Source organism: Hydrogenibacillus schlegelii (assembly GCF_001653195.1).
Lineage (GTDB): Bacteria > Bacillota > Bacilli > Thermicanales > DSM-22653 > Hydrogenibacillus > Hydrogenibacillus schlegelii.
This window is the reverse complement of the sequence record NZ_JXBB01000010.1, coordinates 1-41,263: the sequence shown is the minus strand read 5'-3', so window position 1 is coordinate 41,263 and position 41,263 is coordinate 1. Positions and strand designations below refer to the sequence as shown.

Sequence of the window (41,263 nt, the reverse complement as noted above, 5' to 3'; positions counted from 1 at the left end):
GGACGAGTTCGGTCGTGAGCTTGTGGAGGAAGTCCAGCCGGATGTTTCGAATCCGGCGGTGGAGTCTGGCGATCTCGAGACGCGTCTTTTCGTAGTTCTTCGTCCGTTCGATGAGCCTTCCCTTTTCTTCGTCCCTCACACCGCGGCGGGAAAGCTTTCGCTGAAGTCTTCTCAGACGTTTGAGCGCGCGCCGCAGAGGTCTCGGAGCATCGGTCTTTCGGATCGCCCCCGTTTCATCCGCCAGCGTCGTAAAGCTTTTCAGGCCGGCGTCGATCCCCGCCGCCGGCCCCTTCGGCGGAGGGGGATCGGGAATCTCTTCTTCCACCGTGAGGCTCACAAACCACCGATCGGCCTCCCGGCTTACGGTGGCGTGGAGGATGCGACCCTGGGGAAGATGCGCGCGCACCACACCGCCCTTCTTCCGGCGGATCGGTTTTTCCTTGAGGCGTACCGCACCGATCCGGGGCAGCACGATGTGCCGCGCTTTTCCGGGATGGCGAGGGTCTAGTCCGTCCAGAAGAAGGCGAATCGTGCCGGAACTGTTATCCAGCCGGAAGCTGTCCCGCCGGTCGTGCTTGCGCCGGAACTTCGGATGGCCGACCTTCCGGCCGGTCTTCCGCCCGCGAAAGAAGTTTTGGAACGCCTTTTCCAGATCCCGAAGCGCTTCCTGCGGCGCCCATTTGGACACTTCATACATCCACGGGAAGTCCGTCTTCTTGAGGCGGTTCAGTTCCCGGTGGAGTTCGATCGCATTTGTCGTGCGGCCTTCTTTTTCGTAGATCTCGATCCATCGCGCGAGGCCCCAGTTGTAGGCGAAGCGGGCGGCCCCGGCGTGCTTGGCGAGAAGGATGCGTTGTTCCGTGTTGGGATCGAGTTCGTACCGGTAAGCTCTATGGATCTTCATGCCGAAGCACCTCCGGCGCCTTTTTTGCCCGGCGTTTCGCGGAACGCCTGCCGTACAGACGGGCGGCCGGAGACGTGAGGACCTCGGTCATATCGCGCACTAGGTCGTCCTCCTCTCTTTCTTCGACCACCAGAAGGCGCCGTCCCTGTGCCCGAAGGGCCGCTTCGATGGACTCGAAACCAAAGCGTGCCAGGCGATCCCGGTGTTCGACGACAATCGTCGCGACGTTCGGGTCAGTAAGGAGCTTCACGCGTTCCCTCCGCTTGCCGTTCAAACCGGACCCGATCTCCTTGACCGTCTTTCCGACCGAAAGGCCCTTGGCATTGGCAAACTCTCAAAGCCTCACCACCTGCCGCTTAAGATCTGCCTTCTGGTCGGAAGATGACACCCGGGTGTAAAGGGCGACGAGGCCTTCCCTGGGTGCTTCGGGTTCGTGGACGAGGATCGTGCCCGAGGGGGTGATTTCGAACGGCACGGGCATTGTGTCTTCCCGCACCCAGCGCCAAGCTGTCTTGTAGGTGATGCCGCGCTTTCTTGCCCATTCGCTCAGCTTCATGGGTATATTTACTTGAGAAAGGAATAAAGGTCAATTGTATTTTAAGCTGCTGGCAACCCTCGAATTTATTCGGGGAGGACGTCCCATCAGAGAGACGGTCCTTTCGGCTTCTTCGCCTTCAGAGATACTTTGCCGGCGATCTCAAGCCGCAAGCGGAGCTCCTCTTTTACCCTCTCCGCCACCAGCAGGGAGAACGGCTCCAGGTCTCCGCTTACAGAAGCGTCTTCAAGGGTGTCCAGGTACCTCTCCCGGTCTTCTTTCCGAATCACCGCCGGAGGATAGCCATCGGACAAGAGGGAAAAATTCATGAGCAGCCGTGCCGTCCGCCCGTTGCCGTCCGTGAAGGGATGGATGAAAACGAATCGCCAGTGAAGCCACGCCGCCAGCACGACCGGGTGCTCCTTCTCCTTGCGGGCGGTGTACTGTTCAATCATGCTCCGCACGAGATCAGGGACGTCCCACGCGGGCGGGGGCACGTGACGGCTGCCGGCAATCCGCCTTCCTCCCCTGCGGTACCTCCCGGCTTCCTCGGGCAGGGTGGATTTCAGGACCAGTCTGTTAAGTTCCCGGATCAGTCCCTCAGAGAGGGGCTGTTTCTCACGAACGACGCTTTCCATCCACTCGATGGCGTCCCGATGATCCACAACCTCCAGATGTTCCCGCAGCGTTTTTCCGCCGATGGTAAGCCCATCGAGCAGGACAAGGCGCGTCTCGCCAAGATCGAGGGTGTTTCCCTCCAGAGCCGTTGAGTGGTGGGTCCACTCCACCAGCAGGTACTCCCGAAGCCGCCGGGCTTCTGCGGGCGTAAGCGGCCTTGTTCGATCCAGCTCCCTCTTAAGCCGATCGACCTCGACGAGAACATTAGATAACATGGCCGCCAATTCACCACCTTGCAGGTCTTACATTCAGGGCCGTAATGTCTATTGGTGAATTAAGTCCGCTGGGTCGACCCTCTTCGCCTGACGAAGTGTGACGTCAGAACGAATAGAACCGTCAAAAATGCGGCTGCTCCCCTTGTGATCCTTTCGTCTGCCGGTTTGAGGCATACGGAACTCCCGGTCTGTGGGCGCTTCCGCCCATACCGGCTTCATCGTTTGAGATTCTGCACCACAGCCGTCAGAATGGCTTCCCCAGCAACGCTTTCAAGCCACGGCTTCGAGCACGGATTAAGCCGTGCAGCTCTTTAACTTCGGCAAAAAGGCGTTCCATGACGACGCGTCGCGTCCGTTTGGCCCGGTCATGCGGTTGACCATGATCTTACTCCATTTTTGGCGTGCTTTCTCCATGACGAGTTCCGGATCGACGGCCGGACGGCCGGTGCGTTCCGAATCAAGCGGGGTGATCTACTCATGGATCGCAGAGAAGTCCCATTTGGATTGACGGGAAGTCAATCGTTGAGGCGGCAGGTTTGAATCTCCTTTTTGAGAAAGGGATGCTCGCTTTGATTGAATGAATTCGATCCATAGGTCCGGTTTTCCTTCAAAACGAAGAGGTTTTTCACCGGCCGTTTAGAATGAGGCAAGAAACAGCGTTCGTTTCTTTCGCTGGTATTCGCAAATGTTCTTGACATTTGAGGCCACCTGGTATAAGCTGGTACCGGGTGGTATCTCAATGAAACTCTACTCCATCGGCGAATTCGCCCGGCTTCTGGGCGTCAGCGTCTCGACCCTCCGCAACTGGGACAAAGAGGGGAGGCTCAAACCCCTCCGGACGCCGACCGGAAAACGGCGGTACACGGAAGAGATGCTCTTTCAGGCGCTGGGGATGAAACGGGCGGAACGGCCCAAGAAGACGGTCCTGTACGCCCGCGTCTCCTCGGCCGGGCAGAAAAACGATCTGGAAACCCAGACCGAATTCCTCCGGCAGTTTGCCGTCTCCCGCGGATACGGCGTCGATGAGGTCATTGCGGACATCGGCTCGGCGCTCAATGACCGGCGGAAAGGCTTCATGCGCCTCGTCTCCATGGTGCTGCGGGGAGAGGTGGAACGGGTCGTCATTGCCGACAAAGATCGACTTGTTCGGTTCGGCTTCGAGTTTTTCGAGGACCTGTTCGCCAAATACGGGGCGGAGATCGTCGTCGTCCACCGGGACGAAAAGGCGGCGCCGGCGCAGGAACTGGCGGAAGATCTGGTGCGCATCGTCCGGCATTTCGCCGCCCGGCTGTACGGGAGCCGGTCGTACCGGGCGCGAAAGCTCGTGCGGACGGTCAGGGAGGCCCTGGGCGATGAAGCGAACCGTTCGGCGGAGGAGTCTTCCGCTGAACCGAAGAAAGCGGGAAACCCTAAAGCGGACGATTGAGGCCTATGCCCGGCAGAAGGACGCCTTTTTCGTCCGGTACGCGCATCTCGCCTTCCTCCCTTATCTGGGACCGGGCGGCCGCCGGGCGCTTCGAGACGTGCTCGTCCGGGCCGGCTTCAAAAGTCCTTACGGCCTTCAGGCCCGCCTGTGGACGCTGGCGCTGGAAGATGCGCTCCTGACGTCTCACCCGGCCGCGGGTCAAAACCGCATCGGTACGTTGTGCAAAACTCCCCGGGCTCCCGGAAGCCAAATGAAGAAAGGAAAGAACGCAAATGAACCCTTTCACGGTCGGGCTTGTACAGTTTGGCGTCGATCGGGCCAAGGAACGGAACTTGGAAAAAATAAGAAATCTAATGTCGGGCAAACGAGATGCGGAACTTATCGTGCTTCCGGAGTATGTCAATTTCAACTTGGAACACCTGTCTCCTGAAGAAGCGTTTCAACTGGCCGATTCTTTGGACGGGGCATATATGACGTCGCTTCAAGAGATGGCCAAGACCCATAAAGTTTACTTGGTCGGGGCGTTGCTCACGAAAAGCCCGTATCCGCCTAAAGTGTATAACACCGCATTCCTCATTCGGCCGGACGGTCATCTCTTGGCAACCTATAGAAAAATTCATTTATATGATGCCTATCATTACAAGGAGTCCGAATATGTGATGCCCGGAAATGAGAAGCCTCGTGTGATCGATATCGGCAAAACGAAGGTCGTTCTTTCGATCTGCTTTGATCTTCGATTTCCCGAGCTGTATCGAACGGCGGCGCTAGAAGGGGCCGAACTGTTTCTCACCCCCGCGGCGTGGTATTCCGGACCGATGAAAGAAGAAACTTTGCTAACGCTGGCCAGGGCGAGAGCGATTGAAAATACCTCGTACATGGTCATGGCCTCCCAATTCAGCAAAGTTTTTACCGGGCGATCGGCGGTCGTTGACCCTTATGGAACGGTCATGATGGATATGGGAGCGGGTGAAAAGTATGGAGAGATCACCCTCGACCTAAATGTTGTTCGGGAAAGCCGAACGATTATTCCTACTTTGACCCTTCGAAGGCCGGAAGTGTATTTTTCCCGTAATGGTGGGGCATGATCAGATCAACCAATGTTCAACTTGGAGGGATGGTTATGAACGGCGCCAAGGCCTCCTCGCCCCCCTCTCGGCTTTCGCCGGCCATTGCGACGGGCGTGATGACCGGCACGATTCTTGAATGGTATGACCTTTTTTTGTTTGCCATCGGGGGCGCCTATGTCGGAAAGGCTTTTTTCCCCTCCGACGACCCGCTGGCGGCGCTTCTGGCCGTTTATGTGACGTATGCCATCACCTTTGCCATCCGGCCGATCGGGGCCATTTTGTTCGGCTATATCGGGGATCGGCGCGGGCGAAGAGAAGCGCTGTTCTGGACGCTTTTCCTCGCCGGGATCTCGACATCCTTGATCGGTCTTATCCCTTCGTATGCGCGGTGGGGTGTGTGGGCGCCGATCGCCGTCGTCTTCCTGCGTCTTCTTATGGGCCTTGCGGTCGGCGGAGAATGGGGAGCAGCGACCAGCTACATTTACGATGCGACGAAGCGGAAAGTCGTCGCCCAGATCGTCGTGCAAAGCGGGGTGCCGGGCGGGATCATCTTGGCAGCGGTCGTGCTTTTGGGAATCGAATCCCTCCTCGGAAAAGGCCCCATGGAAGCGTGGGGTTGGCGGATCGCCTTTCTTCTCAGCATCGTCCTCGTCGGCATCGGCCTCATGTTTCGTATTCGATTCCCGGAGGCGTTCGAATACGAAGCGGCCAAAGAAGCGGCCAAAAAAGAAGCGGGTGAACTTCCCGATCCGCTGAAGACGGTGATCGTCCGCCACCCGCTTAAGACGCTCGCGGGCATTTTGCTCACGGGGGCGGTCGGCGCAGGGTTCATTTACAGCTGGACGACGCTTCCCGCAACGGCGATGGCCAAAGGCGTCATCTCCACCGACGCCTACATCAAGATCGTGCTTCTCTACGGCGTGGTCGAACTCATCGGCGTCATCTTGGGCGGGCTTTTGAGCGAAGCGTTCAGCAACCGCACCTTTGTCTATGTGGGACTTTTCGGGCTTACACTAACCGGGCTCTCGGCGGTCATTGCGCTTTCTTCACCGTGGTTCCTGGTGCTCGCGGTGGCCTTGGGCGGCCTTTCGCACGGGCTGGTGTACACCACCCAGGCGTCGTACCTGGCGGGCCTTTTCCCCACCCTGGCGCGCACGACGGGCATCAGCTTCTCCTATCAAATGGGAACGGGCTGGTGACGGGAACGACACCGATGATCACGACGTCGCTCGTCAAAGCGTACGGTTTTGCCGCGAGCGGGATTTATGTTGCGCTCCTTCTCGTTCTGGCGGCGGCGGTGGTGACGTCGATCTCCAAAAGGCCTTCAACCGGCGCGTGAGGTCGACGTCATAACTTCGAATGCGTTGAATCATGCTCCGCCTCTTGCGTCGGTTGGGATTCGGAAAGGGGCGAGGCGGACATCGCGTTCAAAATCGCGTGCCTGCCGGTATAAAGGTGGGTTCGCATGATCGATTCCGCCATGTCCGGATCGCGGGCTACGAACGCTTCGATCAGCATGCGATGTTGCCGGAGAGACGTTTTCAGTCCTTCCTCTCCATAGACTTGTAGCGTGCGGTATACAAAAGGTAAAAACGTATACCGTTCCCACAGCCCTTCCAGAAAAGCATTGGCGCCGGCTCGGGCGATGAGTCGATGAAACTGCACGTTGTTTTCGACCAGGCGGCGAAGACCGTCGTTCCACGGCATCCATCCACGACCGGCCCGGTCCAGAACCTCCTCCGCTTCCGAGAGCAGGCCTTTCAGTACGATCAGATCGGCGTCGGTGATCCGTTGAGCCGCCCGTCGGGCGGCGTAGCCTTCGATCAGCAAGCGAAGATCGTAGATATCGTATATCTCTTTTTTGTCATACTTCCTAACCACTCCGCCTCTGTTTCGCTGCAAAATGATTAATCCGTCTGCTTCCAGGAGCGTCAGCGCTTCTCGGATCGGGGTACGGCTGACGCCATAGCGGGCCGCAAGCTTTTCTTCGATCAGCCGTGCTCCCGGAGGAAGGCGCCCTTCGACGATTTCTTGCCGAAGTTCCGTATAGATAAACTGTGCCTTGTCGCCAGATTTGAGGCGAACCGTTTGTTCCCGTTTCATGAACCGCCCCCGAGACTTTAAAGTGATACGGTATTTTGAGACTTTCTAGCGAATATGAGCCAGCCCCCCGCAATCAGCGCCAGCATGGCCAAAAATCCCCACGCCCATCGGTATCCACCCGTTCGGTCGAGGATCCATCCGAAGACCGGAGGAATCAGGACGACCCCGAGTGAGCCGATGCTCAAGCTGAGGCCGCTGGCCAGTCCGGCCAGCGATTTCGGTGCGCTTTCCGCCGCTTGTACCATCCACAAACCGTTAAACCCGACCACGGTGAGCCCGAGCCATCCGACGATGAACGCGGTAAGGTAAAACGACGTTTTGGCGGGAAGCAGGGCCAGCGCCCCGTTCAACGCGAACGTTGAGACGGCGATGATCATGAGTCCTCGCCATCGATCGCCCCGAAACGCTCGATCGCTGATGAAGCCCCAGGCGACCCTTCCAACCGAGCCGCCGACTTCGGAGAGAAATAGCAGCAGGCCGGCGGCGTAAGGCGGATACCCCATGTGCTCTTGGCCATAAAAGACCACATAGGCCGTTAGGCTCATCTGCGCTCCGGTTAAAAATAGGGCGGCCAAACTGATGCCCCAAAGGGGACGGGAGCGAAAAAGGGAGAGGGTGGCCGACCAGGAAAAGGAGGGGTCAGAAGCGCGATCGAAAGGAAGACCGTGCTGACCTTTCTCTGGATCTCGGTAATGCCAGGTGGCGATGAGACCGGTGGCCAGCACCGTTAAAGCCGCGACCAGAAGCGCCGCCCGCCAGCCGGCATGAAGCGCCAGTGGGAACAAAACGATGACGGCCAGAGCCGATCCGGCCGTGACGCCCATCTGCTTCAGGCCCATGGCCGTTCCCCGCCGCTCTAGGGGGAACCAGTAAAGAATGCCCCGGTTGGACGTCGGGTGCATGGCGCCGTATCCCAGCCCGCCGATGGCCGCCAGGGCGACGATCCAGGCATAGCGATTCGTGAAGGAGGCGAGGGCAAAACTCAATCCCAGAAGCAGCGTGAGCGCGGCGAGCATCCGCCGGGAGCCGAGGCGATCGGCAAGGTATCCGCTGGGAAGGCTGGTCAGCGACTGCCCCAGGAAAACCGCCGCCGTCAGCGTGCCGACCTGCGCCTTGGTCAGGTTCAGATCTTCGGCGATCCTCGGGCCGAGCGGAGCCAGGCTGCGGCCGACAAAGGCGACCGCAATCTGGGTCACAAAGAGCCATCCCAGCATGCGCCATGGCAATCGGTGATCGTCTTTCTCTGCCGTGTTCCCCATATTTCTAGATAACGCCTTCTTCCTTTAACCTTCGCTGCTCTTCCGGCGAATACCCGAGGCGGGTAAGCACTTCCGCCGTATGGGCGCCCAGTTTCGGCCCGAGCCACCTCGTCTCTCCGGGGGTCAGGCTGAGCTTGGGCACGATGCCGGGGATCATCAGCTTCCGGCCGTCGTCCAGCGTCGCTTCTTCCAGCATTCCGCGGGCCTGATAGTGAGGATCCTGGGCGATGTCGGCGATGCTGTAGATTTTTCCCGCCGGTACTTCCGCCTCCTCCAGAACTTCCAGCACTTCGTCCAGATCGCGCGCTTCCGTCCAGGCGGCGATGGCCGCGTCGATCTCTTCGGCCCTCGGCACACGGCCGCTGTTGGTCGAAAGCGTCGGGTCGTCGGCCAGGTCGTCCCGGCCGATGGCGCGCATGAGGCGCTTGAAGATGCTGTCGGCGTTTCCGCCGATGACGACATACTGCCCGTCCCGGGTCCGGTACGTGTTCGAGGGGGTGATCCCGGGCAGAACGCTGCCCGTGCGCTCCCGCACGTGACCGAAGAGGGAATACTCCGGCAGCATGCTTTCCATCAGGCTGAACACCGCTTCATACAGGGCGACGTCCACGTACTGGCCTTTTCCTTTGTTGACGCGCAGATGATAAAGGGCCATCAGGGCGCCAATAACGCCGTAGAGGGCCGCGATGGAATCGCCGATGCTGATGCCGACCCGAACCGGCGGGCGGTCGGGGTAGCCGGTGATGTACCGGAGCCCGCCCATCGCCTCCCCGATCGAGCCGAACCCCGGACGGTTCCGGTACGGGCCGGTCTGGCCGTATCCGGAGACGCGGACCATGATCAGGTTGGGGTTGATCGCCGAAAGCGTCTCCCAGCCGAGATTCCACTTTTCCAGCGTGCCGGGCCGGAAATTTTCGATGACGATGTCTGTTTCCTTCACCAGGCGGCGGACGATCTCCTGGCCTTTTTCGGATTTCAGATCGACCGTCACCGATTTTTTGTTTCGCGCCTGAACGTACCACCACAAGGAGGTGCCGTTGTAGAGAAGCCGCCAGGTGCGAAGAGGATCCCCGCCGTACGGCGCTTCGATTTTGATCACTTCGGCGCCGAATTCGGCAAGGATGCGCGAGGCGAACGGCCCGGCGATGAGCGTCCCCAGCTCCAGCACCCGCACGCCTTCGAGAGGCGGATGGGTCTTCATTACACGTTCTGTCAAGCCGGCCCCTCCTTTCGGGCGGTTCCCTTCCTTGTGGACGCGTCGCTCACGCGGTCGCGTCGTTCACGCGACCGCGCTCTTCATTTTGAAAGAAATTCATTGGTGTACGTCTGCTGGACGTCCACGTCGGCCTTCCGGACGTCTTCGATCGACACGGAAAGCACTTTTTTCACGGCCTCCGCGCCGCTTTGGTGCATGAAGCCGTCCGGCGAAAACATCGGACGCGTATGCGACAGCGCTTCGATATACGTCTCCCGGTCGTCGCCGTAGAACTCCGGCGGCATCCGCTCGGCAATCGCCTGTGCGTCGTGTTCCTGCATCCACCTGAGCGTCTTCTGGATGGCGCGGGCCAGGCGTTTGGCCGCTTCGGGGTTCGCCTCGATCCATTCCGCTTTGCTGTAGAGGACGGACGCCGGATAGGAATCCGTGCCGAAGAGCTTCTGCACGCCTTCCGGGGTGCTCGTATCGGCCAGGATCGTAAGCTCGGGGTATCGCTTTTTGAGGACCGTGTACGCCGGATCGAGCAGCACCGCGGCGTCCACCTGGCCTTTTTCCATCGCCGCGATCGCCGAAGCGGAGAGGCCGATCCCCGTGACGCTGATGTCCGTCTGCGGATTCATGCCTTCTTTGCTCAAAAGATAATTGATGAACAGATGCGTGGACGATCCGGGGGCGCTGACGCCGACGACGGCCCCTTTCAGATCGGCGAGGGTCTTGATGTCCTTTTTCGTGTTCGGGGAGACGACGAGGATCATCCCCGGATACTGCAGCATGGTAACGAAGGCCTTTAACTTCTGTCCCTGAGCCGCCAGCTGGATCGTGTGGTCGTAGAAGCCGGAGACGACGTCGACGCTGCCGCCGAGGAGCGCCTCCAGCGCTTTGGAGCCGCCCTGAAAGTCCTGAATGGTCACATCGAGCCCTTCTTCGGCGTAGTAACCGAGCCGTTCGGCCAGCGTCGTCGGCAGGTAGACGAGGGTCGCCTGTCCGCCGACGCCGATCGTCACCGGGATGCGCCGGGCGTCCGCTACGCTTTGATTTTGTTCTCCCCGATCGGCGGCGGACGGCGTTCCGGACGCTCCTTGGGGCCCGGAAGCCGGTCGACCGCAGGCAGAAAGAAGGACGAGGCCGAGAATCAGAACCCAGATCCGGCTTTTCCGCCCGTGAAGCGAAACATGATGGTAACGCATCTCAACTTCCCCCTTTTTGAATTTATAAAAGATGCGGCGATGGATGCGATCAGCTTTCGGCGGCGCTCTCTTCCGGCTTCCAGCGCAAAAGATACCGCTCCACGTGATGCACGGCCTGATCCACAACGAGCACGATGAGCATCAGGACGACCATTCCGGCAAACACGCCGGTCGTGTCGAAGACCCCTTCGGCATGGGCGATGAGATACCCCACGCCCTTTGAAGCGCCCATATATTCGCCGACGACGGCGCCGACGATGGCGAAGCCGATGCTGGTGTGCAGGCTGGAAAAAATCCACGACAGCGCCGAGGGCACAAGGACGTGCCACAGAAGCTGCCGCTCGGTGGCGCCGAGCATGCGGGCGTTGTCGATGACGACCCGGCTGACCTCCCGCACACCCTGATAGACGTTGAAAAAGACGATGAAAAAGACGAGCGTCACCCCGAGGGCCACTTTGGACCAGATGCCGAGGCCGAACCAGAGCATAAAGATCGGCGCCAGAACGACCCGGGGCATGGAGTTGAACATGTGGATGTACGGTTCCAGGACTTTGGAGACGAACGGGAGACGTGCCAGCGCGAAGCCGAAGACGATGCCGAGCAGGGCGCCGATGGCGAAGGAGAGAAACGTCTCTTCCAGCGTGATCCACAGGTGCGGCCAGATGAACCCACTCCCGAACCATTGGGCGATGCGCAGGAGGATCGCCGACGGCCGGCTGAAGAAAAAGGGATCCACGGCGCCGGCGCCGACCGCCGCCTCCCACGCGAGGAGGATCGCCAGACCGAGAAGGACCTGCCACAGGCGGACGGAGCCGAGGAGGCTTGCGGCCCAAGACCGCCGCCGTCCGACCGCCCACACGGGGCGCTCTTCACGCTCGGGCCAGGGATTTGTGGCGCTCATAACTTTTCAGCACCTCCTCCCGCAGGATGGCCCAGATCGATCGGTACAGCTCGCCGAAGGCCGGTTCGGCGCGGATGTCGATCAGATTCCGCGGCCGGGGGATGTCCACCTTGAAGCGGCCGACGATGCGGCTTCCCGGTCCGGCGGAAAGGACGACGACCTCGTCGGAGAGGGCGATCGCCTCTTCCAGGTCGTGCGTGACGAACAGGACCGTCTTCCGAGATGAAGCCCAGAGTTCCAGCAGCTCGTTTTCCATCATCTGCCGCGTCTGGACGTCCAGGGCGCTGAACGGTTCGTCCATATGCAGGATGTCCGGGTCGACGATCCAGCTCTGGGCCACCGCCACCCGCTTGCGCATGCCGCCAGACAGCTGATACGGATACCGGTCGGCAAAGGGCTTAAGCCCCACCTTCTCCAGCCAGTAAAGCGCCCGTTCCCGGGCTTCCCGGCGGTCGACGCCGCGGAAGATCAGACCGAGCATGGCGTTTTCCAGCACCGTTTTCCATGGCAGAAGGGCGTCCTGCTGAAACATGTACGTCGCCCGTCGGTTCAGCCCCCGGAGCGGCTCGCCGAAAACTTCGACGGTCCCCGCCGACGGCTCCGTAAGCCCGGCGGTCATGTTCAAAATCGTGGACTTGCCGCTTCCGCTGGGTCCGACGATGGAGACGAACGTCCCGGCGGCAACGTCCAGGTCGATGTCTTCCACCGCCGTGTAGGTGCCGCCGCTCGGCGTCCGGAAGCGCTTGGTGACCCCATTCAGACGGAGGGCCAACCCGGATGCCGGCGCCTGATCCCGATGGCCGACCGAGGCGGGCCTGTCGATCCGTTCGGGATGGGCGGTCGGCCTTACGGCTTGGTCTTCCACGATGTATCCTCCTTTCCATCGTTCAAGAAAGCTCAGGGCCGCCGAGCACCCAGGGGCCGGAAGGGACCGGCCTTCATTACCATGCCCTCCAGGGGGTGTCCGACGATCTTTTCCGCCCAGCGAGCCACGTCGATCAAAGCGTCCAGGTCGACGCCGGTGGCGACGCCCATCCGTTCGAACATGTACACCAGATCTTCCGTGGCGATGTTGCCCGTGGCGTTGGGCGCAAACGGACAGCCCCCGAGCCCGCCGACCGAGGCGTCGAACGTCGTGGCCCCGTTTTCCAAAGCGGCGTAGGCGTTGGCGAGGCCGGTGTTGCGGGTGTTATGCAGATGCACGCCGATCGGCACGCGCCCCTCCGTCGCTTCGCGGGACCGCCGCACGAGGCGCCCCACATGGCGGGGATCGGCGACCCCGATCGTATCTGCAAGGATGATTTCGTCGAACCCGGCTTCCGCCGCCCGCCGGACCCATTCGACGACCCGTCCTTCGTCCACGGCGCCTTCGAACGGGCAGCCGAAGGCGACGGAGAAGGTGATCGTCACCGGGCGGCGTCGATCTCCGCTCCCTCTGACGTCCGCGAGGGCGGCGAGGAAAGCCTGAAAATTGTCTTCGGGGGAGGTCCCCTGATTGGTGCGGTTGAACGATTCCGTCACGCCCAGCGACAGGTGAATCTCGTCGACATCGGCCTGAAGGGCCCGTTCCACACCCCGGCGATTGAGGGCCAATCCGGCGTAGACGATGCCGTCCCGCCGGCGGAGTCCCCGGAAGACCGCATCGGCGTCGGCCATCTGAGGCACGGCTTCCGGGCGAACGAACGACGCCGCTTCGATGAACCGCAGGCCGGCCTCGACAAGGCGATGGATGAGTTCCAGCTTCTGTTCGGTTGAAAGCAGGGTGCGTTCGTTTTGCAGGCCGTCCCGGGGCCCCACTTCTTGAATCTTAATCGCCATGGACGCCGCTCCTTTGCCACGGGTTTTAATTTGTATACAATCACAGAGTACAAGCGTATTTTTCATCAATAAATAAGCCATAAAACAGGCGTGCACATCGAAATCATCGTTTGATTGTATACATCATAGTCGGGCGAAGGCCGAAAGTCAAGAGAATCGTATTAGAATTTTTGCGTTTTCCCCTGCATTCTTATGTTTTTCCACGGAGTACGACGGAGTACAATGGAACCGTCCGGACAAATCGAGACGACGCGCCCGATCATCGTCACGGTTCGCAATTTTACGGTCTCGAATCTGGTCATCCGCTCGGTCAGCCGTTCCCCGATCATTCGATCTCTTCAGGGAAGGGTGCCCCAAAATGCAGATCGTCATCGTCGGCGCGGGCTACGTCGGCCTTACGACGGCGGTGCTCCTGGCCCACATCGGGCATCACGTCACCGGCGTGGACATCGATCGACGGAAGCTCGAGCTCCTTCGCCGGGGGAAAAGCCCGATCCACGAGCCGGGCGTCGAGGCGATGCTGGCCCGGCTCGGAGACCGGCTTTCGTTTACCGAGGACCTCAAGGCTTCCGTCGGCGAGGCGGACGTCATCATGATCGCCGTCGGCACGCCGGAGAAGGCGGACGGCGAGGCCGACACGCGGTCCGTCGAAGCGGCCGCCCGGACGATCGCCGAAGGGATGGTGAGCGGCCGCGCGTACACCGTCGTCGTGAAGTCGACGGTGCCGATCGGGACGAACCGGCGCGTCGCCCACGTCATCCGCCGGACGCTGGAAGCGCGGGGGACGGAGGCCACCGTGTGGGTCGCCTCGAACCCGGAGTTCCTTCGCGAGGGGATGGCCCTTTACGACAGCTTTTACCCCGACCGGATCATCGTCGGCGTCGACGATCCGGAGGCGGCGGAGGTCCTTCGCCGGATGTACCGGCCGCTTCTCGAGCGGACGTTTGAGCCGCCGGACGTCGTTCCCCGAAGAGAAGAAGGCGGCCTTCCGCCGTTCATCACGACGGACCCGGTGAGCGCCGAGCTCATCAAGTACGCCGCGAACGCCTTTCTGGCGCTTAAGATCAGCTTCATCAACGAAATCGCGGGGCTTGCGGAAAAGGTCGGCGCGGACGTGATCGAGGTGGCGCGCGGCATCGGGCTCGATTCCCGGATCGGCCCGCGCTACCTGGCGGCGGGACTCGGCTGGGGCGGGAGCTGCTTTCCGAAGGACACGGCCGCCCTCCTCGCCGTCGGGCGGGAACATCGGTATGAGATGCCGATCGTCGAAGCGGCGCGGCGGGTGAACGAGCTGCAGCGCGAGCGGGTCGTCGAGAAGCTGCAGTCCGCCTTAAAAGGCGTCCGCGGGCGGACGGTCGCCGTCCTCGGGCTTGCCTTCAAGCCGAACACGGATGACGTCCGCGAATCGCCGTCCCTCGCCGTCCTTCGCCGCCTCGTCGCCCTCGGCGCCCACGTCCGCGCCCACGACCCGATCGCGGTCCCCCATGCCGAGCGGGCACTCACTGAGGCGGAGCGGGCGGAGGTGACCTTCGTCTCCGACCCGTACGCCGCCGCGGACGGCGCCGACGCGCTCCTTCTTGCGACGGAGTGGGCGGAATACCGCCGCCTAGATCTCCCGCGCCTGAGGGGCCTCATGCGCACGCCGGTCTTCCTCGACGGACGGAACGTCTACGCCCCGGAAGCGGTCCGGGCGGCCGGGCTCTTGTATCTCGGCGTGGGGCGATGATCGGCTCGATTCTGGATCATCAACCGTCGTGGAGTCAACCGTCGTCGAGCGGTTCGAACCCGGAGGCGAGACCGTGAAACATGCCCTCGTGACCGGCGGTGCGGGATTCATCGGGAGCCACCTCATCGACCGCCTCCTGGCCGAAGGCTGGGCGGTGACCAACGTCGACAACTTCGATCCCTTCTATGACCCGGCGATCAAGCGAAAGAACATCGCCGCCCACCTTGACTATGAGCGTTACCGCCTCGTCGAAGCCGACATCCGCGACCGGGAAGGGCTCTTCCGGTCGCTTCGCGATGATTATGACGTCATCGTCCATCTGGCGGCCAGGGCCGGCGTCCGTCCGTCGATCCGGGACCCCCTCGGCTACCAGGCGGTCAACGTCACCGGGACGCAGCACCTGCTCGAACTCGCCCGCGAACGGGGCATCCGGCAGTTCGTCTTCGCCTCCTCGTCGAGCGTCTACGGCGTGAACCCGAACGTCCCGTGGCGGGAAGACGACGGCGTGCTTCGGCCGATCAGTCCGTACGCCTCGACGAAGGGGAGCGGCGAGCTCCTCGGCCACGTCTACAGCCATCTGTATGGGATCCGCTTCATCGCCCTCCGCTTTTTCACCGTGTACGGTCCCCGGCAGCGGCCGGATCTTGCGCTTCATAAGTTCGCGCGGCGGATGCTTCGCGGCGAGCCGATCCCGATCTACGGCGACGGAACGAGCCGGCGAGACTACACGTACATCGACGATATCGTCGAAGGCGTGCGCCGGGCGATGGACTATGCGGCCACGTCCTATGAGATCATCAATCTGGGCAATCAAAAGACCGTCGGGCTTCTGGAAATGGTGCGGGCGCTGGAGGAAGCCCTCGGCGTGCGGGCGCGTCTGGAGTTTTTACCGGCTCAGCCCGGGGATGTGCCTCGGACGTGGGCGGATATCAAAAAAGCGAAACGGCTTTTGGGGTATGCGCCGAGGATGCCCTTTTCCGCCGGTGTCGCCCGCTTTGTCGACTGGCTGGTCGATCAAGGAAGACAAAAATAATCCGCCTGAGGTCATCCGGCGCCCGTGCCGCATGACCCCGGGCGGAACGATTCGACCGGGCGGAACGATTCAATCGGTCAGCGGTTCTGCTTCAGCCACGCTTCCACCGTGCGCGCCATCGGCGTGGTCGGCCGCTGGATCAGGGCGCTGAGCTGCCGGCCGTCGTCAAAGAGGCTGCCGGCGGCGATCGCCACGTCCCAGTCGGCGATCATCCTGGCGTACGCCTCGGGAATGCCGGAACGGGTGAGCAAAGACGCGTACTCCCCAGGGTCCACGTTCCGATAGGGAATATCGCGACCGACCTGACGGGAGATTTCCCGGGCGAGGTCGTCCATCGTCCAGGCCTCATCTCCGGCCAGCTCGTAGACCTTCCCTTCATGTCCTTCGGACGTGAGGACGACGGCGGCGGCCTCCGCATAATCGGCCCGGCTGGCTGAAGAGATCCGCCCGTCTCCTGCGCTTCCGACGAGCACGCCGTTTTGGACGGCGCTGCGCACTGTGTCTTCATAGTTTTCCGTGTACCAGCCGTTCCGCAAGATCACGTACGGCAGACCGGACGCGCGAATCGCCGCTTCGGTCTGGCGATGCTCCTCGGCCAGATTGATCTGCGACGTATCGGCATGAAGCAGGCTGGTGTAGACGAAGAGCTTTACGCCGGCGCGCCGGGCCGCGTCGATGACGTTCCGGTGATGCTGGACGCGCTGGCCGATCTCGCTGGAAGAGATGAGAAGCAGCTTGTCGATGCCGGCAAACGCCGCCTCCAGCGTTGCCGGTCGCGTATAATCGGCTTCCCGGATGGTGACGCCCTGCGCGGCCAGTTCCGCCGCCTTGCCCGGATTCCGCACCGCCGCCACAATCTCGTTCGCCGGGATTCGCTGCAAAAGGGACGCGATGACCAGCCGTCCGAGCTTTCCCGTCGCCCCCGTCACCGCAATCATCGGTCTGCCCCCTTCCGTTTGGGTCCGATCATCATCCATATCCTGACCGGCTCGTACGCTCCGTATTCTATACAATTTATAGATGCTTTGTCAATTAAAGTATAGCGATGATCCGTGAGTGGGTCGCCCCGCTTGACTCGGAACGCACCGGACGTCCGGCCGTCGATCCGGAACTCGTCATGCGGATCATCTGACCGTCTTCCCTCTTCCATCCCTCTGGACGGGAACGCTTTCAATCGCTTCCCATGCGCGCCGGTGATGTGGGGTTCTGAGGGTTCGATTTCGCGTCCGGGCTTCACCCGAAGACCGGGGGGCCGCGGCTTTAGGATCGCCCGACTTCCAAAAGAAGCGCTCCCCGGGTGGCGCCGAGCTGTTCGGGATCCGGAGAACGCACGCCAAAGATGGAGCAAGATCAAGGCGGTGTTCATGCAAAAACTGTCCGTCAATGCCGCGTCGTCATGGAACGCCTTTTTGCCGAAGACAAGGATCAATGGCGATAAACGGGTTCGATTTCTTTCCGAAAAGGGTTTTCCGGCGCCTTTTTATTGTGTTTCCGCTGTTGCGAAGAAGGAATGCCCGAGAGGGAACGGTACTTAGCCACCGTTCGTCGAGAGATGTAAATGCCCTCCCTATTTAAAGCGGCGGCGATCTCTTCGTCAGATAGCGGTTGGGTTTTGTCTTCGGCCTCGATGTACGCCTTGATTTTGCGGATGACGGTTTCCGAAGTGGCTTCTCCTTGCGCTTCTGTCCCGCTTATCGCTGAGGGAAAAAGGCGTTTAAACTCGATCACACCCCAGGGTGTTTGGATGTATTTATCGCGTACGGCCCGAGAGACCGTTGAGACGCTCAATCCGACAGTTTCGGCGACGGTCTGCATTGTAAGCGGTTTTAGGTGATCGAATCCATAAAAGAAAAAATCCTTCTGATAATGCGCAACCGCGTGTAACACCCGTGCAAGGGTTGTCTTGCGAGCGTTTAGCTGTTCAATCAGCTTGTTCGCTCTGGCGACTTGGCGCGCAAGATACGCTTTCGTCTGCGTGTCCAGTTTCTCATGGCGCAGCATCTGTAAGATATCCGGTTCCAGCGTCAGGCGCGGTAAAACATCGTCGTATATCCTGACCTCAAGCGTGCCTGTGTTGTTCTGCACAGCCGCGTCGGGAATAATGTAGACAGTCGGCTCTGAATCGGTAGAATAAAGCTTCCCTGGTTTGGGATGAAACGTTTTTAGGAGTGACACGGCTTCAAGAACCGCTTCGAGAGAAACGCGCAAGCGGCTGGCGATTTTCTTGAATTGACCTTTTGCGACATCAAGCAAATGTTCCTCGATAATCGCGGTTAAAACCGGTAATGGTTCTCCCAGTCGCCGGTGTTGAAGATGAAGGCATTCGCGCAAGTCGCGTGCGCCGATTCCCGGTGGATCAAGCGATTGAACGACTTCTAAAGCTTTTTTTAATCGATCCATGGGGTAGTTAAAGCGCTGAGAGATTTCTTCGAGAGGCATCCCGAGGTAGCCGCGTTCGTCAAGCGCGTCAATAATGAGATGGGTACCTTTTAAAAGTTCGGTATCCAGCTGATAAGTCGGGAGGGCCGCTTTTAAGCGATCGGCTAACGTTGGCTCCGGTGCCTTAAGTGCCATCACCGGATCTGGAGTCTTTTCGTCCAGCGGCTGCCGGTTTTTTTTATGAGGGCGCCTTGCAAACGATGCCGACATCTGCCATGTTGGTGGGTCGACGCGGATCGCCGGATTGTCCAGGGCCACGTTGTTTACATACGAAGCGAGATCCGTCACGCCTAAGGTCAAGATATCCAGTGATTGTTGGAGATCGGGGGTAATATAAAGTTCTGTTTTGAGCTTTTGTTCAATCCCAACTTCTGGCCGGTGGATCATGAGAATCCCTTCTTTCTAAACAGCTTGGTCGTTTGTATAATATTATACTACGCTAAAGTTAAAGAATGGGGTTAACGCTGGCTGCAGATTGAGGGGGTGAAATTAATGGAAAGGGGCCTGAGTTTGCAAGAGCCCGTCATCCTCGACGCCCTGCCCATCGGGATCTTAATCGTCGATGTCGAAGGGAAGATCTTATTTCAAAATCGAACCGCCGTCGCCTGGGGGATGCTGGTCGAGCATCTTGTCAGACAGATGGACTGGATGAAAATCATTCAGGAAGATATGCTCGTAAGGGAGCAAGTCCATGTGAATGAACGATGGTATGCGTATCAGGCAATGTCCATCGGACTAAAAGAGCGGTCGCAAGAGGGGATAAACGCCTTTGGAATGATGGTCATCGAAGAGATTACCGAATATCAGAAGCTCAAAAAGGAACTCGACGAATATCGAACGTCATTTCAAGATCTGCAAACGATATTTGATAATTCATATGACGTGATTTATGTGTCGGACGGAAGTGGCATCACCATGCGCGTCAGTTCCGCGTGCGAACGGCTATGGGGGATGAAAAAAGAAGAATTGGTGGGCAGAAGCGTCTTTGAGCTTGAAGCAGAAGGTGTTTTTCGCCCATCGGTCACGCGCTTGGTGCTGGAAACCGGACGCAAGGTCCAAGTGTTGCAAGAGACGATGACGGGGCGACGATTGATGGTGGTGGGAACACCGATAAAAGACGCATCCGGCCGCATCGTTCGCGTCGTCAACGCCTCCAGGGACGTGACGGAAATCGAGGAATTAGAAAGGGAGCTCCATCAATTAAAAAGCATTGTCGAGGGATATCGGCGTCAAATTGTCAAGTTGCAAGAGCGACGGGAGGCTCATGGAGAACGACTTGTTTATCGAAGCAAAGCGATGGAAAAGCTGGTTGCGCTCATTGAACGAGTCGCAGCGACCGATTCTACGGTGCTCATTCTGGGAGAGTCGGGCGTCGGAAAGGAGATCATCGTCAATTACATTCATCGACTCAGCAGCCGGGCCAATAAACCGCTGATCAAGATCAATTGTGCTGCGATACCGGATTCCCTCCTGGAAAGCGAGCTCTTCGGGTACGAGCCGGGGGCGTTTACCGGGGCCGATAAGCATGGAAAAGCAGGGTTATTTGAATTGAGCCACGAAGGGACGCTGTTTTTGGATGAAATCGGAGACATGCCCATCGGCCTTCAGGCAAAGCTTCTGCGGGTTCTCCAGGAAAAGGAAGTCGTCCGAATCGGCGGGCATAAGCCGATCCGCGTGGACGTGCGGATTATCGCGGCAACGAACCAAGATTTGCAGTATCTGGTGGAAAAAGGGAAATTTAGGCAAGACCTCTATTACCGGTTAAACGTCATTCCAATCATCGTTCCGCCTCTGAGAGAACGGAGGGAGGACATTATTCCGCTGATCCATCATTTTCTCAACCTGTATCAATCAAAAATTGGCCGTTCCATCACGCTTGCAAAAGAGACGCTGGAGTTGCTGGAGGCGTACGACTGGCCGGGGAACGTACGTGAGTTGCAAAATATTGTTGAACGATTAGTGGTGACTGCCGAGAGTGAAGTTGTAACGGTCGATCAATTGCCTGCTGGCCTAAAACAACGCACTTCATCTCGATCAAAGCAAGAACGTGAGGGTGAGGGGGCAGCGGAAGATAAAGATGGGGTTGACGTTAAGCGGATCATCCCCCTTCGGGATGCGGTGCGCACGGTTGAAATGAAACTGATCCGGATGGCATTGAAAGAATACGGGACGATCAGCAATGCAGCTAAAGAACTTAAAGTCGATCAATCGACTTTATCGAGGAAAATACAAAAATTAAATATGCGTTAGCGCATGTTCATTATGTCATAATGCATGGAGCGGAAGGCGGTGATGGGGCCGTTCTCCGGCAATTGAGTCCCCGTTGATGCTGGCATGCTTTTTGCTAAGGGATATGAAGTGAAGACGAATCCATCGAAGGGGGATGGCTACATGTTTCAACGCAAACGAAAGGTTTTTTGGCCGATTCTACTCCTGGCCATCGTCTTCGCTGCCGGATGTTCGGGCTCGCCCTCTGCGCCGGCCGATCAATCGACGGGGCCGTCTTCGTCTCCGGAGAAGAAAGATCCCATTAAGATCGGTGCTATTTTTCCCTTGAGCGGTTCGCTGGCGCTTTTGGGGACGGAATCGTTTGAAGCCGCTGACCTGGCTCGGAAAATCGTCAATGAGCAAGGTGGGGTTAACGGGCGTCCGGTGGAATTCATTAAAGCGGATGCCCCCGATGCAACGGCGGCGGCCAATGAGGCCAATCGATTGATCTCTAAGGAAGGCGTCAAGTTGATCATCGGAACGTACGCGAGCGGACTGGCGCTGGCCGCGGCGCCGGTGGCTGAGCGCAATGGAGTTGTTTATTACGAATTAATTGCGTCCTCGGACAAGCTCAACCAGCAAGGATTCCGATATGTCTTTAGGGTAAACGATAACTCCACCAAGCTGGGCACGGCAGCGGTCGATTTTGTCGAGGAGGCCTTGGCTCCGAGATTACAAATCGAGCCGGAAAAACTAAAGCTGGCGGTCATTTTTGAAGACGGAGCTTTTGGGACGGCCGCTGCGGAAATTGTCAAATCTCGAGCTCTGCAAAGCGGTATCAATTTGGTTGCCTACGAAAACTATAAGGCCACAAGCGTCGATTTGTCCTCTCTCGTACTCAAATTAAAAGAAGTGAATCCGGACGTGATTATCGCCGCCTCCTATGTGAACGATGCCGTCCTGTTTCAAAAGCAGGCGAAGCAATACGACCTCAATCCGAAGGCCTTCATCGGGATTACGGCCGGTTACGGCCTTCCGGACCTGGCGGAAAATCTGGGGAAAGACGCAAACGGCATCTTTGTCGTCGAGGCGCCTGCGATGGTGAATCCTGAAGCGCTCACCGAAGAGGCGCGCAAGCTCGACGAGGAATTTCGGAAACGCTGGCAAGAGATGAAAGGGCGCGATCCCGCCGGCCACGCCTATCGGGCATTTAGTGGAACGTATGCCTTACTAACGCAAATTCTACCAAATGCGGCATCTGTGGAAGATTCCGAGGCGATTCGCGAGGCCCTTCTTAAGGCAGATATTCCGGAGGGGAGCCTTCCGAACGGATGGGGCATCAAGTTTTTGCCGGAAATCGATCCGAACGCGGGATTAAATGAGCGGAGCTTCGCCGCCATCCAACAGTGGCAAGATGAGAAGCTCGTTATGGTCTGGCCGGAAAAATTAGCTACCGCCGAGATCAAAGACGTGCCTCTCCCTCCGTGGAAAGATCGAAACAAGTAAAGAGCGGGTGAAGAATTCGATAGAACGTTGAAAAAAGTCCCGAAGGAGTGGGCCGGTTTTGCCGGCCCCCTTCTCTTCATCATTTTTTGGAGGAGGGACCGGTTGGTGCTTTTACAGCTGACGGTCTCAGGCATACTTTTGGGCGGGATTTATGCCTTGATTGCAGTCGGTCTCACGTTGATTTTTGGCGTGATGCGCATCGTCAATTTTACCCACGGCGATCTGGTGATGCTTGGCATGTATCTGACATATCTCCTATACAAAGGATTTGGACTGGATCCTTACATCTCGCTGTTCATCGTTCCGCTCGCTCTGTTTTTGATCGGCGTCCTCATCCAAAAATTGGTCGTCCAACGCGTCGTGGGTCGGCCGCATGAAGTGCAGATTTTTGCTACGGTGGGGCTGTCGATGATGTTGTCGAACGCCGTTTTGGCCTATTTCAAAGGCGATTATCGCTCCGTTCAGACGACTTACTCTACCGATACGATTCAAATCGGGCCCGTTTTCCTGGGCGTTCCTCAGATCGTAGCCTTCGGGATTTCGGCTGTCATTACGCTGGTTCTTTTTCTCTTTCTCAAATTCACGTATACCGGCAAAGCGATTCGAGCGACGACGCAAAATCGTATTTCGGCTACGTTGATGGGGATTGACGTTCGACGCGTGTATACGATGACGTTTGCGATCGGATCCGCTCTGGCCGGGATCGCCGCCGTTCTGTTGATGCCTCTTTATCCAACCTATCCGTCCATCGGTGAGGCGTATCTTCTGATCGCTTTCGTGGTCGTGGTGCTCGGCGGATTGGGGAGCATTCCCGGCGCATTGGTGGGGGCGCTCATCATCGGGGTTGTGGAGACCGTGAGCGCCTATTACTTGGGTTCGGGATGGAAGCAGGCGGCGTATTTCGTCATCTTCATTCTGGTTTTGATTATGCGTCCACAAGGTTTGTTCGGACAACGGGGCGCCGAGCAACTGTAGTTGAACAACTGGAAGTAATTAGCAATTGCATCTGAGCAGCAGTAAAGGAGGAAACAGGAGGGTTCATGCTTAAAAAAGGTGGATTCGTTTTGAGCGCCGGATTGGTCGTGTTGCTTATGGTAGCGCTCATCTATCAAATAAAAAATAAATACTATTTGGATATCCTGTTTATGACGTTTTTCTGGGCCTCTCTGGCTGCCGCATGGAATATTTCAGGGGGGTATGCCGGACAATTTTCTCTGGGACATGCGGCTTACGTGGGCATTGGGGCGTATTCGACGGCATTGTTGTACATTAACTTTCATGTCTCCCCGTGGATCGGCATGGTCGTCGGGGGGCTGTTTTCGGCGCTGCTGGCCCTTTTCATCGGCGTCATCACGGTTAAGGTGCGGGGGCCGTTCTACACGTTGATTACCATCGCCGTCGCGGAGTTGCTCTACATTAGTGCTATTCAGCTGAAAGAACTCACGCACGGTTCGGAAGGCGTATCGCTCCCGTTTAAACCCGGTTGGGTCAACATGACGTTTCGGGAACGCGAGACGTACGTTGTCCTCGCTTTGCTCTTTGTGGCTTTGATTTATTTCATTACGAAAACGATGGAAAGGCGAAGAATCGGCTATTATCTCATCGCGATCCGGGAAAATGAAGACGCCGCGCGGGCGCTGGGCGTGCCCGTGAAAGAGATGAAGCTCCTGGCCACGGTGCTGAGCGCGTTCTTGACCGCGGTCGGCGGCGCCATATATGCGATGTACATTATGTTTATCGAGCCGGACTCCGTGTTGTCGTTTGCCTTTTCGATTCAACCCGCGCTGATGTCCATCATCGGCGGCCTGGGCACCTCCCTGGGGCCGCTGATCGGGTCGTTCGTGTTAAGCCCGTTAGATATGTTTTTGCGCGAATCCTTTAGCCATATCAACGGTTTAAACCTCTTGATTTATGGGTTTTTGCTCGTTCTGTTTGTGCTGTTCTGGCCGGAAGGTTTGTGGCCCAACGCGGTCAGGGTTTATCGAAAGTGGAGGAGTGGTGGCGTTGAAACTAAAAGTTGAGCGTTTAACGAAGCGCTTCGGGGGACTCACCGCCGTTCGCGATGTGAGTTTTGAGGTGCGCGATCAGGAGATTCTCGGGATCATCGGACCGAATGGAGCGGGAAAGACGACGCTCTTTCACTTGATCAGCGGATTCGAGCGTCCGGACGCGGGGCGCGTGTTTTTGGAGGGGCAGGACATCACCGGAAAAAGCCCGGAAGCCATCAGCCGGCTCGGGCTCACGCGGACGTTTCAGCTCGTCAAGCCCTTCGGCAAGATGACCGTCCTCGAAAATGTCTGTGTGGGCGCGTTTTTGCGTCGCTCCGATTTGACGGACGCGCGCGCCGTCGCCGAGGACGTCGTGGAATTGGTCGGACTGAAGCCCTTCGCCGATCAGCCTGCGGCGACGCTGCCGATCGGTCATCGCAAAAGGTTGGAATTGGCCCGGGCGCTGGCTACAGAACCGAAGATTTTGTTGCTCGATGAAGTGATGGGGGGGCTTACGCCGGCGGAGATCGGCCAGATGATCGACACGATCCGCAGGCTGCGGGAAGGGGGCCTGACCATCGTCATCATCGAACATCATATGCGGGCGATCATGTCGCTCTCCGACCGGGTGGTCGTCATGCATCAAGGAGAAAAAATAGCGGAAGGGACGCCGAAAGAGATCGCTCAGGATTCACGCGTCATCGAGGCCTATTTTGGGGGGGAACTCCGCTTTGCTTAAAGTGGAAGATTTGAACGTCTTCTACGGAGATATCCAGGTCTTGCACGAGGTGTCGATTGAGGTTCGGGAAGGAGAGATCGTGGCCATTTTGGGGGTCAACGCCGCCGGGAAAACGACCCTTCTGAATACCATTGCCGGATTGACCAAAAAGTGGAACGGGACGATGACGTGGATGGGGCAGCCGCTCCATCGCGTTCCGGCCTTCCGGCGCGTCGAGATGGGAATCGTGCTCGTGCCGGAAGGAAGACAACTGTTTCCGTTTATGACCGTTTTGGAAAACCTGGAGCTTGGCGCGTACAGCAAAGCGGCTCGAAGAGAAAAGGAACGATCGCTGGAATTCGTCTTTCAGCTGCTTCCTAAGTTATATGAACGCCGGCATCAACTGGCGGGTTCGCTTTCCGGAGGAGAACAGCAGATGGTCGCGATCGGGCGGGGGTTGATGGCCAAGCCGAAATTGCTCATGCTGGACGAACCGACGCTCGGTTTGGCGCCGAAGATTGTGCACGACGTTTTTCAGCTGATCCAGGACATCCGTAAAAGCGGCGTGACGATTTTGCTGGTCGAACAGAACATGCATCAGTCGCTTCAAGTGGCCGATCGAGGATACGTCCTGGAAAACGGCCGCGTCACGATCAGCGGTTCGAGCGAAGCGCTTTTGCGGAACCCGACCATCCGGGAAGCGTATTTGGGGATCTGACCGTACGGCTTCAGGAGGCTTTCGGAATGGATGTTTTGGCCCTCAGCATTCAGGCCCTGGCCGACCGGATTCGGGCCCGGGCGATCTCGATTCCGGAGCTCGTCGGTGAAGTCTTGCGGGAGATCCGAAATCGGGATCCGGAATTAAATGCGTATGTAACGATTTGCGAAGACGGGGTGCAACACCAGGCCAAACGGCTGCAGGCCGAAATCGATCGGGGGCGTTGGCGCGGCCCTTTACACGGCATCCCCATCGCGGTGAAGGATATGGTGTTTACCCGAGGATGCCGGACGACGATGGGTTCAAAAGTGTACGCCCATTTTGTCCCCGATGATGACGCCACGGTGATCCGCAAGTTGAAGCGGGCGGGAGCGGTGATCATCGGAAAAACGAACACGCATGAATTTGCCTTTGGGCCGACGGGGGATCGGTCCCTCATTGGCCCGACGCGGAATCCGTTTGACAAGCGCAAAATCAGCGGTGGATCCAGCGGTGGCTCGGGGGTCGCGGTTGCGGCTCGACTGGCCTTCGCCGCGGTTGGAACCGACACGGGAGGTTCGATTCGCATCCCCGCTTCAGCCAACGGCATCGTGGGGCTGAAGCCGACGTTTGGCTTGGTCAGCCGTTCCGGCGTCTTCCCCCTCTCCCATTCTCTCGATCATGTGGGCCCGATGACGCGAGACGTCATCGACAACGCTCTTCTTCTCCAGGCTATGGTTGGTTTCGATCCGAAAGATCCACATTCGGTCCGGAAGCGGCGGGAAGATTATTTGCGAGGGATAGGCCGTTCCATTCGCGGGCGGACCGTCGGGGTGAGCGCGTATTTTTCGGAGCGCGTCGAAGCGGAAGTGTTACGGGCTTTAGAAAAAGCAATCGACGTTTTTGAGGCGCTCGGGGCGAAGATCGAACGGCTCGATCTTCGTCCGGAATTCGAAGCGATCGTGAACGCGCAGCAAGTCATATTGCAAGCGGAAGCCTACGCCGTTCACGAAACCACCGTTCGAGAACATCCGGATCTTCTGGACCCGGAAGTCTATGAAAGGTTGGTAAAAAGCAAAGAAGTCTCGGGTTATAAGTACGTACAAGCCATGCAAAAAAGAAAAGAATATATTCACTTGTTAAACAAGACATTCGAGAAAATCGATGTTTTGCTGACGCCGACGCTCCCGATCCTGCCGCCGGAGATCGGGCAGCGCGAGGTTAACGCTCAATGGAAAGAACCCGTCCGTGAAGCGCTTTTGCGCTTCACGTCGCCTTTTAACTACACCGGTCATCCGAGTTTGTCGATTCCCTGCGGATGGTCGAAAAGCGGCTTGCCGATCGGATGTCAGTTGGTCGGCCAATTCTATCATGAGGCGCTTTTATATCAGTTCGCGTATGCGTTTGAGAAAGCGAGGGAATAAGGGTGAAGGACTTATGCGCGACGGTCGACGGAGCGCGGCTTATGGATCGGCTGGAGGCGCTCGGCCAAATCGGGCGCCAGCCCGAAACCGGAGGCATCACGCGCCTGGCGTTCAGTGAAAATGAGCGGAGAGCCAAACGGTTGGTCGCCGGCTGGCTGGAGGAGATCGGCGCGACCGTCGTCGAGGATGCGGTCGGCAATTTGATTGGACGGGTAGAAGGAGAAGAAAATCAGGCTCCCGCGATTTTGATCGGCAGCCACCTCGATACGGTCGTCGACGGCGGCATGTTCGACGGCGCTTTGGGGGTCGTCGCCGGAGTGGAAGCGTTGACGGCGATGAAAGAACGCGGCATCCGGACCAGACATCCGATCGAGGTCATCGCTTTTACGGATGAAGAAGGGGCGCGCTTCGGGGCGGGCATGCTCGGCAGCCGGGCGTTTGTCGGAATGATTTCGAGGAAAGAGCTCGAACATGCCGATGCCGAAGGATGGACGATCGCCGAAGCCATGCGGGCCTACGGTCTCGACCCGGAACGCCTCGAAAGCGCCCGTCGCGCGCCTGCATCCATCCGTGCGTACCTCGAGCTGCACATCGAACAAGGAAAGGTGTTGGAAAACGAAGGGCTCCCGGTCGGCGTCGTCACGGCGATCGCCGGGCCGCTCTGGCTTCACGTGAAGGTCCAAGGGGAGGCCGGGCACGCCGGAACGACGCCGATGAGGCTTCGCCGAGACCCGTTGGCGGCCGCGGCCGCGATGATCGCTTTCTTGGACGCCGAAGCCCGCCGTCGGGATGAGGTCGTCGCGACCGTCGGGAAGATCGAAGCGCTTCCCGGCGGGGTGAACGTCATCCCGCATACCGTCGAATTCACGGTGGATCTCAGGGCGATTGACGAAGCGGTGCGCGATGCCGTCGAACAGACCCTGCGCCAAGAAATGGAGACCATTGCGGCAAAGCGCGGCGTCTCTGTAAGCATTCGGGAAGGCCATCGGTTAAAGCCGGTCGCCCTCGATCCCGCCGTGAGCCGGGTGATCCGTCAAGCCGTCGATTCGCTCGGCATACGCCCTTTTCACCTGCCAAGCGGCGCCGGACACGACGCCATGCAGCTGGCCCAGTTTGTGCCAACCGGGATGATATTTGTTCGTTCTCGCGGTGGAATCAGTCATCGGCCGGACGAATGGAGCGATCCGGAGGATTGTCGCTTGGGGGCTGAAGTGCTGTTGCGTTCGGTTTTATGGTTAGACAGGCCCGGTTTGTGAATGGGGCTGAGCGGAATGCCGTGCCCGAAGTCTCTATCGAACTCTTGACACGGTCTGCGGTCATCCAAATCCTTGCGACCGTCCTCAATCTTCCTCCCGATTCGTCCGATACTCCCTGATGAACCGTTTTCGGGATCACAGGATGGTGAAAGTCAGCCGTTCGGGAGGTCGATGGGATGCACCGCTCAGGAAGACGCCGATTCCGGATTCTCCGTCCTCACGATGGCCGGCCGGGCGGCCCGCGGGCGCCGCTTCTGGCCGCCCTGCTTTCGCTCTTCCTCATCGCCGGTCTTTGGCCTCCTTCGGTTTTTACGTCTCTGCCGCAGGCGAGCGCGGCAAACGAGACGCCGCTCATCGTGCTCGATGGCTTCGGGGGACTGGGGACGGAGCCGGACAAGCCGGTTCTCTACGGTAGCCCGACGATCACCCTCTCCGGGAGCGTCGCGGCGAACATCGATCCGAGCGGGCTTCGCCTCCGCATCACGAACCAGGGCCAGACGGAGGATCTCGCCTCGGTCAAGCCCATTGTCGACGGCACCCGGTTTACCTTCCGGGACGTTCCCCTCCGGCCGGACCTCAACACGATCGTCTTCTACGACCGGCAGGGCGTCGTCGAGCGGACGCTCCTTACGTTCTACGTCCGCTACAACGACACGCCGCTCATCACCGAGCTTCGGGTCAACGACCAGCCCCTTTCGGTGCTGGAGGACACCCCGGCGATCGTCACCCTCCCCAACCCGGACCGCCTCACCCTTTACGTCGACGGCCGCGGCGTCAACCTCGAACAGGTGTGGGTGAAAAACAACCGCACCGGCGACGAAGCGCAGGCCGACGCCGTCGGCGGCACATTTTCCGTCCGCCTGTCGGCCAAGACGGGAGAAAACGTCCTCACCTTCCGGGCGGTGAAAAACAACAAAGAAGTCGTCTACCTGAACCGGACGGTCATCGTCACCCTCATGAGCGACGGCGGCGACCTCCTTTACGACGTCCGGGTCGGCACCGGGCAAAACGGCGCGCCGGTGACGACCTTAAGCCCGGACGCCGATCCGACGCAACCCACCCTGGTGCCGGTGCATAAGGGGACGGATGCAGGCGGAAGTGTCGTCGTTCAGCTCGATGACTTTTCGAAAAACCTTCAATGGACGCTCGCCCTGGACATATCGAACCCGGACCGCCGGCCGGTGACATACGAGATCGTCGCCGTGCGGACGAAGCCGGACGGCACGCAGGAGACCTATGTGCTTTATCGTAAAAGCGGCACCCCGCTTTCCCCCGACGCGACGAGCGGGACGAAGGCGCTCTTCGCGCCGGACAAGCCGGACAATGAGGCCAGCGTCGCTTGGGACGTCGACAGAAAATCCCTTCTCCCCTTCGACCCCGCCGACCGGTGGGCGCTCTCCGCCCGCTACTGGGTCGAGGAGCGGATCGGCGGCACCTGGACGCTAAACCCGACGGAGATCGCCGTCAAGCCGGCGTTCTTCTTCCGCTTCGTCGACGCGTCGCTTCCCCGCTTTCTTGCCGTCACCGAAGCCGCCGGCGGGAAAGCGTGGACCGACGGCGGGACCGTGAGCCTGCCGACGCTCCCCTTTGAACTCCTCCTCGAGACGCGGAACATGCTTGATGCCAACGGCGCGTTTTATGCCACCCGTTTTGACGTGCTGTGGAACGAAACGCCTCTTGCCTCCGGAACAGACTATTCCTGGAAGCCCGAACGTGTCGATCAAGCGACCCAGACGGCCACGGTGCGGCTTACGCTTCAGGCTCTGCCGGGGAAAAACGGCACCCTCACCTTCGCGTACCAGCGCGATCCGAGCGCTTCGAATCCCGATGCCGTCTTCAGCGTGCGCGCTAGCGTCTTTACCGCGCCCTATGTGGCCCTGTCCGCCATCCTCAGCGGCCCGAAAACGGTAAACGTGGACCGGGTGCTTGACCTCAAAGGACCAGATGAGCTCAATCAGCTCATCGGCCGGGTTTACAATTATGCGCTGAGGAAGGATGGTAACGATCACCCGACCAACCTCACCCTCACGCTGAACGGCGTCCCCATTCCGAGAGACCAGATCACGATCGGAACCGACGGGAGGGTCCCGACCTTTACCGTCGAAAAAAAGGTGTTTACCGGGGCGCTCAAGCTTGTGCCGGGCAACAATCTCTTCGTCGTCCGGCTGGACGACGTACCGGAGGCCCGCTTCCAGTACGAGATCCGGGTGCTCTCCGGCGAGGCGCCGATGATCCAGGACTTCGTCTTGAAGACGGAACAGGACGGCAAGGCGATCGAACTTCGGCCGAGCGGCGCCGACAACGTCTACCGCACAAACGCCGCCTACCTGCGGGAACTGAGCTTCCGCATCCCCAATCCGCAAGAGGACATGGTGCTCACCATCACTAAAAACGGCCGTGCGATCGGAAGCTATCGATACACCCAGGGCCGCTGGGAGCTTCAGACGGGAACTGGAAGCCTGTATCAGGCCTACCTCGATGAACTTCAAAACCGCTTTAATGCCAGCATTCAGGGCTACGGCACATCGCCGAACTATCACTTCCCGCAGACGGTCTCCGAAAAAGATCCGTTCTCAGGCGGGCTCACCCTCTCCCGCTACCGCCAGACCCTCGATGCGGTAAAAACCTTGCAGAACGCCGACGACCAGGATGCGGCGCTGGCCCTCCTTCCCTTCACCCTCCGGCGAACCGGCCAGACGATCTACGTCTTGACGCTGGAAGACGCTCAGGGCCGGCGGGCGGAGGCGACAATAGTCATCGAGCGGGCGGCGGCCGGCTGGAAGGTCCTCGCCCCGCTCAAAGCCAAGCCGACCGACCCCTACCCGATCGTGAACAGCAACGCCGCCGTCGTGAAAGTCTTTGCCGAAAAGGCGACCAAGGTCCTCATCGGCAAGGAAGAGGCCAAGACGTCCAACACGACCAAGCCGGACTTCGTGTTCAACGAAAAGCTCGGCGACGAGGCGCCGGAGACGTACTACGTCTTCACGGCGACGGTGCCCCTAAAGCCCGGCCTAAACAAGATTCCCCTCACCCTCACCTTTGCCGACAAGACGTACAAGGACGAAGTCCTCATCTACAACGCCAACGCCCCCATCACCGGCGCCGAGTATTACGACACCCTCGGCAAAAAGACGAGCTTTACCGCTTTCAATAAGGCCGTGACGCTGACCTTCCCCAAGGGGACGGTCCTCCTCAAGCCGCCGCCCAAGCGGTTCGACGACGAAGTCATCGACCGGCAGACCGACCTCTACACCGACGTGCCGCTTTACTTCGGGCTGGCCAACCGGACGACCGGCGAGGTGACCGAACCCGGCTCCTCCCTCGCTTCCTCCCTCGTCCTGCCGGCGAATTTCATCTACGCAAGCCCCCTCTACTACATCGACGCCGGCGACGTCGCCGCCCCCGGCGGGCGGGATCCGTACCTGGTGAGCAACACCCTCGGCCTTCGGGACTTCCGCAGCCGGGCGATCCTGAGGGACAACCTCGTCCCGAGCCAGCGAGGGACGCTCACGCTCGCCTACGATCCGTCCATCGTCCAGCAGGCGGCGAACCAGCTCACCGTCTTCTACCACGACGGCACCCGCTGGCAGAACCTCGGCGGCGTCGTCGACCCGAAGAAGCACACCATCACCGTCCCCTTCAAGCGCTTCGGCTACTACATGGTCATGAAGCTTAACCAGTCCTTCGCCGACGTCGTCAACCATCCGTTCGCCCAGCCGGCGATGGAGACGATGTATGCGAAGGGCATCATGCCCAACTTCTCGAGCTCGTCGTTCGGCGCCTACCGGCCGGTGAGCCGCGGCGAACTCGCGAGCGACCTCGTTCGGGCGCTGGATCTTCCGATCAACGCCGGCCCGTACGAAGACAGCGAGGGTCGCTATCCGCTGGAGCCGTCGTTCTACGACGTCCGTCCCTCCGGCGATACCTGGGACTACGCCTACCGCTACATCGAAACGGCGGCCCGGGCCGGGATCGTGAGCGGCAAGCAGCCCGGCTACTACTACCCCGACGCCGACGTCACCCGCCAGGAGGCGGCGGTGATGATCGCCCGGGCGATGAACCTGAAGCTCCCGGCGACGCCGGAGGCGGCCCAGGCGATTCTCGCCAAGCAGTTCACCGACGTCAATCAGATGCACTACTACGCCCTGCAGGCGATCGCAGCCGTAACGAAGGCCGGCCTCATGCAAGGCTCGCCGGTGAACCCGAACGACAAAAAATCCCTCTACACCTTCAACCCCCGGGCCCCGCTCACCCGGGCCGAGATGGCCGTCATTCTGCAGAAGATGATGGTGCAGCTGAAGAAGCTGCCGAAGTAAATCCGGCAAAGATGTAAGCGCGGGAAAAGGGAAGATCATAAGGGATGAAAAGGCGCGCGCCGTCATGTCGCGCGCCTCACGTTTTTCTTGTTCACAATTTTCACTTGCTCTTTTGAAAAACAAAGGAAAAAATAAAAGTAAAAAGCAAAATGCGCGAGTCCGTTGCGCAAAAAAATCGCGAGATGATCGGGTCCAAGCCGATCGGGGGCATGACGGACATGACGTTTTCTTTGCGGGATCTCGTCCGGCAAAGTGAAGGACGTCTTCACGTCCTGGCCGGTGAGGCGGGACTGGATCGCCCTTTCAGCTCCATGGCCGTCTGCGATCGGCCGCCCAAAGCCTGCGACTTTTCGCCGGGGGGATTGTACTATTTTCCGGCCACCTTACTGCAGGAAGTTGCGCTTGAGCTCGATGTCCTCGTCCGCCGTCTTTCGGCGCGGGGAAGCGCCGGCATGCTTCTGCCGGAGTTCGTCTCGGACGCATCGGGCGAGATCCCGTCTGGGCTCCCACGTTCCGCCTTGTTGCTTGCCGACCGATTGAAGCTTCCCGTGCTTTACCTTCGCGGCGATTTTCTGTCGCTCATGGAGCGGTGGGTCGCCTTAAGGCAGGATGCCCGGCTTTTTGCCGCTCGCCGGCTGGAGCGGGCTCTGGATGCGCTCATTCAGGCCTGGCGCGACGAACAGGCGGTCGAAGGGATCGTCGGCATCCTGGAAGAAGCGCTCGACGGACGGATCGTCGTCCACCCGGACGTCACTCCCGGTCACCGGGCGGTTGAGGAAAATACGGAGCAGAGGGCAGACATTCCGGCGCTGGACGAAGCGTTTCATCGCCCGGGTGTTCCGGTCGTCCGCTCGGCGAATGGACGCGTTCAGGCCTACCTGCTTCTTCAAACGGGCCGGCGTTACGGAGCAAAGACGCTGATCCGCGGCGAGTTTCCCGAGCGGCCGCATCAGCGCGAGGTCGTCGAACGGGCCTTTTCCATGGCGGCGCCCATCCTGCAGCTGCAGCTTGAAAAACGGCTTCTGGACTGGGAACTTCGCCTCCGGTCGCGCCTGGACGTTGTCCGGGAGATCCTGATGTCCGAGGAGCCGATCCGCCCGGAAGCGGTCGCTCGGGCGCGATCGTTCGGATGGGACATATTTGTTCCGCATGCCGTCGTCTATGCCGGCATCGCCCGCTTTGGCCGTCTGGTTCGAGAACGCCGGTGGACGGAGGCGGACGTCCTTCGCCGAGAGTCGGAATGGATTGATCGAATCGAAGCGGCGGCGGCCGAACGGGGCTGGTGGGCGCTCGGCGTGTCGCCGGAGTCAGGCCATTTTCTGTTCGTTTTCCGTCGCCGCGGCTCCACGAACTGGGGCATTGAAGAAGTCCGCCATCACGTCGCGGATCTGTTTGCCCGTCAGGGCCCGCTGTGGGAAGGGGTTCCGATCGGCGGGGGGATCGGCCGGCCGGGGACCGGCGTCGACGGCCATCGCCGATCCTATCGAGAGTCGGTGCAGAGCTTTCATCTCGGGGTGGCCCTTTACGGCGAAGGGACGCTCAAGACGGTCACGGACCTCGGCGCGGAAGCCTATCTTTATCCCTGGTACCGTTCCCGGGAGGCCCTGGGGCTCATCGAAGCGGTTCTCGGGCCGCTTTTTCGGCTTCCGGAAAACAGGCGGCAGGTGCTTCTGGAGACCGCCGAAGCGGTCGTCGAAGCGCACGGAGACCTGCGGCGGGCGGCGGAGCGCCTGCATGTGCATCGCAATACCGTCCGCTACCGCAAACGCCAGGTGGAAGAGGTGCTCGGGATGCCTCTGGACGACCCCGAACGCCTGCGTCTCGTCGGGCTGGCTTTAAGGGCGTATCGCCTTCAGGGCCTGTCCAGGACGGAGGAGGCGCTCATTCGTCCCGCGCTGAACCATGATCCGCCCCCTAACCCCTGAACGCTCCCTCGTCGTCCCGCATATTCTCAGCCCAAAAGAGCTAAAAAGCGTCGCCCCGCGAATTCCCCTCCCCGTGCCCGCGACATCCCTCCCGCGACATCCCGTTCCGATTCCAAAATTCCCAGTCCCCTCAAGCGAGCCATCATGCGGCGGAATCTCTTCGTTCCGCCGCATTTGTTCTGTACGCACAAAAATGGCGAAATGATTTTCCCGAAAGAACAATCCCATTCCGCGATTTTTCCCTTAGGATACAAGACAAACAAAACAGAAAGGTGGGAGGGAGATGCAATCGGTTCCTTCGGCTCCTCAACCCGAACTCGGGCGGGAGGTCGGCCGGGATGACTACGCGCTTACGCGGGTACCCGAAGCGGCGCGGTATTCCTGGTGGAGCGTCGCGGTGCAGCGATTCGGCCAGCTTTCGGCGCTTTCGCAGTTTTTGCTCGGGGCGACGCTCGGCTTCGGCATGACGTTCTGGAGCGCGTTCTGGGCGCTGACGCTCGGGGCGGTCATCCTGGAGATCGTCTCCATTCTGACCGGGATCGCCGGACAGCGGGAAGGGCTCAGCACGACGGTGCTCGGCCGGTGGACGGGATTCGGCCGGTACGGCTCGGCGATCATCGGCCTCGTCGTGGCGGTCAGCCTCATCGGATGGTTCGGCGTGCAGAATGCGGTCTTCGCCCAGGGGATCCACAGCCTGATCGGCGGGCTCCCGGTCTGGGCCTGGTCCATCATCACGGGGATGGCGGTCACCCTGATCGTGATTTACGGTTTTCTCTCGATGGCGTGGACCGCCTACATCACCGTCCCGGCCTTTTTGCTCCTGGCCGGAGCGTCCATCCTAAGCGCCCTGAGGGAACATTCTCTGGCCGAGCTCATCGCTTCCCCGCCGCCGGGAGAACCGCTCAGCCTCGCCGCCGGAACGACGCTGGTGGCGGGCGGGTTTATCGTCGGGGCCGTCATCACGCCGGACATGACCCGCTTCAACCGAAGCCCCTGGGACGTCGTCAAGCAAACCGTCGTCGGCATCACGCTGGGCGAATACCTCATCGGGCTCATCGGGGTTCTTCTGGCCCATGCCGTCAAAAGCGCCGACATCATCCACATCGTCACCTCGACGAGCGGCGTCATCGGGACGCTCATCCTCATCACCGCCACCCTCAAGATCAACGACTGGAACCTGTATTCTTCATCGCTCGGCATCGTCAACATCCTGGACACCGTCTGGAACAAAAAGGTCAACCGCGGCCTGATCACCGTCGTCGTCGGCGTGCTCGGCACGGCCCTTTCGGCCCTCGGCATCCTCGATCGATTCGTCGGTTTCCTCACGCTGCTGGGCGTCACCATTCCGCCTCTCGCCGGGATCATGATCGTCGATTATTTCTTCCTCCGGCGCTATCGGGCCGAGCTGGAAGCCAGCCGGGCTCGCGGCGTTCTCCCGCGGCGGGTGGAAGCGTGGAACCCGATCATGCTCATCACCTGGATCGCCGCCTCGATCATCGGCTACAAGGTGGGCTGGGGCATCCCGGCGCTCAACGCCCTGATCGTATCGGGGCTTCTCTACTACCTGCTCATGAAACTGTGGAGCGCTTTCACAAGCGGGAGCCAGCATTTCCGGGAAGTCGAAAGCTGAAGAGGTTGAAAGACCGATCGTTGAAAGCGAAATCGCGAGAAAAATCCTGAAAGGAGATCGCCCATGGGCGTCATCGATGAAGCCCAGCTCCGGGAGATCGCCGTCGGCGCCACGGTGCTCGGGGCCGGCGGCGGCGGCGATCCGTACATCGGTTACCTGATGGCCCGGGAAGCGATCCGCCGCCATGGTCCGGTCCATCTTGTGGAACTCGAGGAACTGCCGGAAGCCGGGCTGGTCCTTCCGGTGGCCATGATGGGCGCGCCCACGGTGCTGGTGGAAAAAATCCCGAGCGGCCGGGAAGTGGAGCGGGTCGTCCGTTCCATCGAAGCGTACCTGAACCGGCCCGTCGTGGCGCTCATGTCCGCCGAAGCCGGCGGCATCAATTCGATGATCCCGCTGTTTGCCGCGGCACAACTCCGCTTGCCGCTCCTCGATGCCGACGGCATGGGCCGGGCCTTTCCGGAGATTCCGATGACCTCGATGCACTTAAGCGGCATTTCGGCGACGCCGATGGCCCTCGTCGATGAAAAAGGCAATGCGCTTTTGTTGGAGACGATCGACAACGGGTGGACGGAACGGTTGAGCCGTACGGCGACGATCGCCATGGGCGGCTCGTCCATCATCGCCCTTTATCCGATGACCGTGGCGGACGCCCGTCGGGCCGTCATTCGGGGCACCCTGGCGAAGGCCGCCGCCATCGGTCGGGCCATCCTGCGCCCGCCGGCCGGCACATCGCCCCTCGACGCGCTCTTGGCCGTCGCCGGCGGCCGCGTCCTTTTCCGCGGCAAGGTCGTCGACGTCCTCCGGCGGACCGAAGGGGGCTTTGCCCGCGGCACGGCCACCTTGGAAGGGCACGGAACCGACCGCGGATCGGTGCTCAGGCTCGAATTTCAGAACGAGCACCTCGTCGCCATCCGGGACGGGGTCCCGACGGCGATGGTGCCCGATCTCATCGCCGTGCTGGATGCCGAGACGCTCACGCCGATTCCGACGGAAGGGCTGGCCTACGGTCAGCGGGTTACCGTTCTCGGCCTTCCGGCCGACCCCATCTGGCGGACCCCGGCCGGCCTTGAGACGGTCGGGCCGGCCGCCTTCGGCTATCCGTTCGACTACGTGCCGATCGAGGAAGGGGATGAAGATGGCGTATCGCCTCGGGATTGACGTCGGCGGCACCAACACCGATGCCGTCATTCTGGACGAACGGGATCGGGTCATCGCCAAGGCCAAGACGCCGGTCACCGAGGACGTCCTGACCGGCGTCGTCGAAGTCACCCGGCGCGTCCTCGCCGAAGCGGGACTCGACCCGTCGCACCTCGCCTACGTCATGCTGGGCACCACCCAGGTGACGAACGCGATCATCGAACGAAAAGGGCTGCTCCCGGTGGCGATCCTTCGGCTCGGCGCTCCGGCGACGACCGCCATCCCGCCGCTCAGCGACTGGCCGGACGACATCCGGGCGGTCATCCGCGGGAAAACGGCGATTCTTCCCGGCGGCGTGGAATTTGACGGCCGACCGATTTCGTCGTTCGATGCCGAAGCGGTCCGCCGGTTCGTCACCGAGGCGCTCGATGCCGGACTTCGCGCCTTTGCCGTCACCGCCGTCTTTTCGCCGGTCCGCCATGACGATGAGCGCCGGGTGCAAGAGATCATCGACGCGCTTGCGGGCGACCGGGTGAGCGTGTCGCTGTCGCACGAACTCGGAAGCGTCGGCCTCCTGGAACGGGAAAACGCGACGATCCTGAATGCGGCCGTGAGCGACGTCGCCCGACGGGTGATCGAAGCCTTTACGACCGCCATGCGCTCGCTCGGCATTCGGGGAGAACTCTTTCTCGCCCAGAACGACGGCACGCTCATGTCGCTCGAGTACGCACAGCGTTACCCGATCCTCACCGTCGCCAGCGGGCCGACGAACAGCATGCGCGGGGCGGGGTACCTGTCCGGCCTGAAGGATGCCGTCGTCATCGACGTCGGCGGGACGAGCACCGACGTCGGGGTGCTCCAGAACGGTTTTCCCCGGGAGTCGGCCGTCGCCGTCGAGATCGGGGGCGTCCGAACCAACTTCCGCATGCCGGATCTGATCTCCATCGGCCTCGGCGGCGGGTCGATCGTTCGCCGCGATGCGAAAGGGACGATTCGCATCGGCCCCGAGAGCGTCGGCAGCCACATCGTCCGCCGGGCCCGCATCTTCGGCGGCGAGGAGCTCACCCTCACGGACATCGCCGTCGCCCGTGGGCTGCTTCGGCTCGGCGATCCTGCCCGGGTCGGCCTGTCGGAAGCCGAGATCGAAGCGATCCATCGCCGGGCCGTCCGGATGGTGGAAGAAGCCGTCGATCGGATCAAGACGAGAGCCGGAGACGTGCCGGCGATTCTCGTCGGCGGCGGAAGCGTGCTGCTTCCGGAGCGCATGGCAGGGATCGCCCCGATCGTCCGGCCCGAGCACTACGAGGTGGCCAACGCCGTCGGGGCGGCGATCTCCCAGGTCTCGGGAACGGTCGATCGCCTCTTTTCCCTCGACGGCCGCCGGCGGGATGAGGCGCTTCGGGAAGCGCGGGAGATGGCCATCGATGAGGCGGTCCGCGCCGGCGCCGACCCGGACACGGTCGAGGTGATCGAAGTCGAAGAAGTCCCGCTGGCGTATCTTCCCGGCAACGCCGTCCGGATCAAGGTGAAGGCCGCCGGGGCCCTCCGGCGCCTCTGATCGGCCGGCCCCAAGGCCGGGAAGCAAGGAGGGGTTCGATGCGCACCGTAGACGTCCAGGATCTTCAGAGTCTCGCCGTCGGCGCCGCCATCCTCGGCACCGGCGGCGGCGGCGATCCGTACATCGGCCGGCTCATGGCGGAACAGGCGATCCGGGAAAACGGCCCGGTGACCCTGCTCGATCCGGAAGCGCTGGACGACGAGGCCCTCGTCCTGCCGACGGCGATGATGGGCGCGCCGACGGTGATGATTGAAAAGATCCCGGAAGGTCTCGAAGCCGTGCGGGCCCTTCGGGCCGCGGAACAGCGCCTCGGCCGCCGGGCGGATGCGACGAGCCCGATCGAATGCGGCGGCCTCAATTCGATGATCCCGTTCATCGTCGCGGCCCGGACCGGACTTCCCGTCGTCGACGGCGACGGCATGGGGCGCGCCTTTCCGGAACTTCAGATGGAGACCTTCCACGTGTACGGGCTTTCCGGCACGCCGGCGGCCCTGGCCGACGAACACGGCTCGACCGTCCTCCTCGAGACGCCGGACAACGTTCGTCTCGAATGGCTGGCCCGCGGCCTGACGATCCGCATGGGCGGACACGCCCACCTGGTCGACTATCCGATGCGCGGGGCGGACTTCAAGCGCACCGCCGTCTGGCGGACGATCTCGATGGCCATCGCCATCGGTGAGGCGGTCCTTCAGGCGCCGCACCGGGGTCAGGATCCGGTGGAGGCGATCGCCGAAGCGACGCAGGGGACCCTCTACGGCCGGGCCGTCCCCCTCTTTGAAGGAAAGGTCGTCGACGTCGAGCGGCGGACGGAAGGCGGCTTTGCCGTCGGACAGGCGACGATCGCCGGTCTCGGCCCCGATGCCGGGGCGACGCTCGTCATCCGCTTTCAGAACGAAAACCTGGCGGCCGTTCGGGAGGGAGAAGTGCTCGCGATCGTGCCCGATCTCATCGCCGTCCTCGATGCCGAAACCGGGATGGCCGTCACGACCGAACGGCTCCGCTACGGCCAGCGGGTCCGGGTGATCGGCATCCCGACGCCGGAGATCATGCGCAGCGATGCCGCCCTCGCCGTCTGGGGCCCCCAAGCGTTCGGCCTGCCGTGGCCTTTCGTGCCGCTCGAGCGGCGCTTTCCCGACTACTATCGCCGCTACGGCGTGCCGAAGGGGAAGGAGAAATACCTTGAAGTTTGAAGGCCGGGACCTTCTCGCGCTCCGCGAGCCTGAGATGCGGAAGATCCGCGGCAGCGCCATCGCGATGGTCTTCCGGGAGCCGATGGCGTCTCTCAATCCCGTGCACCACGGCGCCGCCCTCCACCGGGCGCTTTCCGCCGAGCATCTCCGCTGGAGCCATCACGCCGCCCGGTACAACGCCCTCGGTCGGGAGTACGCCCGGGAATACTCGGCGCCGCGCGGTGCGCCCGGGCGCACCGCGCGGTCGATCGGGCTATTCTTCAGTGGGTGCCCGGTGGGGCGCGGCATCTCTAAAACATCTAAAATAAATCATCTTCCAGGGAGCAGAGCGAAACCTTTTCGAGCGTCATGCGTTAAACACTTACGGAACCAAGCGATACCCCGCCCTCGCCGCGGAAGACGCAAGGGATGTCTTCCAAAACTTGACGTCGCCGAGGGCGGTTCGGTATCCTAAATCAGGGTGTCGGCGCCAGACGAAGGATGAAAGGCGCCGGCGCCAAAGGCGCGTGGGAGGAGGGGTGAGCCGCTTCTTGCGGGTGGCGACCGGTCGACAGAGCGAAGCAGAACGAGAAAAAACGGGCAGAGGAGACAGGAGGTCAGGCGATGAAAGGCAGCAAAGCGCTGTCGATCGTGCTCTCGCTGGCGCTGGTGCTCGCGTTCCTGCCGTTCGGTGTCTTTACGGCGGTCGCGGCGGCGGTGGCGGAAGTCCAGCTGAGCGGTACGCCGACGATTTTGCCAAATGGAGAGACGACAAGCGAAACCTATAATGTATACTTTAAAATTGATCCTGTGATTAATTCAGCAAAGACCGTTAGTGAGCGCATAAAGGAGCAATCTTACGCTCCTGATACGACGAACCCTCTAAATTTAGTGGCCGGAAAGACGTATACGGTTGTATACAATGCAGGCCCTCCAACTACTTGGGAGCTAAAAGACGGAGCGACGGTCGTTGCGACGAGCAGTGACGGAATAAACTTTTCCGATGGGACGAATAGTGGTAAATTTTCTCCTGGGCTGAGCTCCAGTTCAATTAAAGTGACGATGAATTCGGCCACCCAGGCTACGGAAACTTAGATCAAGTCCAGTATCATGTGTAAATTGCCCTCTTCGGCGAATGAAAGGACAGGTCACTCAGGCATTCACAACGTGCAGCATGGCCGGCTCAGTGGATTTCTGTTGTTCCTTCTTCCACTGCCAATA

At 60.3% G+C, this 41,263-nt stretch carries 32 protein-coding genes and 1 pseudogene; 21 read left to right on the top strand and 12 right to left on the bottom strand.

Translation table 11 applies throughout. The annotated features are described in order from the left end of the window. The 3 genes and pseudogenes from SA87_RS04035 to SA87_RS04025 form a co-directional block, all read right to left on the bottom strand. Nucleotides 1-904 (bottom strand): RNA-guided endonuclease InsQ/TnpB family protein (locus SA87_RS04035; RefSeq protein ID WP_066199558.1); only part of this gene is annotated, 904 nt, incomplete at its 3' end. Beyond that, nucleotides 891-1,460 (bottom strand): annotated as a pseudogene (locus SA87_RS04030) (IS607 family transposase). The pseudogene SA87_RS04030 and the gene SA87_RS04035, both read right to left, overlap by 14 nt. An 86-nt stretch (nucleotides 1,461-1,546) precedes the next feature. Continuing rightward, nucleotides 1,547-2,332 (bottom strand): Fic family protein, encoded by a 786-nt coding sequence (locus SA87_RS04025; protein ID WP_066199556.1) that lies wholly within the window; start codon nucleotides 2,330-2,332, stop codon nucleotides 1,547-1,549. Nucleotides 2,333-3,071: 739 nt separating this feature from the next. On the opposite strand from SA87_RS04025, the gene SA87_RS04020 reads away from it, so the two are divergent. From SA87_RS04020 to SA87_RS13050, 4 genes are all read left to right on the top strand, one after another. Beyond that, nucleotides 3,072-3,758, top strand: a complete 687-nt coding sequence (locus tag SA87_RS04020; protein ID WP_066199555.1) for an IS607 family transposase — start codon at nucleotides 3,072-3,074, stop codon at nucleotides 3,756-3,758. 272 nt (nucleotides 3,759-4,030) lie between these two features. Then, the gene (locus SA87_RS04015) at nucleotides 4,031-4,843 is read left to right on the top strand and encodes a carbon-nitrogen hydrolase family protein (RefSeq protein ID WP_066199553.1); all 813 of its coding nucleotides are present in this window, start codon (nucleotides 4,031-4,033) and stop codon (nucleotides 4,841-4,843) included. Between the two features lie 98 nt (nucleotides 4,844-4,941). Continuing rightward, nucleotides 4,942-6,024, top strand: coding sequence for an MFS transporter (locus SA87_RS04010; protein ID WP_169816900.1), 1,083 nt, complete (start codon nucleotides 4,942-4,944; stop codon nucleotides 6,022-6,024). Then, entirely contained in the window at nucleotides 6,021-6,164 is a 144-nt protein-coding gene (locus SA87_RS13050) for a hypothetical protein (RefSeq protein WP_156423692.1), read from the top strand. The genes SA87_RS04010 and SA87_RS13050 overlap by 4 nt, the downstream gene beginning before the upstream one ends. Before the next feature lie 8 nt (nucleotides 6,165-6,172). Here the strand turns inward: SA87_RS13050 and SA87_RS04005 are convergent, their stop codons facing one another. The 7 genes from SA87_RS04005 to SA87_RS03975 form a co-directional block, all read right to left on the bottom strand. Beyond that, on the bottom strand, nucleotides 6,173-6,928 hold the full coding sequence (locus tag SA87_RS04005; RefSeq protein WP_066199552.1) for a GntR family transcriptional regulator: 756 nt from the start codon (nucleotides 6,926-6,928) through the stop codon (nucleotides 6,173-6,175). A gap of 17 nt (nucleotides 6,929-6,945) precedes the next feature. After that, a complete protein-coding gene (locus SA87_RS04000; protein WP_169816899.1) occupies nucleotides 6,946-8,142 on the bottom strand; it encodes an MFS transporter in 1,197 nt (398 codons plus the stop codon). A 49-nt stretch (nucleotides 8,143-8,191) separates the two neighbouring features. Then, on the bottom strand, nucleotides 8,192-9,388 hold the full coding sequence (locus SA87_RS03995; protein ID WP_066199548.1) for a CaiB/BaiF CoA transferase family protein: 1,197 nt from the start codon (nucleotides 9,386-9,388) through the stop codon (nucleotides 8,192-8,194). A gap of 95 nt (nucleotides 9,389-9,483) precedes the next feature. Further along, complete coding sequence (locus SA87_RS03990) at nucleotides 9,484-10,590, bottom strand: ABC transporter substrate-binding protein (RefSeq protein WP_066199546.1); 1,107 nt, start codon at nucleotides 10,588-10,590, stop codon at nucleotides 9,484-9,486. Nucleotides 10,591-10,639: 49 nt separating this feature from the next. Next, on the bottom strand, nucleotides 10,640-11,449 hold the full coding sequence (locus SA87_RS03985; protein ID WP_066199544.1) for an ABC transporter permease: 810 nt from the start codon (nucleotides 11,447-11,449) through the stop codon (nucleotides 10,640-10,642). A 10-nt stretch (nucleotides 11,450-11,459) separates the two neighbouring features. After that, nucleotides 11,460-12,356 carry an ABC transporter ATP-binding protein gene (locus tag SA87_RS03980; protein ID WP_211258124.1) on the bottom strand — a complete coding sequence of 299 codons (897 nt, stop codon included), beginning with the start codon at nucleotides 12,354-12,356 and terminating at the stop codon, nucleotides 11,460-11,462. A 32-nt stretch (nucleotides 12,357-12,388) separates the two neighbouring features. Next, nucleotides 12,389-13,309, bottom strand: coding sequence for a hydroxymethylglutaryl-CoA lyase (locus SA87_RS03975; protein WP_066199543.1), 921 nt, complete (start codon nucleotides 13,307-13,309; stop codon nucleotides 12,389-12,391). Nucleotides 13,310-13,667: 358 nt separating this feature from the next. On the opposite strand from SA87_RS03975, the gene SA87_RS03970 reads away from it, so the two are divergent. Together SA87_RS03970 and SA87_RS03965 are read left to right on the top strand one after the other, a co-directional pair. Beyond that, a complete protein-coding gene (locus SA87_RS03970) occupies nucleotides 13,668-15,035 on the top strand; it encodes a UDP-glucose dehydrogenase family protein (RefSeq protein WP_066199542.1) in 1,368 nt (455 codons plus the stop codon). A 73-nt stretch (nucleotides 15,036-15,108) separates the two neighbouring features. After that, nucleotides 15,109-16,068 (top strand): NAD-dependent epimerase/dehydratase family protein, encoded by a 960-nt coding sequence (locus SA87_RS03965; protein WP_066199562.1) that lies wholly within the window; start codon nucleotides 15,109-15,111, stop codon nucleotides 16,066-16,068. A gap of 77 nt (nucleotides 16,069-16,145) precedes the next feature. Here SA87_RS03965 and SA87_RS03960 read toward each other — a convergent pair whose 3' ends face one another. Together SA87_RS03960 and rpoN are read right to left on the bottom strand one after the other, a co-directional pair. Next, the gene (locus tag SA87_RS03960) at nucleotides 16,146-17,006 is read right to left on the bottom strand and encodes an SDR family oxidoreductase (protein ID WP_066199540.1); all 861 of its coding nucleotides are present in this window, start codon (nucleotides 17,004-17,006) and stop codon (nucleotides 16,146-16,148) included. 487 nt (nucleotides 17,007-17,493) lie between these two features. Then, entirely contained in the window at nucleotides 17,494-18,894 is a 1,401-nt protein-coding gene (rpoN, locus tag SA87_RS03955) for an RNA polymerase factor sigma-54 (protein WP_066442335.1), read from the bottom strand. Nucleotides 18,895-18,999: 105 nt separating this feature from the next. On the opposite strand from rpoN, the gene SA87_RS03950 reads away from it, so the two are divergent. From SA87_RS03950 to SA87_RS13045, 15 genes are all read left to right on the top strand, one after another. After that, entirely contained in the window at nucleotides 19,000-20,757 is a 1,758-nt protein-coding gene (locus tag SA87_RS03950; RefSeq protein WP_066199536.1) for a sigma-54 interaction domain-containing protein, read from the top strand. A 141-nt stretch (nucleotides 20,758-20,898) separates the two neighbouring features. Next, the gene (locus SA87_RS03945) at nucleotides 20,899-22,221 is read left to right on the top strand and encodes an ABC transporter substrate-binding protein (protein WP_066442333.1); all 1,323 of its coding nucleotides are present in this window, start codon (nucleotides 20,899-20,901) and stop codon (nucleotides 22,219-22,221) included. A gap of 105 nt (nucleotides 22,222-22,326) precedes the next feature. Further along, nucleotides 22,327-23,196, top strand: a complete 870-nt coding sequence (locus SA87_RS03940) for a branched-chain amino acid ABC transporter permease (protein ID WP_245637642.1) — start codon at nucleotides 22,327-22,329, stop codon at nucleotides 23,194-23,196. Nucleotides 23,197-23,261: 65 nt separating this feature from the next. Continuing rightward, nucleotides 23,262-24,242 carry a branched-chain amino acid ABC transporter permease gene (locus SA87_RS03935; RefSeq protein WP_066199535.1) on the top strand — a complete coding sequence of 327 codons (981 nt, stop codon included), beginning with the start codon at nucleotides 23,262-23,264 and terminating at the stop codon, nucleotides 24,240-24,242. Continuing rightward, the gene (locus SA87_RS03930; protein ID WP_409359842.1) at nucleotides 24,226-24,948 is read left to right on the top strand and encodes an ABC transporter ATP-binding protein; all 723 of its coding nucleotides are present in this window, start codon (nucleotides 24,226-24,228) and stop codon (nucleotides 24,946-24,948) included. The genes SA87_RS03935 and SA87_RS03930 overlap by 17 nt, the downstream gene beginning before the upstream one ends. Further along, nucleotides 24,941-25,645 carry an ABC transporter ATP-binding protein gene (locus SA87_RS03925; protein WP_066199531.1) on the top strand — a complete coding sequence of 235 codons (705 nt, stop codon included), beginning with the start codon at nucleotides 24,941-24,943 and terminating at the stop codon, nucleotides 25,643-25,645. The genes SA87_RS03930 and SA87_RS03925 overlap by 8 nt, the downstream gene beginning before the upstream one ends. 26 nt (nucleotides 25,646-25,671) lie before the next feature. Further along, nucleotides 25,672-27,048 (top strand): Asp-tRNA(Asn)/Glu-tRNA(Gln) amidotransferase GatCAB subunit A, encoded by a 1,377-nt coding sequence (locus SA87_RS03920; protein WP_066199529.1) that lies wholly within the window; start codon nucleotides 25,672-25,674, stop codon nucleotides 27,046-27,048. Nucleotides 27,049-27,089: 41 nt separating this feature from the next. Beyond that, nucleotides 27,090-28,304: a Zn-dependent hydrolase gene (locus SA87_RS03915; RefSeq protein WP_066199525.1), complete on the top strand. Its 1,215-nt coding sequence runs from the start codon at nucleotides 27,090-27,092 to the stop codon at nucleotides 28,302-28,304. A gap of 176 nt (nucleotides 28,305-28,480) precedes the next feature. After that, nucleotides 28,481-32,620: an S-layer homology domain-containing protein gene (locus tag SA87_RS03910; protein ID WP_066199521.1), complete on the top strand. Its 4,140-nt coding sequence runs from the start codon at nucleotides 28,481-28,483 to the stop codon at nucleotides 32,618-32,620. Nucleotides 32,621-32,931: 311 nt separating this feature from the next. Then, nucleotides 32,932-34,545: a PucR family transcriptional regulator gene (locus SA87_RS03905; protein ID WP_169816898.1), complete on the top strand. Its 1,614-nt coding sequence runs from the start codon at nucleotides 32,932-32,934 to the stop codon at nucleotides 34,543-34,545. Nucleotides 34,546-34,828: 283 nt separating this feature from the next. After that, entirely contained in the window at nucleotides 34,829-36,175 is a 1,347-nt protein-coding gene (locus tag SA87_RS03900) for a purine-cytosine permease family protein (protein WP_066199514.1), read from the top strand. A 63-nt stretch (nucleotides 36,176-36,238) separates the two neighbouring features. Next, nucleotides 36,239-37,336, top strand: coding sequence for an S-methyl thiohydantoin desulfurase family protein (locus tag SA87_RS03895; protein WP_066199510.1), 1,098 nt, complete (start codon nucleotides 36,239-36,241; stop codon nucleotides 37,334-37,336). Further along, the gene (locus SA87_RS03890) at nucleotides 37,308-38,873 is read left to right on the top strand and encodes a hydantoinase/oxoprolinase family protein (protein WP_322787508.1); all 1,566 of its coding nucleotides are present in this window, start codon (nucleotides 37,308-37,310) and stop codon (nucleotides 38,871-38,873) included. Before SA87_RS03895 ends, SA87_RS03890 begins: the two co-directional genes overlap by 29 nt. 38 nt (nucleotides 38,874-38,911) lie before the next feature. Continuing rightward, nucleotides 38,912-40,063, top strand: coding sequence for an S-methyl thiohydantoin desulfurase family protein (locus tag SA87_RS03885; RefSeq protein ID WP_066199504.1), 1,152 nt, complete (start codon nucleotides 38,912-38,914; stop codon nucleotides 40,061-40,063). A gap of 603 nt (nucleotides 40,064-40,666) precedes the next feature. Next, the gene (locus tag SA87_RS13045; protein ID WP_156516488.1) at nucleotides 40,667-41,137 is read left to right on the top strand and encodes a hypothetical protein; all 471 of its coding nucleotides are present in this window, start codon (nucleotides 40,667-40,669) and stop codon (nucleotides 41,135-41,137) included. Nucleotides 41,138-41,263: the final 126 nt, after the last annotated feature.

Bases quoted from the DNA above. Each gene is read 5' to 3' on its own strand.
- SA87_RS04020 (WP_066199555.1), top strand. From the start codon at position 3,072: ATGAAACTCTACTCCATCGGCGAATTCGCCCGGCTTCTGGGCGTCAGC.
- SA87_RS04010 (WP_169816900.1), top strand. From the start codon at position 4,942: ATGACCGGCACGATTCTTGAATGGTATGACCTTTTTTTGTTTGCCATC.
- SA87_RS03900 (WP_066199514.1), top strand. From the start codon at position 34,829: ATGCAATCGGTTCCTTCGGCTCCTCAACCCGAACTCGGGCGGGAGGTC.
- SA87_RS04000 (WP_169816899.1), bottom strand. From the start codon at position 8,142: ATGCTGGGATGGCTCTTTGTGACCCAGATTGCGGTCGCCTTTGTCGGC.
- SA87_RS04015 (WP_066199553.1), top strand. From the start codon at position 4,031: ATGAACCCTTTCACGGTCGGGCTTGTACAGTTTGGCGTCGATCGGGCC.
- SA87_RS03915 (WP_066199525.1), top strand. From the start codon at position 27,090: ATGGATCGGCTGGAGGCGCTCGGCCAAATCGGGCGCCAGCCCGAAACC.
- SA87_RS03960 (WP_066199540.1), bottom strand. From the start codon at position 17,006: ATGATTGCGGTGACGGGGGCGACGGGAAAGCTCGGACGGCTGGTCATC.
- rpoN (WP_066442335.1), bottom strand. From the start codon at position 18,894: ATGATCCACCGGCCAGAAGTTGGGATTGAACAAAAGCTCAAAACAGAA.
- SA87_RS03910 (WP_066199521.1), top strand. From the start codon at position 28,481: ATGCACCGCTCAGGAAGACGCCGATTCCGGATTCTCCGTCCTCACGAT.
- SA87_RS03895 (WP_066199510.1), top strand. From the start codon at position 36,239: ATGGGCGTCATCGATGAAGCCCAGCTCCGGGAGATCGCCGTCGGCGCC.
- SA87_RS04025 (WP_066199556.1), bottom strand. From the start codon at position 2,332: ATGTTATCTAATGTTCTCGTCGAGGTCGATCGGCTTAAGAGGGAGCTG.
- SA87_RS03890 (WP_322787508.1), top strand. From the start codon at position 37,308: ATGAAGATGGCGTATCGCCTCGGGATTGACGTCGGCGGCACCAACACC.
- SA87_RS13045 (WP_156516488.1), top strand. From the start codon at position 40,667: ATGAAAGGCAGCAAAGCGCTGTCGATCGTGCTCTCGCTGGCGCTGGTG.
- SA87_RS03920 (WP_066199529.1), top strand. From the start codon at position 25,672: ATGGATGTTTTGGCCCTCAGCATTCAGGCCCTGGCCGACCGGATTCGG.
- SA87_RS03975 (WP_066199543.1), bottom strand. From the start codon at position 13,309: ATGGCGATTAAGATTCAAGAAGTGGGGCCCCGGGACGGCCTGCAAAAC.
- SA87_RS03935 (WP_066199535.1), top strand. From the start codon at position 23,262: ATGCTTAAAAAAGGTGGATTCGTTTTGAGCGCCGGATTGGTCGTGTTG.
- SA87_RS03950 (WP_066199536.1), top strand. From the start codon at position 19,000: ATGGAAAGGGGCCTGAGTTTGCAAGAGCCCGTCATCCTCGACGCCCTG.
- SA87_RS03905 (WP_169816898.1), top strand. From the start codon at position 32,932: ATGGCCGTCTGCGATCGGCCGCCCAAAGCCTGCGACTTTTCGCCGGGG.
- SA87_RS03885 (WP_066199504.1), top strand. From the start codon at position 38,912: ATGCGCACCGTAGACGTCCAGGATCTTCAGAGTCTCGCCGTCGGCGCC.
- SA87_RS04005 (WP_066199552.1), bottom strand. From the start codon at position 6,928: ATGAAACGGGAACAAACGGTTCGCCTCAAATCTGGCGACAAGGCACAG.
- SA87_RS03995 (WP_066199548.1), bottom strand. From the start codon at position 9,388: ATGAAGACCCATCCGCCTCTCGAAGGCGTGCGGGTGCTGGAGCTGGGG.
- SA87_RS03990 (WP_066199546.1), bottom strand. From the start codon at position 10,590: ATGCGTTACCATCATGTTTCGCTTCACGGGCGGAAAAGCCGGATCTGG.
- SA87_RS03945 (WP_066442333.1), top strand. From the start codon at position 20,899: ATGTTTCAACGCAAACGAAAGGTTTTTTGGCCGATTCTACTCCTGGCC.
- SA87_RS03970 (WP_066199542.1), top strand. From the start codon at position 13,668: ATGCAGATCGTCATCGTCGGCGCGGGCTACGTCGGCCTTACGACGGCG.